General features: G+C 62.9%; 50 protein-coding genes, 1 tRNA gene and 3 pseudogenes (1 of these 54 running past the window's edge). 31 read left to right on the top strand and 23 right to left on the bottom strand.

Annotated elements, in window-relative coordinates; genetic code table 11:
* From APH36_RS30655 to APH36_RS08615, 8 genes are all read left to right on the top strand, one after another.
* Positions 1–7,389, top strand: partial view of a DUF1983 domain-containing protein gene (locus tag APH36_RS30655; protein WP_082426359.1) — the 3' portion only. Its footprint begins 1,236 nt before the window's first position; only the last 7,389 of its 8,625 coding nucleotides appear in the window; the start codon falls outside the window, past its left edge; it ends in the stop codon at positions 7,387–7,389.
* Positions 7,386–7,745 carry a hypothetical protein gene (locus APH36_RS08645; protein ID WP_060498294.1) on the top strand — a complete coding sequence of 120 codons (360 nt, stop codon included), beginning with the start codon at positions 7,386–7,388 and terminating at the stop codon, positions 7,743–7,745. The genes APH36_RS30655 and APH36_RS08645 overlap by 4 nt, the downstream gene beginning before the upstream one ends.
* A gap of 59 nt (positions 7,746–7,804) precedes the next feature.
* Positions 7,805–8,029 carry a hypothetical protein gene (locus APH36_RS08640; protein ID WP_060498293.1) on the top strand — a complete coding sequence of 75 codons (225 nt, stop codon included), beginning with the start codon at positions 7,805–7,807 and terminating at the stop codon, positions 8,027–8,029.
* Positions 8,030–8,089: 60 nt separating this feature from the next.
* Positions 8,090–8,629 (top strand): glycoside hydrolase family protein, encoded by a 540-nt coding sequence (locus APH36_RS08635; protein WP_060498292.1) that lies wholly within the window; start codon positions 8,090–8,092, stop codon positions 8,627–8,629.
* Positions 8,626–9,120 carry a DUF2514 domain-containing protein gene (locus tag APH36_RS08630; protein ID WP_060498291.1) on the top strand — a complete coding sequence of 165 codons (495 nt, stop codon included), beginning with the start codon at positions 8,626–8,628 and terminating at the stop codon, positions 9,118–9,120. The genes APH36_RS08635 and APH36_RS08630 overlap by 4 nt, the downstream gene beginning before the upstream one ends.
* Positions 9,121–9,133: 13 nt before the next feature.
* Complete coding sequence (locus APH36_RS08625; RefSeq protein WP_060498290.1) at positions 9,134–9,358, top strand: hypothetical protein; 225 nt, start codon at positions 9,134–9,136, stop codon at positions 9,356–9,358.
* Between the two features lie 73 nt (positions 9,359–9,431).
* Positions 9,432–9,725 carry a hypothetical protein gene (locus APH36_RS08620; RefSeq protein ID WP_060498289.1) on the top strand — a complete coding sequence of 98 codons (294 nt, stop codon included), beginning with the start codon at positions 9,432–9,434 and terminating at the stop codon, positions 9,723–9,725.
* A complete protein-coding gene (locus tag APH36_RS08615) occupies positions 9,722–10,015 on the top strand; it encodes a hypothetical protein (protein ID WP_060498288.1) in 294 nt (97 codons plus the stop codon). Before APH36_RS08620 ends, APH36_RS08615 begins: the two co-directional genes overlap by 4 nt.
* Here the strand turns inward: APH36_RS08615 and APH36_RS08610 are convergent.
* The gene (locus tag APH36_RS08610) at positions 10,012–11,190 is read right to left on the bottom strand and encodes a tyrosine-type recombinase/integrase (protein WP_060498287.1); all 1,179 of its coding nucleotides are present in this window, start codon (positions 11,188–11,190) and stop codon (positions 10,012–10,014) included. The genes APH36_RS08615 and APH36_RS08610 overlap by 4 nt on opposite strands.
* Positions 11,191–11,576: 386 nt before the next feature.
* On the opposite strand from APH36_RS08610, the gene APH36_RS08605 reads away from it, so the two are divergent.
* From APH36_RS08605 to APH36_RS08585, 5 genes are all read left to right on the top strand, one after another.
* Positions 11,577–11,885: a PepSY domain-containing protein gene (locus APH36_RS08605; protein WP_060498286.1), complete on the top strand. Its 309-nt coding sequence runs from the start codon at positions 11,577–11,579 to the stop codon at positions 11,883–11,885.
* Positions 11,885–12,199: a PepSY domain-containing protein gene (locus APH36_RS08600; RefSeq protein ID WP_019097599.1), complete on the top strand. Its 315-nt coding sequence runs from the start codon at positions 11,885–11,887 to the stop codon at positions 12,197–12,199. The genes APH36_RS08605 and APH36_RS08600 overlap by 1 nt, the downstream gene beginning before the upstream one ends.
* Positions 12,200–12,868, top strand: coding sequence for a response regulator transcription factor (locus APH36_RS08595; RefSeq protein WP_019097600.1), 669 nt, complete (start codon positions 12,200–12,202; stop codon positions 12,866–12,868). It begins immediately after the preceding gene.
* The gene (locus APH36_RS08590; RefSeq protein ID WP_060498285.1) at positions 12,865–14,184 is read left to right on the top strand and encodes a sensor histidine kinase; all 1,320 of its coding nucleotides are present in this window, start codon (positions 12,865–12,867) and stop codon (positions 14,182–14,184) included. The genes APH36_RS08595 and APH36_RS08590 overlap by 4 nt, the downstream gene beginning before the upstream one ends.
* Positions 14,185–14,436: 252 nt before the next feature.
* Positions 14,437–15,591, top strand: a complete 1,155-nt coding sequence (locus tag APH36_RS08585) for an HPP family protein (protein ID WP_060498284.1) — start codon at positions 14,437–14,439, stop codon at positions 15,589–15,591.
* Here APH36_RS08585 and APH36_RS08580 read toward each other — a convergent pair.
* Positions 15,565–16,431, bottom strand: a complete 867-nt coding sequence (locus APH36_RS08580) for a LysR family transcriptional regulator (protein WP_060498283.1) — start codon at positions 16,429–16,431, stop codon at positions 15,565–15,567. The genes APH36_RS08585 and APH36_RS08580 overlap by 27 nt on opposite strands.
* Positions 16,432–16,609: 178 nt before the next feature.
* Here APH36_RS08580 and APH36_RS08575 point away from each other — a divergent pair, with 178 nt between their 5' ends.
* Positions 16,610–18,499, top strand: a complete 1,890-nt coding sequence (locus APH36_RS08575) for a propionyl-CoA synthetase (RefSeq protein WP_060498282.1) — start codon at positions 16,610–16,612, stop codon at positions 18,497–18,499.
* A gap of 65 nt (positions 18,500–18,564) precedes the next feature.
* Here the strand turns inward: APH36_RS08575 and zapE are convergent, their stop codons facing one another.
* Positions 18,565–19,635, bottom strand: a complete 1,071-nt coding sequence (zapE, locus tag APH36_RS08570; RefSeq protein ID WP_060498281.1) for a cell division protein ZapE — start codon at positions 19,633–19,635, stop codon at positions 18,565–18,567.
* Between the two features lie 275 nt (positions 19,636–19,910).
* Here zapE and APH36_RS08565 point away from each other — a divergent pair.
* Positions 19,911–19,985 (top strand) — tRNA-Gln (locus APH36_RS08565).
* 111 nt (positions 19,986–20,096) lie between these two features.
* On the opposite strand, the gene APH36_RS08560 is transcribed toward APH36_RS08565, so the two are convergent.
* From APH36_RS08560 to APH36_RS08550, 3 genes are read right to left on the bottom strand one after another with little or no spacing between them, the layout of a single operon-like run.
* Positions 20,097–22,484, bottom strand: a complete 2,388-nt coding sequence (locus APH36_RS08560) for a response regulator (protein WP_060498280.1) — start codon at positions 22,482–22,484, stop codon at positions 20,097–20,099.
* A 13-nt stretch (positions 22,485–22,497) separates the two neighbouring features.
* Positions 22,498–22,959: a response regulator gene (locus APH36_RS08555; RefSeq protein WP_060498279.1), complete on the bottom strand. Its 462-nt coding sequence runs from the start codon at positions 22,957–22,959 to the stop codon at positions 22,498–22,500.
* Positions 22,960–22,974: 15 nt separating this feature from the next.
* Positions 22,975–25,224, bottom strand: a complete 2,250-nt coding sequence (locus APH36_RS08550) for an ATP-binding protein (RefSeq protein WP_060498278.1) — start codon at positions 25,222–25,224, stop codon at positions 22,975–22,977.
* Between the two features lie 253 nt (positions 25,225–25,477).
* On the opposite strand from APH36_RS08550, the gene APH36_RS08545 reads away from it, so the two are divergent.
* The 7 genes and pseudogenes from APH36_RS08545 to APH36_RS08515 all read left to right on the top strand — a co-directional run bounded on the left by APH36_RS08545 (position 25,478) and on the right by APH36_RS08515 (position 31,818).
* Complete coding sequence (locus APH36_RS08545; RefSeq protein WP_060498277.1) at positions 25,478–26,005, top strand: spore coat U domain-containing protein; 528 nt, start codon at positions 25,478–25,480, stop codon at positions 26,003–26,005.
* Positions 26,006–26,035: 30 nt separating this feature from the next.
* A complete protein-coding gene (locus tag APH36_RS08540) occupies positions 26,036–26,572 on the top strand; it encodes a spore coat U domain-containing protein (RefSeq protein WP_060498276.1) in 537 nt (178 codons plus the stop codon).
* A gap of 18 nt (positions 26,573–26,590) precedes the next feature.
* Positions 26,591–27,124, top strand: a complete 534-nt coding sequence (locus APH36_RS08535; RefSeq protein ID WP_060498275.1) for a spore coat U domain-containing protein — start codon at positions 26,591–26,593, stop codon at positions 27,122–27,124.
* A 3-nt stretch (positions 27,125–27,127) separates the two neighbouring features.
* Positions 27,128–27,631 carry a spore coat U domain-containing protein gene (locus APH36_RS08530; protein WP_060498274.1) on the top strand — a complete coding sequence of 168 codons (504 nt, stop codon included), beginning with the start codon at positions 27,128–27,130 and terminating at the stop codon, positions 27,629–27,631.
* 40 nt (positions 27,632–27,671) lie between these two features.
* Positions 27,672–28,447, top strand: a pseudogene (locus APH36_RS08525) (molecular chaperone).
* Between the two features lie 108 nt (positions 28,448–28,555).
* Positions 28,556–30,853: a fimbria/pilus outer membrane usher protein gene (locus APH36_RS08520; protein WP_060498409.1), complete on the top strand. Its 2,298-nt coding sequence runs from the start codon at positions 28,556–28,558 to the stop codon at positions 30,851–30,853.
* Entirely contained in the window at positions 30,850–31,818 is a 969-nt protein-coding gene (locus tag APH36_RS08515) for a spore coat U domain-containing protein (protein ID WP_060498273.1), read from the top strand. Before APH36_RS08520 ends, APH36_RS08515 begins: the two co-directional genes overlap by 4 nt.
* Positions 31,819–31,981: 163 nt before the next feature.
* Here the strand turns inward: APH36_RS08515 and APH36_RS08510 are convergent, their stop codons facing one another.
* The 3 genes and pseudogenes from APH36_RS08510 to APH36_RS08500 form a co-directional block, all read right to left on the bottom strand.
* Positions 31,982–33,130, bottom strand: a complete 1,149-nt coding sequence (locus tag APH36_RS08510) for a M14-type cytosolic carboxypeptidase (RefSeq protein WP_060498272.1) — start codon at positions 33,128–33,130, stop codon at positions 31,982–31,984.
* Positions 33,131–33,228: 98 nt separating this feature from the next.
* A complete protein-coding gene (locus APH36_RS08505; RefSeq protein WP_060498271.1) occupies positions 33,229–33,459 on the bottom strand; it encodes a hypothetical protein in 231 nt (76 codons plus the stop codon).
* Positions 33,452–33,835 (bottom strand): annotated as a pseudogene (locus APH36_RS08500) (MlaA family lipoprotein); the annotation flags it as partial. The pseudogene APH36_RS08500 and the gene APH36_RS08505, both read right to left, overlap by 8 nt.
* Here APH36_RS08500 and APH36_RS08495 point away from each other — a divergent pair.
* Positions 33,824–34,357 (top strand): annotated as a pseudogene (locus tag APH36_RS08495) (sensor histidine kinase); the annotation flags it as partial. The pseudogenes APH36_RS08500 and APH36_RS08495 overlap by 12 nt on opposite strands.
* Here APH36_RS08495 and APH36_RS08490 read toward each other — a convergent pair.
* The 4 genes from APH36_RS08490 to APH36_RS08475 all read right to left on the bottom strand — a co-directional run bounded on the left by APH36_RS08490 (position 34,358) and on the right by APH36_RS08475 (position 38,148).
* Positions 34,358–34,822 (bottom strand): nuclear transport factor 2 family protein, encoded by a 465-nt coding sequence (locus tag APH36_RS08490; RefSeq protein WP_060498270.1) that lies wholly within the window; start codon positions 34,820–34,822, stop codon positions 34,358–34,360. It abuts the pseudogene before it with no gap.
* A gap of 163 nt (positions 34,823–34,985) precedes the next feature.
* Positions 34,986–35,789, bottom strand: a complete 804-nt coding sequence (dkgB, locus tag APH36_RS08485) for a 2,5-didehydrogluconate reductase DkgB (protein ID WP_060498269.1) — start codon at positions 35,787–35,789, stop codon at positions 34,986–34,988.
* A 228-nt stretch (positions 35,790–36,017) separates the two neighbouring features.
* Positions 36,018–36,512, bottom strand: a complete 495-nt coding sequence (locus APH36_RS08480) for a DUF934 domain-containing protein (protein ID WP_060498268.1) — start codon at positions 36,510–36,512, stop codon at positions 36,018–36,020.
* Entirely contained in the window at positions 36,496–38,148 is a 1,653-nt protein-coding gene (locus tag APH36_RS08475; RefSeq protein ID WP_060498267.1) for a nitrite/sulfite reductase, read from the bottom strand. The genes APH36_RS08480 and APH36_RS08475 overlap by 17 nt, the downstream gene beginning before the upstream one ends.
* 213 nt (positions 38,149–38,361) lie before the next feature.
* On the opposite strand from APH36_RS08475, the gene APH36_RS08470 reads away from it, so the two are divergent.
* Positions 38,362–39,435 carry an ABC transporter substrate-binding protein gene (locus tag APH36_RS08470; protein WP_060498266.1) on the top strand — a complete coding sequence of 358 codons (1,074 nt, stop codon included), beginning with the start codon at positions 38,362–38,364 and terminating at the stop codon, positions 39,433–39,435.
* A gap of 266 nt (positions 39,436–39,701) precedes the next feature.
* Here the strand turns inward: APH36_RS08470 and APH36_RS08465 are convergent, their stop codons facing one another.
* The gene (locus APH36_RS08465; RefSeq protein ID WP_012271636.1) at positions 39,702–39,920 is read right to left on the bottom strand and encodes a DUF2970 domain-containing protein; all 219 of its coding nucleotides are present in this window, start codon (positions 39,918–39,920) and stop codon (positions 39,702–39,704) included.
* A 108-nt stretch (positions 39,921–40,028) separates the two neighbouring features.
* Positions 40,029–43,736, bottom strand: a complete 3,708-nt coding sequence (metH, locus tag APH36_RS08460) for a methionine synthase (RefSeq protein ID WP_060498265.1) — start codon at positions 43,734–43,736, stop codon at positions 40,029–40,031.
* Positions 43,737–43,911: 175 nt separating this feature from the next.
* Between metH and APH36_RS08455 the strand changes: the two genes are divergently transcribed.
* The 5 genes from APH36_RS08455 to APH36_RS08435 all read left to right on the top strand — a co-directional run bounded on the left by APH36_RS08455 (position 43,912) and on the right by APH36_RS08435 (position 49,285).
* A complete protein-coding gene (locus tag APH36_RS08455) occupies positions 43,912–46,212 on the top strand; it encodes a fatty acid cis/trans isomerase (protein WP_060498408.1) in 2,301 nt (766 codons plus the stop codon).
* 108 nt (positions 46,213–46,320) lie between these two features.
* Complete coding sequence (locus APH36_RS08450; RefSeq protein ID WP_060498264.1) at positions 46,321–47,355, top strand: acyltransferase; 1,035 nt, start codon at positions 46,321–46,323, stop codon at positions 47,353–47,355.
* A gap of 58 nt (positions 47,356–47,413) precedes the next feature.
* Positions 47,414–47,998, top strand: a complete 585-nt coding sequence (gene nfuA / locus APH36_RS08445) for a Fe-S biogenesis protein NfuA (protein ID WP_060498263.1) — start codon at positions 47,414–47,416, stop codon at positions 47,996–47,998.
* Positions 47,999–48,193: 195 nt separating this feature from the next.
* On the top strand, positions 48,194–48,802 hold the full coding sequence (locus APH36_RS08440; protein ID WP_016714700.1) for an SCO family protein: 609 nt from the start codon (positions 48,194–48,196) through the stop codon (positions 48,800–48,802).
* Complete coding sequence (locus APH36_RS08435) at positions 48,803–49,285, top strand: copper chaperone PCu(A)C (protein ID WP_060498262.1); 483 nt, start codon at positions 48,803–48,805, stop codon at positions 49,283–49,285.
* A gap of 49 nt (positions 49,286–49,334) precedes the next feature.
* Here the strand turns inward: APH36_RS08435 and APH36_RS08430 are convergent, their stop codons facing one another.
* The gene (locus tag APH36_RS08430) at positions 49,335–49,562 is read right to left on the bottom strand and encodes a hypothetical protein (protein WP_003250422.1); all 228 of its coding nucleotides are present in this window, start codon (positions 49,560–49,562) and stop codon (positions 49,335–49,337) included.
* 402 nt (positions 49,563–49,964) lie between these two features.
* Between APH36_RS08430 and APH36_RS08425 the strand changes: the two genes are divergently transcribed.
* Positions 49,965–51,182 (top strand): MFS transporter, encoded by a 1,218-nt coding sequence (locus APH36_RS08425; protein ID WP_060498261.1) that lies wholly within the window; start codon positions 49,965–49,967, stop codon positions 51,180–51,182.
* Between the two features lie 54 nt (positions 51,183–51,236).
* Here the strand turns inward: APH36_RS08425 and APH36_RS08420 are convergent, their stop codons facing one another.
* The 7 genes from APH36_RS08420 to APH36_RS08390 all read right to left on the bottom strand — a co-directional run bounded on the left by APH36_RS08420 (position 51,237) and on the right by APH36_RS08390 (position 56,579).
* Positions 51,237–52,082 (bottom strand): AraC family transcriptional regulator, encoded by an 846-nt coding sequence (locus APH36_RS08420; protein WP_060498260.1) that lies wholly within the window; start codon positions 52,080–52,082, stop codon positions 51,237–51,239.
* A complete protein-coding gene (locus APH36_RS08415; RefSeq protein ID WP_060498259.1) occupies positions 52,079–52,393 on the bottom strand; it encodes an AzlD domain-containing protein in 315 nt (104 codons plus the stop codon). Before APH36_RS08415 ends, APH36_RS08420 begins: the two co-directional genes overlap by 4 nt.
* The gene (locus APH36_RS08410; protein WP_060498258.1) at positions 52,390–53,082 is read right to left on the bottom strand and encodes an AzlC family ABC transporter permease; all 693 of its coding nucleotides are present in this window, start codon (positions 53,080–53,082) and stop codon (positions 52,390–52,392) included. The genes APH36_RS08415 and APH36_RS08410 overlap by 4 nt, the downstream gene beginning before the upstream one ends.
* 125 nt (positions 53,083–53,207) lie before the next feature.
* Entirely contained in the window at positions 53,208–53,903 is a 696-nt protein-coding gene (locus APH36_RS08405) for a sel1 repeat family protein (protein ID WP_060498257.1), read from the bottom strand.
* Positions 53,904–54,039: 136 nt separating this feature from the next.
* Positions 54,040–55,122, bottom strand: coding sequence for a hypothetical protein (locus tag APH36_RS08400; RefSeq protein WP_060498256.1), 1,083 nt, complete (start codon positions 55,120–55,122; stop codon positions 54,040–54,042).
* Between the two features lie 39 nt (positions 55,123–55,161).
* Entirely contained in the window at positions 55,162–55,788 is a 627-nt protein-coding gene (locus tag APH36_RS08395; RefSeq protein WP_060498255.1) for a LysE family translocator, read from the bottom strand.
* 2 nt (positions 55,789–55,790) lie between these two features.
* Entirely contained in the window at positions 55,791–56,579 is a 789-nt protein-coding gene (locus tag APH36_RS08390; RefSeq protein ID WP_060498254.1) for a YqcI/YcgG family protein, read from the bottom strand.
* 159 nt (positions 56,580–56,738) lie between these two features.
* Here APH36_RS08390 and APH36_RS08385 point away from each other — a divergent pair, with 159 nt between their 5' ends.
* On the top strand, positions 56,739–57,659 hold the full coding sequence (locus APH36_RS08385) for a LysR substrate-binding domain-containing protein (RefSeq protein WP_060498253.1): 921 nt from the start codon (positions 56,739–56,741) through the stop codon (positions 57,657–57,659).
* The last annotated feature ends 12 nt before the right edge of the window (positions 57,660–57,671 follow it).

The following is a 57,671-nucleotide window of genomic DNA, read 5'->3' as shown; positions in this document are numbered from 1 at the left end:
GACAACCCGGCCAACAACTACGACACCGACGTCATTCCGGTGACGGACAACGCGCTCCAGCGCCGGTACCGGGACCGTCCGGTGGAAATCTCAGCCATCGGGTGCACCCGTGCGTCCGAGGCTCAGCGCCGCGGCAAGTGGGCGTTGCTCAGCAACAGTCAGGACCGCACCGTCACCTTCAAGACTGGCATGGAAGGCCGGATTCCCCTGCCTGGCTACGTCATTCCCGTAGCTGACGAATTGGTGGCGGGTCGTCCGAACGGTGGACGGATCTGGGCGGCAGCTGGCCGCGTTATCACCCTGGACCGTGACACGCCGATCAAAGCTGGTGACCGGCTGATCCTGAACCTGCCGAACGGGACCGCTCAGGCGCGCACTGTGGCATCCGTCCGCGGGCGTGCCGTGACTGTGACTACTGCATACGGCTTGCAGCCAGAGCCGGAGCTGCAGTGGGCGATCGACTACGACGATCTCGCTGTGCAGCTGTTTCGCGTGCTCAAGACCACCCGCACCCAGGAAGGTGACTACGAGATCACCGCGCTCGAGTTCAATCCGAGCAAGTTCGCGGCGATCGACACCGGCGCCAAGCTGGATGAGCGTCCGATCAGCGTGATCCCGGTGACAACCGTGCAGCCCCCGGCCAGCGTAACGCTGTCGTCTGCCCACATGATCGACCAGGGCATCGCCGTCAGCACCATGACCATCGCCTGGCCGGCAGTGGAGGGTGCTGTCGCCTATGACGTGGAGTGGCGCAAGGACAATGGCAACTGGGTAAGCGTGCAGCGCACTGGGGCAGCGTCTGTGGACGTAGTCGGTATCTACGCTGGTGCTTATCTGGCGAGGGTGCGAGCGGTTAGCGCATTCGACATTACATCGATGTGGACGAGTTCTGTCCTTACCCAGCTCACAGGAAAGGAGGGCTCGCCGCCATCTGTCACCTTCCTCGAAGCAGAAAGCCTTCTATTCGGAATCGGCATCAAGTGGGGCTTCCCGACCGGTGCCGATGACACGCAGCGTACCGAACTGTGGTACAGCGAGGGTACAGACTTGAGCTTGGCTACCAAGCTGGCTGACTTGGCGTACCCGCAAAATGAATACGTCATGCAGGGCCTGCGTGCTGGCCAGCGGTTTTACTTCTGGGCGCGCCTAGTAGATCGGTCTGGCAACATTGGACCGTTCTACCCTGTCGAGGGTACCTACGTAACCGGTGCGGCCAGCGCCGATGCGGGGCCAATCCTTGAGCAGATCGCTGGCGAGATCCTCGAAAGCCACCTTGGCCAGCAACTCACCGAGAAGATCGACCTTATCGATGGCAACGGCCCTGGGTCGGTGAACGAGCGAGTGGGTACCGCCAAGACCGAGCTGGCTCAGCAGATCAGCGAGGTCAACGATGCCCTCAGTACCACCAAGGGCAATCTGGAGCAGCAGATTGCTGCTACAAACCAGAATGTCGCGAACGCTAAATCTGCCCTCGAGCAGCAGATCGCCGTTGTGGATGGAGAGGTCGACGCTGCCAAAGCCGACCTGCAGCAGCAAATAAACAATGTGTCCGCGCTGGCCGGCTCGCTGCCGTACAACAAAGATAAAACCTACACCACCAACCAGGGCGTGCTGGGATCTGATGGCAAGCTGTATCAGGCGCTGAAGGCTGTACCGAAGAACACCCCGCCGCCGGACGCGACCTACTGGACCGACGTTGGCCAGGCTATTGTCACGGCGGCCGGCACGGCTTCGCGTGTGTCGAAGGTCGAAACCGACGTGTCCACGCTGGACGGCAAGAGCACGGCCCAGGCGTCGCAGATCGGCGGGTTGCAGTCAGGGCTGACGGCAACCAACCAGAACGTGACCGCTGCCCAGCAGGCCGCAGATGCGGCAAACACGCTGGCGGGTGGCAAGGGCAAGGTGATCATCCAGGCAGCGGCCCCGGCCGTTGCTGACCGTTTGGCGCAGAACCTGTGGATTGATACCACGGGCAACGCCAACACGCCGAAGCGCTGGAACGGTACCACCTGGGTGGCGGTCACGGACAAGGCGGCTTCCGATGCGGCGGCCGCCGCCCAGTCGGCGCTGTCTCAGGTCGCCTTGAAGGCCGATGCCACCGTGGTCAACAACGTGGCCACCCGGGTCAGTGAGGCCGAGGGCAAACTGTCGTCCCAGGCCACCCGCATGGATGGGATGCAGACCAGTATCGACGGCAAGGCCAGTTCACAGGCCCTGCAACAGGTGACCAGCCGAGTAACGGCCACCGAGCAAAAGGACGTGGCTCAGGATCAGCAGCTAAGCTCGCAGAGTTCGGCCATCGTCTCGCTGACCGACAGCGTATCCAAGAAGGCCGAGGCCTCGACCGTCCAGGCCCTGAGCAATGAGGTCAACCAGCACGGCCAGGACCTCAGCGCGCAGGGGCAGTCGCTGACCAAAATCAATGCGGCCTTGCCGTTGGTGGGCGGCGAGAACCTGGTCTACAACCCGTCATTCGACACGCCGGACCCCACCACACCGCTGGTTGCCGATGGCTGGTGGTATGACAGTTCGAGCGCTCCGGTTAGCCGGGCGCCTTCGCTGGTTGGCTCCACCCTGGCCCCGGGTTTTGCTCAGCGCCTTGACGTGGCAGGACTGACTTCGAGCAGCTGGGCGCGGGTTTATGGCCGGGCCAACCGCCGGTTCAAGGTGGTGCCTGGCAAGACGTACACCGCTTCGGTGTACATGCGCGGCACGGCCGGCCTACGTATTCTGCCGCAGGTGTATGGCGTCAGCGCCGATGGCGTCAGCAGCAATTCGTGGGCCGGAGTTCGTGTTGATGCCAGCGACACGTGGGCCCGCCTATCGGTCACGTTCACCGCTGATGCCAATACCGCGCAAATCTACCCGGCGTTTGTGGTGTATGGCGGCGCGTCGGCGTCTGCCGGCTTTATCGAGGGCGACCAGTACCAGATCGAGGAAGGCGCGCTGGCCACCGGGTGGCGCGACAACGGCCAGGTCAACAGTGGCAATCAGGCGTCGACCGCGACAGCGGTGGAAGCGCTGAACGCCAAGGTGACCCAGCAGGGCGCCGACCTGACCAGTGTGTCGAGCAAGACCACCAGCCTGGAAAACAGCCTGGCAACTACCAACGGCAACGTCACGACGGCGCAGCAGGCTGCACAAGCTGCGTCCGATGCAGCCGGGGCCAAGGGCAAGGTGTTGTACCAGTCGACTGCGCCGGCCGTGGCGGATCGACTGACCCAGAACCTTTGGATCGATACCACGGCAAACGCCAACACGCCCAAGCGTTGGAACGGCTCGGCGTGGGTCGCAGTGACGGACAAAGTCGCCACGGATGCGGCTGCTGCTGCCCAATCGGCGCTCAATCAGGTTGCAACCAAGGCCGATGCGAGCGCAGTCCAGACGCTGACAAACCGTGTGACCAATGTAGAAGGAACCTCCACAGCCCAAGGCCAGTCGCTGACTGCGCTCCAGGCGAGCCTCACTACGACCAATCAGAACGTCACTGCCGCCCAGCAGGCGGCGCAGGATGCCTCGGCGCTGGCTGGTGGCAAGGGTAAGGTGCTGGTTCAGTCTGCCGCGCCGTCGGTGGCTGATCGGTTGGCTCAAAACCTATGGATCGATACGACCGGAAATGCGAACACGCCCAAGCGCTGGACGGGTACGGTCTGGGAGGCCGTTTCCGACAAGGTCGCAACTGACGCGGCGGCTGCAGCCAGCAGTGCCTTGAATCAGGTTCAAACCAAGGCTGACGCTTCAACCGTAGCTGCGCTGACCAACACAGTCACTCAGCAGGGCACAAACCTGGCAGCCCAGGGGCAGTCACTCACCAACATCAGCGCCAGTCTGGGCCGAGTGCTGAGCAATTCGGAGAAGGTCTACCAGTCAGTCTTCAGTGACATGGCAACCGACAGCTGGGTCCGTACGGTGACGAACCCCGGTACGACTATCACGTACGAGAAAACTGCCGGGAACGTGAGCGGCGCCACCATGACGCTCGACAGTGGCTCAGGTAACTTGAACTGCTGGGTGGCGTCGTCTCGGAAGGTCAGGTTCGAGCCAGATCGTCTCTACAAGCTGTCCGGAAGAGTCCAGCAACTGTCCCAAGGTGCAGGGGCCGCCAGGACCTACATGGGGCTCGACGCTTTTGCCGAAGACGGGGCAACCCGTATCAGCGCAAGTGGCGCCAATACGCATGCAGGGTCTCACTACGTGCTCATGTCGGCCGTAACCTTGCCGGTAGGTACGTGGGTGGAGGCCACGATCTACGTCAAAGGGCATACGATTGGTGCAGAGAGCGGGGCCGCCGGCGCGGGAACGATCACTGACCCGAAACGCATGAAGACGGGGACTGCCTGGATCTCCCCAATGCTGATCACTGGCTATGATGCCGTTGGTGGCAAGGTCTCGGTCGACTACTTCATCATCGAGGACGTCACCGAACAGGTGCAAATCGACAGCAATGCCTCTGCTACAAGCGCGTTGACATCCCGCGTCACGCAGAATGAGCAAGGACTTGCATCGCAGTCGTCTTTGATCACGAACCTGCAGTCGGGGCTGACGAGCACAAACGGAAATGTTGCCGCGGCTCAGCAGGCAGCTCAGGCGGCCTCCGATCTGGCGGGCAGCAAGGGCAAGGTGATCGTGCAGTCGGCTGTGCCCGTCACCGCAGACCGCTTGGCGCAAAACCTTTGGATTGACACCACAGGTAATGCCAACACCCCGAAACGCTGGAGCGGAAGTGCCTGGGTCGCGGTTACTGACAAGGTAGCGACCGATGCTGCAGCTGCTGCTCAGTCCGCGTTGTCCCAGGTCGCGACAAAAGCCGAGGCCTCCTCGCTTCAGGCGCTGACCAACACCGTTACGCAACAGGGGCAGCAGATCACCGCAGACGGCCAGGCAATCACCCGAATCGATGCTTCGTTGACTCAGGTGAAAGCTGACACCGCCGCCAACGCGCAGGCTACCTCAGCCCTTACCGGCCGCGTCAGCGCGAACGAAGCCGGGATTACCAGCGCATCGAACCAACTGACTCAGCTGGACAACAGCCTTGGTGACGTGGGCGGCGAGAACCTGGTTTACAACTCATCTTTCGAGAAGGAGAGCACAACCTCAGGGGTGGCAGACGAGTGGTGGTACGACGGTACTGGCGGGACCAGAGCACCGAGCTTGGTGCCGTCGACGATAGCGCCTGGGCGAGCTCAGAGGCTTGACGTCACGGGGCTGGGCCCCAGCCTCTGGGCCAGGGTCTATGTGAAGTCGACACGGCGATTCAAGGTTACGCCTGGCAAGACTTACACGGCTTCTGTCTACATGCGCGGCACCCCAGGGCTGCGCATTCTGCTGCAAGTCTATGGCGTCAATGCCTCAGGTTCGAACACCACTTCTTGGGGCTCGACCAGGACTGATGCCAGCGACGCATGGGTTCGCCTGACCCATACATTCACGGTGGATGCTGCCACCGATGCTGTGTACCCGTCCGTGGTCGTCTACGGTGGGGCCAATGTCAGCGACGGGTTCATTGAGGCGGACCAATACCAGGTGGAGGCGGGGACCCGAGCGAGCGGCTGGCGAGACAACGGGCAGGTAGTGGCGCTGCAGCAGGCGGCAACATCAGCAGCGGTTGACTCCCTCAGTTCCAAGGTGACCCAGCAGGGCGCGGACTTGGTCAGCGTGTCGAGCAAGACCACGAGCCTTGAAAACAGCCTCACCACTACCAACGGCAACGTCACTACGGCGCAACAGGCCGCCCAGGCGGCTGCCGATGCTGCTGGCGCCAAGGGCAAGGTGTTATATCAATCCACCGCGCCGGCTGTGGCGGATCGGCTGGCTCAGAACTTGTGGATCGACACCACCGGCAACGCCAACACGCCGAAGCGGTGGAGCGGCACGACCTGGCAGGCGGTGACGGACAAGGTGGCCACGGATGCGGCAGCCGCTGCCCAGTCTGCGTTGTCGCAAGTGGCGCTGAAGGCGGATGCCTCTGCATTGCAGACGCTAGGCTCCACGGTCTCGCAGCAAGGCACCACGCTGACGAGCCAGGCGGCCTTGATCACCCAGATCAAGGCCTCCATGGGGCAGCAGCCAGATAACCTCATTTTGCGGGGGGCGTTCGAAGACGGAGTTTCAGATCCTTGGACGGCTGGACCAGTGATTGTCGGGGTTTCGGCGCATCCCTCGGCCAGCAAAGCGATTGCGTTCTATGGCAACAGCTTCTGCGGCCTTGAGCGCAACGTGTTGACCAAGGGCGGCGAGCAGTTCGACCTGTCGGCCGATATCTTCGCGGGCTACATGACCAGCGGGCAGATGGCCCGGATGCAAATGCAGTTCTTCGACAAAGCCGGCGCGGCCATCAGCTACTTGGACGCCTTTGCGGTGGTGTCCGGGCTTGGTTCTTTCAAAGCCTATGCCGGTCGGATCACCGCCCCGGCCGGCGCCGTATCGGCACGGTTCGTGACCCGCCTGGAACCTTCGGACGGCAGCGGCCGGGCGCTGTGGTGCAATATCGTGGCGCGCCGGGTATCGGAGGCCGAAGCCGCCACGGCGAACGCTGTCAGTAGCGTGACCAGCACCGTCAACCAGCAGGGTGAAAAGCTCTCTGCCGAGACGCAGCGAATCGATGTGTTGTCTGCATCGGTCGGCAGCGCCCAGTCAGCGATCCAGAACGAGATCACGGCACGGACCAACGCCGATTCGGCGCTCAGCGAGCAAATCCAGACCACGCAGTCGACCTTGGGGGAGACGACTGCATCTGTACAGCGAGTCAGCACGACGCTCAACCAGCTCAATGGCGTGGCGAACGCCTCGGAAGTGGTCAAGGTTCAGATTACCGCCAATGGCATCCGCCATGTGGCCGGGTTTGGCCTGAGCATCGACAACTCCAAAGGCGCGGTGCAATCGACGTTCGCGATCCTGGCAAACAGGTTTGCGATTCTCAACCCTTCTGGCGATGCAGTTTCAAGCCCGTTTGCCGTGGTCGGCAACCAGACGTTCATCAGTGATGCGTATATCCGGGACGCAAGTATCGGTAACGCCAAGATCACGAACGGTGCCATCACCACCGTGAAGATTGGTGAGGCGGAGGTGGACACGCTGCGCATCCGGGGTAATGCGGTGACGATCCCGGTAGGCGCTTTCGCAGGGTCCAACACGGTCAGCGTCACTGTAACGCTCGATGGCAACTATCCGGTGTTCCTGCAGGGGTCTTTGACGCAAACCTATCAGTCGGATATCAGCATGACCCGTAACGGCGTTCTGCTCTGGACGGAGCGGCCCCAGAACTCAACGCTAGCAAGTCGCGGTGTGATGGATTACCCGGGGCCTGGCACGCACACCTACACCCTTTCCTCAAACCACGCCGGTAACACTAACGGCGCCTCGATTCTTGCGGTGGTATGCAAACGATGAGCAGATTGACCTTGGATGAGGGCGATCCGTATGAGGTCGTCTCGTACTTTGTTACGGATCAGCAGAATGTGGTTATTCAGTCAGGCACTTCCCAGCGCCTGCACTTGAATGACCACGCCATGGGCGGCGTGCTGCACCTTGGCACGGCGCCGCAGGGGCGCTTCAAGTACATAGACGGCGAGTTTGAGTCCTACACGCCTGAGATCAGTTATGACCTGGCGCGCCGGGACGGGTACCCGCCCATCGAGGAACAGCTGGACATGCTCTGGCACGCCATGGATCAGGGGCTCATGCCCAAGGCTGAGCCTTTCTACACGACCTTGCAGAAGGTCAAGCAGCAACACCCCAAAACCTGAATGCTACAAACCAATCTATGCCCGCTGAGCGCGGGCTTCTTTTTGTCTGGAGAAAACCCATGCCATTTGTCGCCATCAACCTGAGCAATGACTACGAAGTTGCCAACAAAACCCGCTACGCCACCCAGGGAGAGGCTGACGCTCGCGCGCGCGAGATCCTGACCCAGTTTCCGGCCGCCCAGGTCTGTGTTGCACAGGTGCTGAAGGACTACACCGCCACGGTAGCCATTACTGTCGCAGACCCGGCCGATCCGGCGCCTGAGCCTGAAGCGCCTGTCGCCTGACGCACCCCGTAATCAACCCACGCCCGCCTAGCGCGGGCTTCTTTTTGCCTGGAGAAAACCATGTCCCGAATTTCTGCCGCAGTTGCCGGCGGCGTAAACGTGATTGCCTTCTTGGACATGCTGGCTTGGTCCGAAGGCACTTCGACTATCAAGGCCAGCGACGACGGGTACAACGTCCTAGTGGGTGGCAAACTGTTCAGCGATTACGGGAGGCACCCGAGGGTGAAGGTGTGGCTGCCCAAGTACAGCATCTACAGTTCTGCTGCCGGCCGGTACCAGTTCCTCGCCGGCACTTGGGACGCCATCGTGAAGAATTACGGGTTCAAGGGCCGTTTCATTCCCGAGGCCCAGGACCTGGCTGCGATCAAGTTGCTGACGGAGTGCGGCGCGCTGCCGCTCATCAAGGCCGGTCGCATTGCCGAAGCGATAGTCAAGGCCGCCCCGATCTGGGCCAGCCTGCCCGGTGCTGGCTATGGCCAGCGCGAGCACAAGCTGGCCGCGCTGTTGGGCATCTACGAAGCGGAGCGGGCGGTCGAGGCCAAGCCACAAGATCAGCTTCTGGCGATGTTCAGCGCCTGCGGTGGGGAGATGGCGGCGTGAATGGCTGGGTCAAGGCCGCAGCCTTGGTCCTTGTGGTGACGTCCTACTGGGGCGCCTACCAGCATGGCCGGTCGGTGGAGCGTGCTGTTGCTGGCCAGGCGTCAGCACAGCGAGACAGTGGTGATCGCCTAGCTGAGGTAATCGGCGAGCGCGGTGCCAGACAGGAAGAACAGCGACGCGCCGAGGCGCAGGAGGAGGCGAGAGCCCATGCCCAGGAAGAAAGAACGATTGCTGATGTTGGCGCTGCTGACGCCGATGCTGCTGGCCAGCGGCTGCGCAGTGACGCCACCCAGCTCGCCGCCACCGTCAGTTGCACCGGCTCGGATACCGCCGCTGTCGCCAGAGGCGAGACAGCCACCCGCGCCGCCATGGTGCTCTCCGACCTGCTCACACGGGCTGATGCTCGAGCGGGAGAGTTGGCGAAAGCTTATGACCAAGCCCGAATAGCGGGCCAGGCCTGCGAAGCGTCCTATAATGCCCTGATCAAGTGATAGGGGTAGGGCAGTGGACAAGCGTACCTTCATTGGAATGGTCGAGGCCGGCGAGCCGCTGATTCAGCAGGCTGTCGACGCCATGCGGGAGTATCACCAGGCGCAGGATCGAGGTGCGCCGGCGGCGGAGGTCGAGCGCCTGCGCCTGCTGGCCGAGTCGCTGTTTCAGGTGGTCTCCGATTACCAGCTTCGGGTGATTGCCACGATGCGCGGCAAGGATGTGCCGCCTCTCCACTGATCCGCTGGCCGGCGATTGCCCGCTGCGGATTCCGCATATACGATACTGTATCGATATACAGTATTGGTGCAGCATGTACTTTCTCCTCGTTCGCCGCCGCGTGAATGGTGTGGCCATCCCTTCCGATCAGCTCAGGAAGATCCAGCCCCTGCGGGCCGACATCCACATCGGTGGCCATCATAGTGAGCCGCTGGGCCGGGTTTCGACCCAGGCGTGGGTGTTCAGCCCGTCGCCGGGGCCCGACATCATCCCCCGGCTGCACGACGCCAAGGTCAACGGCATGGCTCAACTCGGCATAAACATCAACGGCATCGAGGAGGTCGACGGCGTGCTGTATGCGCAGTCCTGGTGGTGCAGGGCAGAATGATGGCCGGGATACCGCAGGCCTGGCTGGATGAGCTGAACGACCAGTTCGCCCTGATCACCGATCCGGACGGCCGCGCTGCCGTGCTCGATGAGATGGCCTATGCCGCCCATCGTCGGCGAGAGGTCAGCGCCGAGAACCTGGTCGACATGCTGGGGCTGTCCGAGGCGTCTCGTTACTGGGCTCTGATGGAGCACGAGGAGGCCTGGGCTATAGGCCTGTTCGGCAAGTACGAGCCAGATAACCATCTTGGTCACCAGGTGATAAAGGGGGGCGGGAAGGCCATGCCTTAGCCTTTTTGCGGCAGCACCATATCAGCCCAGGCCTGCATCATGTCGCGGCGCTGCTCTATATATGTGGCGTGGTTGTACACGTCACGGATGGCGCTGCTGTCGGCGTGGGCCAGCTGGCGTTCGATCCAGTCCTTGTTGTAGCCACGGCTGTTCATCTCCGTGGAAAACAGGTGTCGGAACCCGTGAGGCGACTGGCGGCCTGTGTATCCACAGCGGTCCAGCAGGTTCACGGCGTAGTTGATGCCGATCGGCCGAACCGCGTCAGACCGGTTTGGGAACACATACTTCATCCCGCCTGAGATAGGCAGCATGGAGCGCAGTATTTCCACGGCTTGGCGCGACAGCGGTACCACATGGTCGCGGCGCATCTTCATCTTGGCGGCTGGTATCGACCAGGTCGCTGTGTCGAGGTCGACCTCCGACCACTCGGCCTTGCGCACCTCAGCCGGCCGGCAGGCGGTGAGGATCAGCAGTTTGGTGGCGCACTGCAGTTGCAGGCCTGACTGGCTTTCCTCGATGGCCTTGATGATGGCCGGCATCTCCGAAAAGTCGAGGAACGGTCGGTTTCTGTGCGGCGCCATCTTCTCGGTGACAGTGTGCATTTCCGCCGTGGGGTTGTTCTCGATCATGCCGGTGGCGATCGCATACCGAAAAACCTGGCCCATCCACTGCCTGGTCTTGACGGCGGTGGTCACCGACCCGCGGCGCTCAATGCGGCGAATCAGCGTGATCACATCGGACCGCTTGATCAAGTCGATCTGACGCATGCCGAAGGCGGGCAGTACATCCAGTTCCATCGCGTTAGAAATTACCTTGACCGTCGATTCGGTCAGGCTTCCCTTCCTAAATTCCAGCCACTCGTCGTAGACGCGGCGGAATGTCCTCTCCTGGGCGCCAAGGCGCTCTGTCTTCTTCATCCTCCTTGATTCGCGTGGGTCTACTCCCTGCGCAACCTCTTCGCGCGCCTCGTCCCTTCGCGCACGTGCCTCCTTCAAACCGATCTCTGGGTAGGTCCCAAGGGAAATCCTGGCCTGCTTTCCAAGCCAGGTGAACCTGAAATGCCAGCTCTTTACGCCGGTTTCGGCGATGTACAGCGTGAGCCCGAGCGAGTCCGCAAGGGTGTAGCCCTTTTCCCGGGGCTTGGCCTGCCTGGCCGCGGTGTCCGTGAGCGCCACTAGTACATTGCCTCTCGCTGTGTGTTGGATGTACTGGATGATGTACTACGTTTTTGGGATTGGGAAGGTACAGCATGGTACGAGACGATACGCCAATGACGCCGTATTTAGGGCGTCATGGCTGTCTGTGGTATCGCTCGGTTTTCGGCGGGAATCCACTGTGGAATCCTTGAAGATTTCCACGCTGTCATAACTCTGTGCGAATCAATAATGCTCGCAGTCTACCAGCATGCCCGCTACAAGGCTTGCAGGTGTTCATGCAACCGCCCGGTGGTGTGGTCTTGACCTGCGCTATCATGGCGCCAGCTGTTTTCAGGTTGAATTAAGGACCGGTGGTTAATCTTAACCCCGTAGACAACTTGCACAGTTCTCAGGAGAGAAGAACGATGAAAACCTTGACTGCCCTGTTCACCGCCGCCGCCCTTGTCCTGGGCGCCAATGCCGCCTTCGCCAAGGACGTACAGCCTGACGAAGTGGTCAAACTGGTCAACGCCAAGACCATTAAGTCGCTCGACGAGCTGAAAGCCACCGCCGTGGCCAAGCACCCGGGCGCCACTGTCACCGATTCGGAGCTGGAAGACGAGTACGGCCGCTACATCTACAAGGTCGAATTGCGTGACACGCAGAACGTAGAATGGGACGTGGCGCTGGACGCCAAGACCGGTGAAGTGCTGAAGGACGAGCGGGACAACTGATGATTCACTTACCGCGGCCAGCGCGCTACCTCGCGCTGGCGCTGCTGGCCGTGTGTTCGCTGGCCGCCGCCCGCGACCTTGACCAGGACGAAGCCCTGAAGCTGCGCCAGAAGGGCGTCATCCTGCCGCTCGAACAGTTGCTGGAAACCGCCCTGGGGCGTTACCCCGGGGCGCGTTTGCTGGAGGCCGAGCTGGAAGAGGACGACGATCGCTACGAATATGAAGTCGAACTGCTGACGGCGGACGGTGTGGTGCGCGAGATCAAGCTCGATGCCAGCACCGGCGCCTTGCTCAAAGACGAGGAAGACGACTGAATGCGCCTGTTGCTTGTCGAGGACAATGTACCGCTGGCCGACGAGCTGACCACCGGCCTGCAGCGCCAGGGTTATGCCGTGGACTGGCTGGCTGACGGCCGCGATGCGGTGTACCAGGGCCAGAGCGAGCCCTACGACCTGATCATCCTCGACCTTGGCCTGCCGGGCTTGCCGGGCCTGGACGTGCTGGCCCAGTGGCGTGCCGCCGGCCTGGCCACGCCGGTGCTGATCCTTACCGCCCGTGGCTCGTGGGCCGAGCGTATCGAAGGACTGAAAGCCGGGGCTGATGACTACCTGAGCAAACCGTTCCACCCGGAGGAGTTGCAACTGCGCATCCAGTCGCTGCTGCGCCGTGCGCGTGGTCTGGCCAATCAGCCAACACTGGAAGCTGCCGGCCTGCACCTGGATGAAAGCCGCCAGTGCGTGAGCCGTGATGGCGTGGATGTGCAGCTGACCGCCGCCGAGTTCCGCCTGCTGCGCTACTTCATGCTGCACCCGCAGCAGATCCTGTCCAAGAGCCACCTGGCCGAGCACCTCTACGACGGTGAAACCGAGCGGGATTCGAACGTGCTGGAAGTACACGTCAACCACTTGCGCCGCAAGCTGGGCCGCAGCGTGATCGAGACCCGGCGCGGGCAAGGCTATATCTACGCGGGGAGCACCGGGTGAAGTCGATCCAGGCGCGTTTGAGCCTTGGCCTGGTCGCGGTGCTGGTGGTCGTCGGCGTGGTCCTGGCGCAACTGACCTTGTGGTTGTTCGAAGCCGGCCTGCAGCGTTACCTGGAAAACGGCCTGCGCAAGGAAAGCGAGAACCTGCTGGTGGCGCTGGTGCGCGGGCCATCCGGCCTGCAGCTGGATGAGCGCCGCATCTCGGCGGCGTATCAGCGGCCTTTTTCCGGTTATTACTTCCGTATCGATTTCGACAAAGGCACCTGGCGCTCACGCTCGCTGTGGGACCTGGACATGCCCAAGCCAGCTGCGCCAGGCCTTTCCGACAGCCATGAACTCGGCCCGGAAGGGCAGCAACTGCTAGCCCTGCGCGCTGACTACCGGCGCCTGGGCCAAGACATCTCCATCAGCGTCGCGCAGGATTACTCGCCGGTGCGTGAGGGCTTTCGGCGCATGCAGCAGATCGGCCTTGGCATGGGCCTGGTGGCACTGATTCTGGTGTTGGTGCTGCAGCGCATGACCGTAACGCGTTCGCTGCGGCCGTTGGAACGGGCGCGCCAGCAGATCGCCCAACTGCAGCAAGGCCAGCGGTCACAACTGGATGCCGAGGTGCCCAGCGAGCTGGCCCCGTTGGTGGGGCAGATCAACCACTTGCTCAGCCATACCGAAGACAGCCTGCGCCGTTCGCGCAATGCTTTGGGTAACCTGGGGCATGCACTGAAGACGCCGTTGGCGGTGCTGCTGAGCCTGGCGTCCAGCGAGCGCCTGAAGGACTTGCCCGAGGTGCGGGCGCAGATGCGTGAGCAGCTGGAGCAGATTCAGCAGCGGTTGGCGCGCGAACTGAATCGCGCGCGGTTGGCGGGTGATGCCTTGCCCGGTGCGCAATTCGATTGCGATGCCGAACTGCCGGGGTTGCTGAGCACGTTGGGCATGATCCATGGGGAAGGGCTGCTGCTGGCCAGCGATGTGCCCCCCGGTTTGCTGTTGCCATGGGACCGTGAGGACTTCCTGGAGTTGCTGGGCAACCTGCTGGACAACGCCTGCAAGTGGGCCGACAGCGAAGTGCGCCTTGGCATTGAGCCGAACGCCGAGGGCTATCAGGTATGGGTCGATGATGACGGCCCGGGGATTCCCGAGGGCCAGCGGCAGCAGGTGCTGGAGCGCGGTTCGCGGCTGGACGAGCAGGTGGACGGGCACGGCCTGGGGCTGGGCATCGTGCGCGATATCGTCGAGGCCTGGGGTGGGCGGCTGGCCTTGCTGGAGAGCCCGCTGGGTGGGCTTCGCGTCAATATCGACCTGCCGCGCAAGGCCCGATAATGCCGGGGCCGAGATCCCCTGTGGGAGCGGGCTTGAGGATGATCAGTACTGCAAAAAAATTGCAGTACAGCCGCATTTTTTTGAATTAGCCCAATCTCCCCCCTCCCGGCAAAATCCCGTTCACGAAACCCTGCGCTTTCCATCTCTCCACGGACGGAGCCCCTTGTGGTATTGCACGCGCAATACGAGGCCCAGGCCACCTCGGCTGGGCTTTCTTTTTAATCAGAAAAACCAAAGATTCCGACTACTCAAATGCCTGCCTCGCGTTCCGAAAGTCGTCTGCAGCGGCTGTTGCCGGCGCCCCTGAATATTCCCCCAAAAGAATGGCTGCGTGCCGCTATCGGTGCGTTGCTCGGCCTGTTCCTCGCCGGCTGGCTGACCAGCATCGCCTATGGCCCCGGTATCGCCCTGCACCTGCTTGGCCCGCTGGCCGCCTCGGCTGTGCTGGTGTTCGCCGTGCATTCCGGCCCACTGGCCCAACCCTGGCCGGTGCTGGGCAGCTATGCCCTGGCGGGCGCGGTCGGCCTGGCCATGCGTGAAGGCTTCGGCCCCGAGCTGTGGGTGGCCGCTGCCGCCCTGGGCATCTCGCTGCTGGTGATGTGCCTGCTGCGCTGCCTGCACCCACCGGGTGGCGGGGTGGCGGTGAGCGCCGTGCTGGCTGACTCAGGGCTGAACGCCATGGGCGACCACCTGCTGGAGCCGGTGCTGCTCAATGCGTTGATCCTGGTGGCGGTGGCGATTGTCTACAACCGCTTGACGGGCGTGCGCTACCCGAAAGGCGCGGTGCCGCGCAAAGACCTGCACCACACCCATGACCCGCTGCCCGGCGAGCGGGTGGGCATCCGCAGTGAAGACCTGGACCAGGCCCTGGAACAGCTGGGCGAGTTCGTCGACGTCACCCGTGACGAGCTGGAGCGCATCATCCTCGCCACCGAGCAACACGCCCTGCAGCGCAGTCTCGGCGGTATTACGGCGGCCTCGGTGATGTCCCGCGACGTGCAGTTCGCCACGCCCGACACCACCCTTGAACAGGCCTGGAAAATGCTCGCCAGCTACCACCTGAAAACCCTGCCGGTGTTACAGCACGGCAAACTGGTGGGCATCGTCAGCCTCAGCGACCTGGTTGGCCCGGCGATGCAGCGCGGCCGTTTCAGCTGGCGCGGGCTGTTTGGCCGCAAGGCGGTGCGCATGGAGCAGGTGATGAGCCGGCGGGTGGTGAGTGTCAGCAGTCAGCACCCGTTGGAGCACCTGCTGCCACTGTTGTGCGAACAGGGCTTGCACTGCCTGCCGGTGCTCGACGCCGACCAGCTGGTGGGGGTGATTACCCAGACTGACCTGATTGCCGGCCTCAAGCGCCATTTGCTCAGCAAAGCCGAGGCGTCAGATAACCGGGTCCCAGCGCTGTGACCAGTCGCTGGCGCCTGCAGCTACAAGTCGGCGCAAGATAGCGAAGGCCTGTTGAAGGGCTTCGCTGTCGTGTTCGCGTGGATACACCAGGAAGGTTGGGTAAGTGAACTCTGGCGCCTGTGGTACCCGCTCGAACACACCGCTGTCCAGGTATGCCTGCACCACACGCGTGCGAAAGTAACCGCTGCCACCTTGGTCGAGAATGAACTGCAAAGCCAACGGGCCGAGGTTGAAGCTTAACGCCGGGCGCGCGCAATCGGGCAGGGCGGCATCGTGCCGGCGGCGGAAGGCCTCGCCCCAGTCGATGTAGATGTACGGTTCGGGTTGGTCGACGCGGCGCACGCGGATCAGTTTTTCTTCCATCAACTGTTCCACCTGCAAACCCGGCCCGTAGGTCGGCTGGTACACCAGTGCAGCGTCCAGCAGGCCCATCTCGACCTTGCGCAGCAGCGACTCGCCGTCGCTCACTTCGCTGCGTATGGCGTGGCTGGGCAGTTCACGGTGCAGGGCAGTGACCCAGTCAAGCAACATCGGGTTACCCAGGCTGACTTCTGCCCCCACATGCAGCACCTGCTGGCAGCCTTCAGGCAGCGGCAGGTCGCGCCGCGCTGCTTCCCAGGTTTGCACCAGCTGGTTGGCATAACTGACAAAGGCCTCGCCGTCGCTGGTCAGGCTGGCACCGTTGCGGCTGCGCACGAACAGCTGGCAGCCCAATTGCTGCTCCAGGCGCTGCACCCGGGCGGTAATGGCCGTCTGTGACACGAACAGGCGCTCGGCAGCGGCGACCAGGCTGCCGCAACGCACGATTTCCAGAAAGGTTCGGGCCTGTTCGATATCCATGGGCTGCTCGGTGGCTGAGGGGTGGCCTATTCTAGAGGCTTTGCACCGTTAGGGGCGCTTTTGCGTTGTCTGCAAATTTGCAGGTCGGTTGTGACTTTAGTCCCATGGCGGCGCTGTTGTAGCGGTCCATACTCAAGGTTCGCCCTTCAATAACAACAAGTACCGGGTTCCTTTCGCTATGAGCTATCAGCACAGCTACGCCCATTCCATTTCCGACCCTGCCGCATTTTGGGCGGAACAGGCCGCGCACCTGGCCTGGCACCGCAAGCCTGCCCTTAACCTGCAAGACAACGCCGACGGTACCCACCGCTGGTTCGCCGATGGCCGCCTGAACAGCTGCTACCTGGCCCTCGATCACCAGATCGAGCAGGGTCGTGGCGAGCAGCTGGCACTGATTTACGACTCGCCGGTGACGGGCGTGCAGCAGGCTTACACCTACAACCAGTTGCGCGACGAAGTGGCGCGCCTGGCCGGCTTGCTGCGCCAGTTGGGGGTCAACAAGGGCGATGGTGTGATCATCTACATGCCCATGGTGCCGCAGGCGGCCATGGCCATGCTGGCCTGCGCGCGCATTGGTGCGGTGCACTCGGTGGTGTTCGGTGGCTTTGCCGCCAACGAGCTGGCCCTGCGCATCGATGACGCCCGGCCGACGCTGTTGCTCACGGCATCCTGCGGGCTGGAGTTCGACCGGGTGATTGCTTACAAGCCGCTGGTCGACCGTGCCCTGCAACTGGCCCGGCACCAGCCGCGCAATGTGCTGGTGCTGCAACGGCCGCAGGCGCAAGCTGAACTGCAGCCAGGCCGCGACCTGGACTGGCAGGCGGCACTGGCCGGCGCCACGCCGGTCGCCCCGGTCGAACTGGATGCCGGTGATCCGCTTTACATCATGTACACCTCGGGTACCACCGGCAAACCCAAGGGTATCGTCCGGGAAAACGGCGGTAATGCTGTGGCGCTGTGCTATGCCATGCGCCATATCTATGGCATGCAGGCCGGCGATGTGTGGTGGGGCATTTCCGACGTGGGCTGGGTGGTCGGCCATTCGCTGATCGTTTACGGGCCGCTGATGAGCGGCTGCACCACGGTGTTCTACGAAGGTAAGCCAATTCGCACCCCGGACGCCTCGGCCTACTGGCGGGTGGTGGAGCAATACAACGTCAATGCGCTGTTCTGTGCGCCCACCGCCATGCGTGCCATCCGCAAGGAAGACCCGGAGGGCGAGCTGATCCGCAAGCACGACCTCAGCTCGCTGCGCCAGCTGTTCCTGGCGGGTGAGAAGCTCGACTCAAGCACCCATGAATGGCTGGAGCGGGTCAGTGGCAAGCCGGTGCACGACCATTGGTGGCAGACCGAAACCGGCTGGCCGGTCACTGCGCCCTGCGTCGGGCTGGAAGGCAGCGCGGCCAGGCCGGGCTCAAGCAACCGGGCGGTACCGGGCTACCATGTGCGTGTCGTGGATGACGAAGGCCACTTGCTGGGGCCTGATCAGCAAGGCTCGATTGTCATTGCGCTGCCGTTGCCGCCCGGGTGCAGCCAGACGCTATGGGGCGACCACGAGCGTTACTTGCAGGCCTACCTGCGCACCTATCCGGGTTACTACCACACAGGCGATGGCGGCTACCTGGACGATGATGGCTTTGTCTACATCATGGGGCGCACGGATGACGTGATCAACGTGTCCGGGCACCGGCTTTCCACCGGCGAAATGGAGGACCTGGTGGCCTGTCACCCGGCGGTGGCCGAGTGCGCGGTGATTGGCGTGCACGACGAGATCAAGGGGCAGGTGCCGCTGGCGCTCGTTGTGCTCAAGGACGGCGAGGGCATCAGCGAGGCGCAGTTGCTGGTGGACCTGGTGGGCAGCGTGCGCGAGGCAATCGGCCCGCTGGCCTGTTTCAACCGGGTTCGGCGGGTGAAGCGTTTGCCTAAAACGCGTTCGGGGAAGATCTTGCGGGCGGTGCTGCGCAAGATTGCCGATGGGCAGGAGTATGTGCCGCCCTCGACCCTGGATGACCCTGCGGTGCTGGGGGAGATCGAGGCGGTGCTGGCGGATCTGCCCAGGGCGTGTTGATGAGCTGACGGTTCTGGCCTCTTCGCGGGTTTACCCGCGAAAAGGCCGTTTCAGGCAATGTCGATCTAAAGGGCTACCTGGTGCAGTTGCCCCAACCGGCTGCGGGTTCGCATCAGGTCGGCAAGCGGCCCGCCCAGGCTCTCTTCCAGCGGTCGCTTGCCAATCACCGTCACTTGGCGGTCCTGGTCATACAGCACATCCACCAGGTTCACGAAGCGCTGCTGGGCTGCCAGCGAACATTCCGCCAGGTTATCCAGCCCATCAATGATCCACTCATCGTACTGCTGCGCCAGCACCAGGTAGTCGATCACCGCCGTGGCCTTTTCGCACAAGTCGTCAAACCCGAGCACCACCCGCCGGCCCTCGATGGCCAGTGCGCGTAAGGGGCGCTTGTTCACCTCCAGCATCACCGGCTGTTCGCGGGGCACGTTCAGCGCCAGGCGCTGCGCGGCATCGCCTGGCCACACATAATGGCCCTGGGTGAAACGCTGGTGCTCGCGGTTGGCCGGCAGGCTGCGAAAATCCATATCGCCGCCTACCTCCAGCACTTCCATGGCGCTGTTGATCAGGCGGATCACGGGCAGGAAACGCTCGTGGTACAGCGGGTTGGGCAGCAAGCCTTCAGGGGCGTAGTTGGAGGTCACCAGCAGGAACACGCCACGGGCGAACAAGGCGTTGAACAACCGGGTGAGCAGCATCGCATCGCCAATGTCATGCACATGGAACTCATCGAAGCACAGCACCCGGCAATCGCCCACCAGGTCATCGAGTGTGGCACCCAGTGCATCGTCCAATGCCCGGTGGCGGTGCATGCCCTGGTGCAGGCGGGCAAAGAAGTCATGAAAGTGCAGGCGCAGTTTGGCGTCCACCGGCACCGCCTGGAAAAAGCCATCGAGCAGCCAGCTCTTGCCGCGTCCCACCGACCCGTACAGGTAAAGGCTGCGTGGCTGCCCCTGTTCGAGCTGTGCCAGTTGTGTGGCCATGCACTGGATCACCCGTCGCTGGCCATCACTCAGCTGGTAACCCCGGCTGCGGGCTTTGTCCTCGAACCAGTCGAGCAGTTCACTGTGGTTGGCTTCGGCGCCACGCAGGCGTTGGCCAAGCTGGCGAAGTGGGGCGGGGATCCAGGCAGACAAATGCACAGCTCCTTGGGCGATGGCGGGGCAGCGTGCAGCTTGCCCGAGGGCGGCCATTTTGGCCAATACAGAAAGTGGCCGGCAATGATCGCTTCATGCGATAGGTCTGGCATCAGCGTGGGGGAATATGACTAACTCGCTGTTTTCTGGCAATTTTTTTTCATCAGGGGCTTCACAGATCAAAACTTTGTTGTTAAAGTGCCGCGCATTCCAAGACAACAACCCAGTTGTCACTCAGTTGGAATTGTCAGAGCAGCAAACGCTGCATCCGATACAGGGGCGTCGCCAAGCGGTAAGGCAGCAGGTTTTGATCCTGCCATGCGTTGGTTCGAATCCAGCCGCCCCTGCCATTTTCCAGATTCAAACGTATATCACCCGGTGCTTAGGAAAATGAGCGCTGGGTTTTGTCGTTTTTGTCGTTTTTGCGCGATGTTTGTAGAGCGGCCGTGTGCCGCTCTCAACTAACCTGCAATCCCCAGCATTTCATTCAGCACCCTGGCCAGTTCATCCGCCTGCACGGGTTTCTGGATCACCACGCTGCCCGGTAAATCCAGCCCTTGCAACTCCGCATAGCCAGTTAGAAACACCACCGGCAGGTGCGGGTAGCGGTCACGGGCCGCCAGCGCCAACTGCGCGCCGTTGAACTCGGGCATGGCGAAGTCGGTAAGCAGCAGGTCGATTTCCCCATCCAGCAGGGCCAGGGCCTGTTCGCCGCTGTGCGCCTGGCGCACCTGGTAGCCGTACTGGCGCAACACGTCGCCCAGCATGTCGCGCACCAGGTGGTCATCATCCACCAGCAGTACCGTACGGTTGCAGCCACTGTCGCTGACCGACTGCCTGAGCAGCGGTACGGCCGGTTCGCTCATGGCCTGCTCCTTGACCGCCGGCAGATACACCGCCACTTGCGTGCCACGGCCAGGTACGGTGTCGATGCGCACGCCGCCCCCGGACTGTTTGGCAAAGCCGAACACCTGGGCCAGGCCAAGACCGGAGCCCTTGCCGATGTCCTTGGTGGTAAAGAACGGCTCGAACACCTTGGCCAGCACGTCTTCGCTCATGCCACAGCCGGTATCGCGGATGCTCAGCATCACATACTCCCCAGGCTCCGGGTCTTCGGGGCGCTGCGGGCGGGTATCGATGCGGGTGTTGCGAGTGGTCAGGGTCAGTTGGCCGCCATCGGGCATGGCATCGCGGGCATTGATCGCCAGGTTGAGGATGATCATTTCGGTCTGGGTAGGGTCGGTCAGGGCCTGCCACAGGGCCGGGTCCAGGTCCAGGCGTACCGAGACGTTACCGCCCAAGGTGCGGCTTAACAGTTCTTGCAGGCCGGCCAGGGTGCGATTGAGGTTCAGCGGCACGGGTTCCAGGCGCTGACGGCGGGAAAACGCCAGCAGCTGTGAGGTCAGCTTGGCGCCACGCTCGCCGGCTTCGCGGATGTGGGTGAGGCGCGCGCGGGCTTTGTCCAGGTTGGCCTTGGCCAGGTCGCGCTCGAGAAAGCTGGCGCCGGTGAGGATGACCGTCAGCAGGTTGTTGAAGTCGTGGGCCACGCCTGCGGTCAGCTGGCCGACCGCTTCCAGCCGCTGCATCTGTTGCAGCGCCGCCTCGATGCGTTCGCGCTCGTTGATCTGCTCGCGCAGGCGCGTGTTGGCTTCTGCCAGGCCAAGGGCGGCTTCGCGCTCGCTGGTAATGTCGCGCGCCACCACGTACAGCAAGGTGTCTTCGGGCACCACTACCCACGAGAGCCAGCGCTGCTGCCCACCGGCGTGCTGGATGCGCCCGACGAAGCGGGCACTGGTGCGGCCGTGGGCGAGGGCGGCCAGCTCGGTAAGCAACAGTTCTTGGTCGTGCTCGGGCAGCAGGTGCAGCAAGGAGGACTGGCTCAGACGCTCGCGGGAGAAGCCCAGGCTGGCTTCCCAGGCGGGGTTGAGTGCGACTGGGGTCAGGTCTTTGTTGAGCACGGCCAGCAGGTCCTGCGACAGCTCCCAGGCGCGGTCGCGTTCTCGGGTGCGGCGTTCCACCCGCTCGCCCAGCATCTCGTTGAGCTGGCGCAGCGCCTGGGTGGCCAGGCGCTGGGTGTGGATGTCCTGCAGTACGCCGGAAAAACGCACGCACTGGTCGTTGACGAACTGGCACTGGCCGCTGCTAAGCAACCAGCGTGGCTCCAGCCCGTTGGGTTGGGCAATACGGAACTCGACCCGGTAGTGGCCGCCGCTTTCCGGGCGCATGGCGTGCTCCACCGCCTCGCGCACCAGTGGCAGGTCGTCGGGGTAGATGCCGGCGTAGAACACGTCAAGGCTCATTTCGGTGCTGGTGGGCAGGCCGAACAACGTCTTGCAGCGGTCGTCCCACAGCAGCAAGCCTTCTTGCGGGCGCAGGTCCCAGGTGCCCATGCCGGCGGCGTCGATAGCGATGCGGGCACGGGCTTCGACATCTGCCAGTGCCTCTTCGGCGCGGCGCCGTCGCTGGCGTTCCTGCACCTCGGTCAGGGCCCGGCGCACGGCCTTGGGCAGCAGCGGCAGGTTTTTTTTCAGCACGTAGTTGGTGGCGCCGAGGCGGATCATTTCCACCGCGTGCTCTTCGCCATAGATGCCGGACAGGAAAATGAACGGTATGTCTGGCGCCAGGCGCTGGGCGATGGCCAGCACCTCGGTGCCGGACGAGCCTGGCAGCACGCAGTCGCACAGGATCAGGTCATAGTGGGCCTCACGCAGGGCGTGTTCGACACCCGCATGGTCGAACACCAGCCGGTGCTGCACATTCAGCCCGCTGCGCTCCAGGCGCATCAGGGTCAGCTCGGCGTCCATCGCGCTGTCTTCGACCATCAGTATTTTCAACGGCGTTTGCTGCATCGTTGCGGAGGCCTCAGTTGCTACCGCGACGGTTTAGCCGCAGTGAGCCGGGTGGCGGTTCGTTGAGCACTGCCCAGAATACCCCGAGGTCGGAGATGGCGGCGACGAATTCCTTGAACTCCACCGGTTTGACCACGTACGCGTTCACCCCCAACTCGTAGGCGCGCAGCAGGTCGGGCTCCTCCCGTGAGGAGGTCAGCATGACGGTGGGGATGCTGCGCAGTTCGGGTGTGGCACGTACTGCCTTGAGCACTTCCAGGCCATCGATCTTCGGCAGTTTCAGGTCCAGTAGCAGCACGGCAGGGTTGCCGTCATCGCGATCGGCATAGGCATTGCGGCGCAGCAGATAGTCCAGGGCATCGGCGCCGTCGCGCAGCACGATGACTTCGTTGGCCAACTGGCTGCGCTCCAGGGCCAGCAGCGTCAGCTCCAGGTCCCTTGGGTTGTCTTCGACCAGCAGGATGGGTTTGAGCATGGTGATAGTGGTGCCTCAGGTGGATGCGGGGTGGTGCGGCAGGGTGAAGTGGAAACTGGCACCTTGGTCGATCTGGCCAGTGGCCCAGACCCGGCCGTCATGGCGCTCGATGATACGACGTACGCTGGCCAGGCCAATCCCGGTGCCTTCGAAGTCCTCCATGCGGTGCAGGCGCTGGAACACCCCGAACAGCTTGTTGGCGTAGGCCATGTCGAAGCCTACGCCATTATCGACGATGATGATTTCGGTTTCGTCAGGGTGCTGTACCGCGCGGATGCCAATGTGCGCGGGGTTACGGCCACGCGTGTACTTGATGGCATTGGCGATCAGGTTGTGCAAGGCCATGTTGATGAATGCCGGATCGCCGATCACCTTGGGCAGTTCAGCAATGTCCCAAACGATTGCGCGGCCTTCGTAATCCGGTGCCAGCTCGCTGCGAATCGCATCGACCAGCGTGTTGAGGTCGACGTCGGACAGGCGCAAGGCCGAGCGGCCCATTTGCGAGAAGTTGAGCAGGTTGTCCACCAGGCTGCCGGCGAAGTGCGCTGCTTCTCCGATATGCTGAAGGTAGCGCTTGCCGCGTTCGCTCAGACCCAGGCCTTCGATTTCGCCGAGCAGTTCGGTGTAGCCGGCAATGTGCCGCAAGGGGGCGCGCAGGTCGTGGGACACGCTGTATGAAAATGCTTCAAGCTCTTTGTTCGAACGGCGCAGCTCGCCTGCCAGTTGCGCCAGCTCTTCGGCCTTGCGCAACACAATGCCCAGCACCGCGCTGCGCAACTCCATCACGCCCTCGATCACCAGCGGGTCCCAGGGCTCGCAGTAGTCGCGCAGTTCTTCCTGCCAGCGTTCGAAACTGTGCCGCGGGTCGAGGTTGCCCTGCGGCCCGGCCTGCTTGGTCGGCTGGCCAGCCCAGTTCACTGTGCGCACCTGCTCGGGGCGAAACCACAGCAGGTAGTGCGAGTGGATCTGCGAGATGGCCACCGCCAGCACACCGCCCGCATGGGCGGCCAGCTCGGGCAGGTCGGTGATGTCACGGCGCAGGTTGTCACTGTGGAACACGGTGTCTGCACCGCGCTGGCCAAGCCAGTGTACCAGCGCGGTCACCTGGGCTTCGGGCGGGGTCTTGCCGATCAGGTCGCAGCGTTCGGCCGAGATCACGGCGGCACCCTGCGCATCGGCAAAGGCCAGTAGCACATGGGGCAGGTCGCGCAGGCCGTCGCTGACGCTGTCATGGTCGGCCATGGACGAGATCATGCGCACGATGTGTTGGCGCAGCGCCAGCAGCTTGCGTGTGCTGGCATGCGCCTCGCGGGACTCGATCTGCAGCGACAGCACGCTGGCCAGCAGCTCGCTGGCCGTGCGGGTACGCAGGTCCACTGCGCGCGGCTGCTCATGGTGGCAGGACACCAGCCCCCACAGTTCACCGTCGACCACGATCGACAACGACATCGACGCCAGCGTGCCCATGTTGCGCATGTATTGCAGGTGCACCGGTGACACGCTGCGCAGCGTGGCAAAACTCATGTCCAGTGCCTTGCCGGTACGCGGGTTGGTGGCCGGGTGCAGGGGCGAGGGTTGGTAGTTGGCATCTTCGATCACGCGTATGCGGTTCATCCGGTACAGCTCGCGCGCCTGGCGCGGGATGTCTGCAGCCGGGAAGCATAGGCCCAGGTAACGGGGGTAGCCCGGGTCGGCCACCTCGGCCAGCACCTGGCCGTTGCCATCGGCATCGAAACGGTACGCCTTGACCCGGCCAAAACCGGTGATGCGCTTGAGTTGCAGCACCGTTTGCTGCAGCAGGTCTTCAAGGCTGCTGGCCAGCTGAAGGCTGCCAACGAAGCTGCGCACCAGTGGGTAGTAGTCGCCTTGCCCGACCAGGTCCGGTGGCAGGCGTGGGGGTTCGAGCTCGGCCACCAGCACGTCGTCGTGACAGTGCACCAGCAGGTGCAACGGGGTGCTGAACGGCGCGCCTTGGCGCAAGCGCACGTCGCCTATGTGAAAAGGGAAGATTTCATCGTCGGGTATGCGCGCGAGCTGCGCGCGTAGGTCAAAACCGTCGCCGACCAGGTGGGTGAATTGGCAACCGATCAGTTCCCGGGCCGGCAAACCCAGCCACTGTTCGACATTTTCACTGGCCTGCAGCACGCACAGGTCGGTGGCATCCAGCACCAGCAAGAAACCGTGGGGCTGGATGCTGCTCGGCACGTGGATCGGTTCCCGGGCACAGCGTTCCATGGCTTCTTCCAGCGTGTTGTCTGCAGTCATCAGTGAAAACGCTCCTGTCTTGTCCGTCCCTGTATGGCACAGGATAAGGTGTGTCACCCTAACAGAATATCAGCAGTTTTACCGGCCTCTGGCCATTGGAGGCATTGGGTAGCGAGGGGTTCTACGCGGTGCTGGTTTTTTTTGACGGGGCGGTATCGCTTTATCGCTAATACAAAAAAATGGCTTGATGCCACCACGGTCGCGCTGCCTCGCTGCTACGCTCAATTCAGGACGTAACGACAAGGATAATAAGGTGACGGAGCGCTTGGTGGCCGTGCTGTTGGGCCTGTTGTTCAGCGGCAGTACCGTGGCAGCGGATTTTCTCGTGGAAGTGCGGGTACTGGTGCAGCGTGGCTGCATGCTGGTGACCCAGGCACGCGATGCGGGAGCCCAGGCGCTGGGGCGGATCGACCTGGGTGCGACGGCGCGTCTGGACGGCCCTGGCGCGCCTTTGAGCGGGGTTCTGCTGAGCCAGCGCCCGCCGCGCCTGGAGTGCAACCCGGGCACCCCTTATCAAGTGCGCGTCGACGGCGGCCAGCATGGCGGCGTTGGCGAACTGCGTTACCTGGCCAGCGACGACCGCACGGCCCGGCCCATACCTTATCGCTTGTACCGCGATGCTGCCTGGCGCGACCCCTTGGAGGTTGGCGTGGCCCAGTCGGCGCGGGTGCCAAGCAGTGGCTCGGTCGAGCTGCCGCTGTATGCGCGTGTCGACAAACTGGCCTGGGTGCCGGATGCAGGGCTGTACGCCGACCTGCTCAAAGTCACGGTCACCTGGTAGGGATATCACCATGCACAAGGACGCGATGCCATGAAGCGCACTTCGATCCTGTTGCTCACCCTGGGGCCACTGCTGGTACCCGGTAGCACGGCGCATGGCAGCACCACCGGCTTCATCCAGGCGAGGCTGGTCATCAGCGCGGCCTGCCAGATCAGCAGCAACGAAACGCAACCGGCCGTGCTTGGCAACCCGGGTGTACTGGACTTTGGCGAGCGCGGCCCGAACTGGGACCAGCCGCTGCGTAGCCGGGTTGACGAAGCGAGCGGCGAGGGCAGCCTGCAGATCAGCTGCACACCCGAGGTTCGGGCCTTCAACGTACGGATCAATGGTGGCCTGAATGGCGATGATGGTATTCGCCGCCTGAGCAACGGCCGTGAACTGATCCCTTATCAACTGGCGGTCGACCCGGGCGGCAATAGCCGCTACGTCATCGGCCAGGCACGCGCTTTCACCATCAACAGCGCCCGGCAGATCCCGATTCCCATCTACGGTGTGGTAGTGGCGCAACCCCGCGCGCTGCCGGCCGGGCTGTACCGCGACACCCTGAGAGTGACCCTGGACTGGTAACTACGCAAGGAGACTCCGATGCGAACGAACCTTTCATGCTGCATGCTTGCAGGCCTCGGCCTGGCGCTGGCCTCTCCGGCACAGGCCGCCACGGTGACCGGGAGCATTACCTCGACGTTGACCCTGATTGCCGCATGCCAGGTCAATGGCGGTACGGCGACATCAGGGCTGAATTTCGGCGCGCTGAACTTCGGCACCGTGGATGCCTTGTTCACCAGCGCCAATGCTCAGGTACAGAGGAGTGGTGGCGGTGCCATGAGCATTCTGTGCTCGGCGGGTGCGATCCCTGTGATCAAGGTGCGCGCCGGCCTGCATGATGGCCAGTCGAGCGGGGGGACGCGGGCGCTTGCCGATGGCGCTGGCAATTTTGTGCCCTACGACCTTTATACCGACTCCGGTGCTTCGAACTTGCTGGCGATCGACGGCACCATCACGTTACCAACCAGCACCGGCGCGGCCCAGACGGTCAATCTTTACGGCAGGGCGGTGGGCAAGGCCGGTTTGCCACCCGGGACCTACACCGACACTATTTCGGTTGAGCTGTCGTTCTGAGCCATGCGCCGCTGGTTGACGTGGGGCCTGACCGGTACCGGCCTGTTGCTGGCCACCCCGCTGAGTGCGGTGACCACCAGCACCTTCACGGTGACGGCTCAAATCGTTGCCGGCTGCCTGGTGATGGGCGGCGTCACCAACTACGGGGCGCTGGACTACGGCACGCAGTCAGCGTTGTCCACCAGCACACTCAGCACTTCGCTGGGCGGCAGCACGGTGACGTTCCAGTGCACGCCAGGCGTGGCCATGAGCATGAGCCTTGACGGGGGGCAGAACAGTGCCAGCGGCACACGCAACCTCAAGCGTGCGAGCGGGGCACAATTGCTGGCCTACCAGTTGTACCGGGACGCGGCCTTCAGCCAGAGCCTGGGGATCGGCCAGAGCGTGGCCGTGAGCTATTCCGACCCGACGGCGATCAAGCTGCCGGTGTACGGGCGGGTCCAGCTGACCGGCACCCTGCCGGCAGGGACCTACACCGATGTGGTGCAAGTGACGGTGACCTGGTAGACGCCAGCGCCAGCAACGACAAGTGTCTAAGGAGAGCTGCATGCGGGAAGGCGCGAAGTGGGCGCATGGATTGATCGGATTGTTGTGGCTGGCAAGCTTGCCGGCAGGGGCGGCGACGTCGGTGCTGATCTGGCCGATCGACCCGGTGCTGGAAGCCGACCAGAAGGCCGGTGCCCTGTGGCTGGAAAACCGTGGCACTGCGCCGGCCAACTTGCAGGTGCGCGTGTTTGCCTGGCGCCAGGGTGATTACCAGGAGCAGTTCCAGGCGCAGCGCGAAATCATAGGCAGCCCGCCGGTGGCCAACATTGCGCCGGGGCAAAAGCAGCTGATCCGCCGACCCGCACCGGCCCCTCGCCAGCCGGCCAGGAGCAGGCCTACCGCATCATCATCGACGAAATCCCGTCCGCCCTCCCTGTCGAAAAGGCCGAGCCTGGCGCAACAGCGGCCATCCGCCTGCAGATGCGTTACTCGGTGCCTTTGTTCGTCTACGGCGAGGGGCTGTGGGGCAAGGCCGACCCCGAGGGCAAGCGTAATGTCGAGGGTGTGGGCAAGCCGCAGCTCAGCTGGCGCCCCGTGACCGTGCAGGGCAAACCCTACGTTGAGCTGCGTAACACGGGCCCGGTGCATGCGCGCCTGACCGATGTGGTGGTGCAGCAAGGCAGCCAGAGCAAACCGTTGGCCGAGGGCTTGCTGGGCTATGTACTGCCAGGTGCCAGCATGCGTTGGCCGGCACCCGTGGCGCCCGGCAGCACCAGCGTGCTCAAGGGGCGGGTCAACGGCCAAGGCTCGGCGGACGCCATCCGCCAAGGCCAATGAGCCAGCAACTGAATGCAGTGCATGGGCCAGGGAGGACCCGGCAATGGTTGGAAACCGTGTGTGAAGTGGCTGACGGCGATGACGCACCGCTGGTGCCTGGGGCTGGCCGTGGTCAGCCCTGGGCTGGCGCTGGCCGACGGCCTGCCCCCGCCGCCCACGGAGATGTCCGCCATCGCCGATGCCACGCTGTACCTCGACCTGCTGGTGAACCAGATGCCCAGGGCTGAACTGGTGCCGGTGCAGCAGCGGGCCGGGCAGTTGTACCTGGACAGCGAGGTATTGCGCGCGGCGGGCATCTCGCTGCCGGGCAACCCTCAGGGCGAAGTGGCCCTGGAGCGCATCGTGGGGTTGCATACCGACTACGACAGCCAGAATCAACGCCTGCTGCTGCAGGTGCCGCCAGCCTGGCTGCCAGACCAGCAGCTGGGCGACCGCAACCTGTACCCGGCCAGCGATGCCCGCAGCAGCTTCGGCGCCTTGTTCAACTATGACCTGTACCTGAATGACACCGACGACGGCGGCACCTACCTGGCTGCCTGGAACGAGCTGCGCCTGTTCGACAGCTGGGGCACCTTTTCCAGCACCGGGCAGTGGCGCCAGTCGTTCAATGGCGTACAGGCGGACGCCACGCGGCAAGGCTTCATGCGCTACGACACCACCTGGCGCTTCACCGACGAGCAGCGTCTGCTGACGTATGAGGCGGGTGATTTCGTGACCGACGCCTTGCCCTGGAGCAGTTCGGTACGCGTGGGCGGCTTGCAGTTGTCACGTGACTTTGGTGCGCGCCCCGACCTGGTCACTTACCCGTTGCCAGCGTTCGCAGGGGAGGCGGCAGTACCAACGTCGCTGGACCTGTTCATCAACGGCTACAAATCCAGCACTACCGAGCTACAGCCAGGCCCTTACACCTTGACCAACGTGCCCTTCATCAATGGCGCGGGGGAGGCGGTGGTCGTTACTACCGATGCGCTGGGCCGGCAGGTGTCGACCACCTTGCCGTTCTATGTAACCAGTAGCCTGCTGCAGAAAGGCCTGTCGGATTATTCGGTGGCCGCAGGCAGTTTGCGCCGTGATTACGCCGTACGCGATTTCGCATACGGCCCAGGCGTTGCGTCGGCCAGCTTGCGTTACGGCGTCAGCGACAGCTTCACCCTGGAAACCCACGCCGAAACCGCTGAGTCGCTGGCATTGGGTGGCCTGGGCGGCAACATGCGGCTGGGCACCTTCGGCGTGCTTAACGCCGCGTTGGCGCAAAGCCGGTTTGACGGTGACAAGGGCCACCAGGTCGCCTTGGGTTATCAGTACAACAGCCAGCGCATTGGCTTCAGCTACCAGCGCCTGCAACGCCATGGGGACTATGCCGACCTGACCCGGGTCGATGCCCCGGACATGCAACTGAGTAAAAGCAGCGAGCAGGTCACCCTCAGCCTCAACCTGAACGAGTATGGCAGCGTCGGCGCCGGTTACTTCGATGTGCGCGCCGGTGATGGCACGCGTACCCGGTTGATCAACCTGAGTTACAGCAGGCCGCTGTGGGGCAGCAGCAGTGTGTACCTGTCGGCCAACCGCGAGGTGGGCGACAGCCAGTGGGCGGTGCAGGCGCAGTTGGTAATCCCGTTCGACCTGCATGGCACCCTGGCGCTGGGCATGGAGCGCAGCAAGGAAGGCGAGCGCCTGCAACGGGTCAACTACAGCCGTGCGGTGCCGGTAGGTGGCGGTGTTGGTTACAACCTGGGGTATGCCGCAGGCAGTGATCGCGATGCCTACCGCCAGGCCGACGTCACCTGGCGCCTGCAGTCGGTGCAGCTGCAGGCTGGTGTGTATGGCAGCAGCGGCGGAATGACCCGCTGGGCCGACGCCAGTGGCTCGCTGGTGTGGATGGACGCCGGGCTGTTTGCCGCCAACCGCATCGACGACGCCTTTGTGGTGGTCAGCACGGCGGGGTATGCCGATGTACCGGTGCGCTACGAAAACCAGGAAGTCGGCCGCACCGATGCCAAGGGGCACTTGCTGGTGCCGTACAGCAGCGGTTACTACCGGGGCAAGTACGAAATCGACCCCATGAACCTGCCGCCGGATGTCCTCGCATCGGACGTAGAACAGCGCGTGGCGGTACGCCGGGGCAGCGGCTACTTGCTGGAGTTCCCGCTCAAGCGCGTGATGGCGGCCAGCGTTGAGCTGGTGGACGCAAACCAGCAGGTACTCAAGTTGGGCAGCCGCGTTACCCACGAGCAAAGTGGCGGCCAGGCGGTGGTGGGCTGGGACGGCCTGGTCTATCTGGAGAACCTGTCGCCGCACAACCGCTTGCAGGTAGAGATCGAAGGGGGCGGGCATTGCGAGGTGGAATTCGACTTGCCGCAAGCACAGGGCTCGGTCCCCTTGATTGGCCCGTTGGTGTGTAAATGAAGGCCGGCTGGGGAGGGTTGTGGGCGGGCGCCATGCTGTTGTTGGCGGGCTCGTCCTGGGCCAAGTGCACGTCAGTGGCCACCTTGCCAGCGGCGTTTGGTGCGCTTAACTCGACCCAGGTGCGCGGCACGTCACAGTCGGCGTCCAGCGCCAACTCGGGGTTGCAGTGCAACGGCTCGGTGCTCAGCGTGCTCAGTAACACCGACTCCTTTGTGATAAAGATCACTTCCACCACCAGCGGCCTGGTAGGGCCAACCGGCGATGTCATCCCCTACACGCTGTATGCCGACGCCACCACCACCTATCCGATCGCCCGTGGCACGCCCTTCGAATTCAGGACCACCGGCATCCTCGATTTGCTGGGCTTGCTCAACGGTACGCCCAAGGCTGTTCCGATCTACATGCGCACTCAGACCGGCGCTAATGTTGCAGCGGGGCTTTATCAGGAAACCCTCAATGTCGAGTGGACCTGGAAGTACTGCGATGGGATTGGCCTTGGCGGTTTATGCATAGGGTATGACCAAGGTAGCGATTCCAAACCCATGACAGTGAGCCTGACGGTGACCAACGATTGTCAGATCACCACCCCCAACATCAGCTTCAGCAGTGCGCCGGTGGTGTCGGGGTTCGGTACGGTAAGCCAGGGTATCAACGTGTCGTGCACCAAGGGCAGCAGTTACACGGTGGGGCTGGATGACGGGCAGAACGTGTCCGGTGGGCGGCGGCGAATGAAGTCATCGGCCAACAATTACCTGGCCTACGACATTTTCAAGAGTGCAGGGACGGTGCGCTGGGGATCGTCAGGGGCGGCGCGACGTGCCAGTGCCGATGCGGACGTGAATCCAGGGGCGGGTACCGGCACTGGGAGCCAGGTGTTCAACTATAACGCCAAGGTCTACACGGACCAGGCTACGCCGCCAGCGGCGACCTATTCCGACAGTGTGATACTGGATGTGCAGTTCTGACTGAGCCTGACGCGGTTTTCTGTTGCGGCAACGGTTTTGAGGGTTTGCGCGATCACTGTGGGAGCGGGCTCGCCCGCGAACAGCGGCGAAGCCGGTGCCATACACCGCGTCGTATTCTTCGCGGGCAAGCCCGCTCCCACAGGATGTGGCGTCAGTCTGCCCGTTAGCGCAAATCGCCCACCATCTTCGCCAATGTCTCCAGCACCGCCCCGGCGAGTGCCTTCGACCGCGCCCCCGACCACCCGGTAACCGCATCGGGCGCGTCATCATGGTCCTTGAACGGCATCTCCAGGGTAAGTGACAGGCAGTCATGCGCCATGCCCACCGCGTTGCATGCCAGCGTGGTATTGGCCTGCCCTGGCTCGTCACGGGTATAGCCATGCACGGTCTGGAAGTCCCGGGTCAGGCTGCACAAGGTGCTGCGGAACTGCTCCTCCAGCGTTGCCAGGCGTGGCGAGTAGCCCGGGTTGCCCTCGCAGGCGGCGGTGAATACGTGGGGGATCTCTTCATCGCCGTGTACATCGATAAAGGCATCCACCCCGTACTGCTTCATCTGCGCCTGGGCAAAGAACACCTCCGGGGTCAGCTCGACGCTGGCGTCCTGCCAGGCGCGGTTGAGGTCCTTGCCCTTGAAGTTGGTGCGCAGGTGGCCGAGGAAGGCGCCGTCCGGGTTCATGTTGGGGATCAGGTACAGGTCTGCCTTGGCCAGCAACTGCTGGATCACTGCATCGTTGGCCTGCAGGCGATCGATTACCCCTTCCATGAACCATTCGGCCATGTGCTCGCCCGGGTGCTGTTGGGCAATCAGCCACAGCTTGCGCTTGCCGAAGGCGCCATCGCCGGCGCGCAGCAGCGGAATGTCGCGGCCCTGTACGCTTCGGCCGCTGGCCAGCAACTCGACCCCTGGCAACTGGCGAGCACGTTCGATCAGCTGGTTGTGACGGGCGCGCGGGTAGGGCTCGAAGTAGGCGAACCAGATCTGCTCCTGCTCTGCTTTCACTTCGAACGACAGCGCCGTGCCGTCGAACTGACTGGGTACGCGGAACCAGGTGTTCTGGTCATAGCTGGCCACTGCGTTGTAGCCGCTCCAGGCATTTTTGTACGAGGAGCCCGATGCGTTGTCGAGGCTGAAGCGATGAACCTGGCCCGGGGTCAGCCCACTGACCTTGAAGTGGAACCACTGGTAGTGGCCGCTGTGGGTGTCGGGACGGATGGCCAGGTGCACCTGGGCCGGGTTGCTGGCGTCCAGCACCTGAATGTTGCCGGAATCGAAAGCGCAGTCGATCTGCACGGGGGACAGCGTCACGGTCATGGGCCGGGCTCCTTATCGGGCGTTGTTGTAGGAGTACTGTACACGGCTTGGCAGGGGTGCTGCGCGATATCAAGGCCAATCGGGCGGCGGTAAGCCTTTTAGCGTTCGTGCCTGGCCATCCAGCGCAGCAATGCCGCAATCGATATGCTGCGGTGAGCCTCGCATCGGTAGGGCTTGCCTTCGGCGCTGTAGCGCTCCCGATACCGGCTAAGGACCAGGTTACGGCCATCAGCCGATAGCCGCGCCTCCAGTTCATGCAGCAACACGGGTTGCCGGGCGGCACCTTCCAGGCGCCGGAGCAGCAGCATGGCCGCCTGGGCATCATTCATGGCCGGTTGCCTCCGGGCAATGGGCTTGCCACGTTCCAGGTTTGCCTGCCTTGCCCTCTGCCACCAGGTTGCTGCGCTGCTGGGCGGTGTAGTCGCGCATTGCCAGGTAGTAGTCGGGCCAGGTATGCAGCAGATCGGTCAACGGCAGGGCGGCGGCGCGCCCATTCACGATGTGCCCGGCAGTGGCCACGGTCGTGAGGGTGGCAACCGTATCGCTGTTATCGCCGAACGGGTCCACGGCCATGCTCAACACCTTGCCGGTAGCGTCGCGCACGTTGTGCGTACCCAGCAGTGGCAGCTCGATGATGGGGCCATTGGCGATGCCCCAGACCCCGAAGGTCTGGCCAAAGTCTGAACGGTGCTGGCTCAGCCCCAGGCCAAGTTGTTTCAGGACGTTGACGAGATGCAGGCCATGGTCGATGCCGCGCTGGCGTTTTTCCGTGATGACGCGCGGCTTGAACCGACCACCGTGTTCGACCTGGGCGAGCTGCTGCTGACCGTGGTGGACGACTTCAAGGATGCGGGCGTGGAGGTTCGCCTCAGCGGGCCGCGCCGCTGTGTTTACACCGGGCGGCCCGTGGGCATCAAGCGGGTGCTGGTCAACCTGATCGACAATGCCGCGAAGTACGGTTGCGAACCCACGGTGGTCTTGGCAGTAACCGCCAGGCAGATAGAGACTACCGTGCAGGATCGCGGGCCGGGCATCGCGCCAGACCTGCAGGAGCAGGTATTCGTGCCGTTTTACCGTATTGAAGGCTCACGTAACCGCGACACGGGCGGTGTGGGGCTGGGCCTGCCCGCCGCACGGGCCATCGTGCTGGAACAAGGTGGCAGCCTGACACTGAGCAACCGCCTCGATGGCGGTTTGCAAGCCAAGGTCACGCTGCCACTGGGTTGATCAGAGCCCCAGCTCGCTGAGCCCGGGGTGATCATCCGGGCGCCGGCCCAGCGGCCAGTGGAACTTGCGCTCGGCTTCGCTGATGGGGTGTTCGTTGATGCTCGAATGACGGTTCTGCATCAGTCCGTCGTCGGCAAACTCCCAGTTCTCGTTGCCGTAGGCGCGGAACCATTGGCCGCTGTCGTCGTGGTATTCGTAGGCGTAGCGCACGGCAATGCGGTTGCCGGTGAAGGCCCACAGTTCCTTGATCAGGCGGTATTCCAGTTCGTGGTGCCATTTACGGGTCAGAAACGCTTCGATCTCGGCACGGCCACGGGGGAACTCGACGCGGTTGCGCCACACCGTGTCCGGGGTGTAGGCGAGCGCAACCTTGGCCGGGTCGCGGCCGTTCCAGCCATCTTCGGCCAGCCGGACTTTTTCGATGGCACTTTCGCGGGTGAAGGGTGGAAGGGGTGGGCGGGACATCGGTGTACTCCTCGAGTCGTTTGGCTTGTAGCAGGTTAGCTGCCGCTGCCTGGACAGAGAATGGATGTGCCGGGCACTTCATAATTGCGGTGCGTGAAACAGTACTGAGGTGTAGTGCCCAGGTGCTGCCCTTGTGTAACCCCTGCACAAGGGCGTACCCCGGTCAGTCCCAGGCCGGTGCCAGGCCGTCTGGGCTGACTTCGCGGCCATTGCGTTCGAGCGTGGCGATGCGTGCCATGTCGTCTGCGTCCAGCTTCAGGTCTCGGGCAAGCAGGTTGCTGGCCAGGTTTTCACGCTTGGTCGACGACGGGATGACCGCATAGCCCAACCGCAAGGCCCAGGCCAGGGCCACTTGGGCGACAGTAGCCTTGTGCTTCGCGGCAATCTCGGCCAGTACCGGATCCTTCAGCACCTTGCCGTAGGCCAGGGTCATGTAAGAGGTGACGGTGATGCCCTGTTCCTTTAGGAACGCGGTCAGCTTGCCGTTTTGCAGGTAAGGGCTGAGTTCGATCTGGTTGGTAGCGATTTCGCCTTTGCCGACCACCTCGATGGCCTGGCGGGTCAGCTCGATGTTGAAATTGGACACACCGATCTGGCGTGTCAGGCCCAGTTTCTTCGCTTCGGCCAGTGCGGTCATGTATTCGCGCAGTTCCACCCCGTTGCCCGGCGCTGGCCAGTGGATCAGCAGCAGGTCGACATAGTCGGTACGCAGTTTGCTCAGGCTGTCGCGCAGGCTGGGGATGAGCGTGTCGGCGGCGTAGTTGTCCACCCAGATCTTGGTGGTGATGAACAGCTCGCTGCGTGGCACGCCGCTTTCGGCAATCGCTTGGCCAACGTCAGCTTCGTTCTTGTAGATTTGCGCGGTGTCGATCACCCGGTAGCCCAGCGCCAGGGCCGACTTGACCGAATCGATGACGGCCTGGCCGGTGAGGCGGAAGGTGCCGAGGCCGAAAGAGGGAATGCTCATGAATCTGCTCCTGGTGAGTGGGGAATAGCATTGAGCCTGGTCGCTCAACGTCGATCTCATTGGGTATAGGTGCAGTGTGCGGGTTTCGGTGCGCCGGATTAAGGCAGGGCAGGGCCAAGGTCATTTGATTCACAGTCAAGAATCGGTGGCCAAGTTGTGACTGCGTCAGGGGGCAGGAAACGAAACGGCCCGCCATGGAGGCGGGCCGTCAGGCATTGCAGGTGACGATCAGCGGCGGCGGAACAGCGGCAGCGGCTCGTCGGTGGCGGCCTGGTAGGTCACCGAAAAGTCCTTCAGGCTTTGCAGTGCGTCTTCCGGGTCCTTGTCGGCACGGATGGCGAATGCATCGAAACCGCAGCGGGCCATGAAGAACAGCTGGTCGCGCAGCACGTCGCCAATGGCGCGCAGCTCGCCCTTGAACTTGTAGCGGTCACGCAGCAAGCGCGCATTGGAGTAGTTGCGCCCGTCGGTGAAGGCCGGGAAGTTCAGCGCGATGACCTGGAAGTGATGCACGTCTTCGCCGATTTCTTCGGCTTCTTCGTCGCTGTCCAGCCAGATGCCCAGGCCGCCGTCGCGCGCCTTGAGCACATGGGCGTGGTCACGCCACAGTTGCAGCGGGACGATGTAGTCGTCGCAGTTGGTCAGCTCGTCAAAGGACGTTTCCTTGGGCAACAAGTGCCAGGTTTCGTCGACGATCTGGTTGTTCTTAATGATTCGCTGCATAGACGCGTTCCTTGAAGGGGTCGATGCCGATACGCTGGTAGGTGTCGATGAAACGCTCTTCCTCGGTGCGTTGCTCGACATACACGGCGATCAGCTTCTCGATCACATCGGCCATGTCATCCTGGGCGAAGGACGGGCCGAGGATCTTGCCCAGGCTCGCGCCACGCGCGGCGTTGCCGCCCAGCGACACCTGGTAGAACTCCTCACCCTTCTTGTCCACGCCGAGGATGCCGATGTGGCCCACGTGGTGGTGGCCGCAGGCGTTCATGCAGCCAGAGATGTTCAGGTCGATTTCACCGATGTCGAACAGGTAGTCCAGGTCGTCGAAACGGCGCTGGATGGATTCGGCGATCGGGATCGACTTGGCGTTGGCCAGCGAGCAGTAGTCACCGCCCGGGCAGCAGATGATGTCGGTCAGCAGGCCGATGTTCGGCGTGGCGAAGCCGCCTTCGCGCAGCTCCAGCCACAGCGCGTGCAGCTGGCGCTGCTCGACGTCGGCGAGGATGATGTTCTGCTCGTGCGAGGTGCGCAAGAAGCCGAAGCTGTAGCGCTCGGCCAGGTCGGCCACGGCGTCCAGCTGTTTGTCGGTCAGGTCGCCCGGGGCAACGCCGGTCGGCTTGAGCGACAGGGTCACCGCCACGTAACCCGGGCGCTTGTGGGCGCGGGTGTTGCGCGAACGCCAGCGGGCGAAGCCTGGGTATTCGGCGTCCTGGGCGGCGTAGTCGACGTTGTCGAGGGCCAGGTAGTCCGGGTCGACGAAGTGGCGCGACACGCGCTGGACTTCATCTTCGGTCAGGGTGGTGCTGCCGCCACGCAGGTGGACCATTTCGGCCTCGACCTTCTCGGCGAACACTTCCGGGGTCAGGGCCTTGACCAGGATCTTGATCCGAGCCTTGTACTTGTTGTCACGGCGACCGTAACGGTTGTACACGCGCAGGATGGCGTCCAGGTAGCTGATCAGGTCTTGCCACGGCAGGAATTCGTTGATGAACGAGCCCACCACCGGGGTACGGCCCAGGCCACCGCCGACCAATACACGGAAGCCCAGCTCGCCGGCAGCGTTGCGCACCGGCTCCAGGCCGATGTCGTGCACTTCGATGGCGGCGCGGTCTTCCTGCGAGCCGTTGATGGCGATTTTGAACTTGCGCGGCAGGTAAGCGAATTCCGGGTGGAAGGTGGTCCACTGACGGACGATCTCGCACCACGGGCGCGGGTCGATGATTTCGTCTGCGGCCACACCGGCGAACTGGTCGGTGGTGGTGTTGCGCAGGCAGTTGCCGCTGGTCTGGATCGCGTGCATCTGCACGGTGGCCAGCTCGGCGAGGATGTCCGGGATGTCTTCCAGCGCCGGCCAGTTGTACTGCACGTTCTGGCGGGTGGAAATGTGGGCATAGCCCTTGTCGTAGTCGCGAGCGATCTTGGCCAGGGTGCGGACCTGGGTGGCGTTCAGCTGGCCGTACGGCACGGCGACACGCAGCATCGGCGCGAAACGTTGGATGTAAAGGCCGTTCTGCAGGCGCAGAGGGCGGAATTCTTCTTCGCTCAGCTCCCCGGCCAGGTAGCGGCGGGTCTGATCACGGAACTGCTTGACGCGGTCCTCGATGATCCGCTGATCGTACTCGTCGTATACGTACATATAAGTCCTGTCTCAGGCATGCAGCTATTCGCGCGCACGGCCGCGCACTCCGGTACGGAGCCGTGGAACGATATCAGGTTGCGGTTATGCGCTAAAGTGATGTTTTAGCATATGAAAAGAACCAAATGGACTATGTGAGACTGACTGCCATTTGTGCCTTGGGCGAGGCAGGGCGTTTATAATCCGGTGTTTGCTTCGCAGAGATGTGACCCTATGCTCAAGGCCCTGTGCCAAAGCTTGTGTCTAGCCCTGCCGCTGGCGGCAAGCGCGCAGCCATCGGTGGTTTTCCTCAACCCGGGGCTGTCCACCGAGACGTTCTGGACCAGCTACACCCGCTTCATGCAGGCCGCCGCAGATGAGCTGGGCATGACCCTCAGGGTGGAATACAGCGAGCGCCGCGCCGACCTGGCCCTGACCCAGGCCCGGGCGATCCTGAGTGGGGCGCAGCGGCCGGATTACCTGGTGCTGGTCAACGAGCAGTACGTCGCGCCCGAAGTGCTGCGCCTGTCGCGTGGCACGGGGGTGAAACTGCTGTTGGTCAACAACGGCCTGACGGCCAGCCAGGTTCGCAGCATTCAGGCCCAGCCCGACAAGTATGCCGAGCCGCTGGGCACCTTGATGAGCAACGACGAGCAGGCGGGCTTCCAGATGTTGCACCAGATGGTCGCGCAACTGCCGCACGACGTCGGGGCGGTGGACCTTGTGGCGTTTGCCGGGGTCAAGACGACCCCGGCCTCGCAGCTGCGCGAGGAGGGCATGCGCCGTGCGCTGGCCGACTTCCCTCAGGTGCGCCTGCGCCAGGTGGTGTATGGCGGCTGGAGCCGCCAGCGCGCCTACGAGCAGGCGCAGCAGTTGCTGGAGCGCTACCCGGCCACGCGTCTGGTGTGGTCGGCCAATGACGAAATGGCCTTTGGCGCCATGCAGGCGTTCGAAGCCGCCGGGCGCAAGCCGGGGCGCGATGTGCTGTTCAGCGCGGTCAACAGTTCGCCCGAGGCCTTGCGCGCGCGTATCGACGGGCGCCTGAGCGTTTTGATGGGCGGGCACTTTACCCTGGGTGGCTGGGCCATGGTGATGCTGCACGACGACGCACACGGGCTGGCGCTGAACCGCGATGGCCTGCGCGAGCACAGCGTGCCGGTGCTGCAGTTGATCGACCAGGCCAAGGCCAGGCGTTGGCTGAAACTGCTGGAACGGGACGACTACGGTGTCGATTTCCAGCGTTACAGTGCCGAAGGGCGGCCGTCTGGCTACCAGTATCCGTTTCTGACGGCACCGGTCGAATATTGAAAGACCCTGCTTGAGGAAAGGGCATTGCTCGTCTTAACTGCTGGTGGTGAAGTGCATTCCCATAACCACTACAAGAGGCAATGCAATGGGAAACTCAACCAAGGTCCGCAAAGCTGACAGCAGCGTCGATGCCTGGGCGATCCTCTGCCTGATCGTGTTGGTGGTGGTCACTGCCGTGTATTGGGTCAGCCACCAGTAGACCTGTTCTCAAGACCGTGAAGCCGTCCGAGCGCCTGCGGGAGGGAATCCTGCAGGCGTTTTCATTTCTAGCGGGCGGTAAGGTGCAGGGCCAGTTGCACCAGGCCGATCAGGACGGCAATGAACACCAGGGTGAACAGCGTCCCCAGTGCGATGAAATGGCTGGCTTTGCCGTGGGTAAAGTCGCGGGCGCGGTTCTTGCCGCTTTGCACGCCGAAGGCGGCGGCGAGAATGCTGTGCAGCATCTGCCAGAAGGTAGGCGGTTTGCCCTGGCTGGAATCGTCCATGGTGGCTCCTGAAGAATCAGAGGCAATCAGGGACAGTGTAGGCAATGGCTATGGGGTTGCCTGTGCCGGCCTCTTCGCGGTTTTACCCGCGAAGAAGCCAGCGCGGTGTTAGCTGTCGTACCCGAGGTTAGGCGCCAGCCAGCGCTCGCTCACGCTCACATCCTGGCCTTTACGCGCGCTGTAGTTCTCGATCTGGTCCTTGTCCACCTTGCCCACGGCAAAGTATTGCGCCTGCGGGTGGGCAAAGTACCAGCCGCTGACCGCCGCCGCCGGGAACATCGCGAAGTGCTCGGTCAGGAACACGCCGCTCGGCCCGGTTTCGCCAATGGCGGTGCCATCGAGCAGGCGGAACAGGGTTTCCTTCTCGGTGTGGTCGGGGCAGGCCGGGTAGCCCGGGGCCGGGCGAATGCCGCTGTACTGCTCCTTGATCAGCGCCTCGTTGTCCAGCTGCTCGTCGCGGGCATAGCCCCAGTGCTCTTTACGCACCTGTTCGTGCAGCCACTCGGCGCAGGCTTCGGCCAGGCGGTCGGCCAGGGCCTTGACCATGATCGAGCTGTAGTCGTCGCCTTTGTCCTGGTAAGCCTTGGCCACTTCCTCGGCACCGATGCCTGCCGTGGTGATGAACCCGCCCACATAGTCGGTGACGCCGCTGGCTTTTGGCGCGACGAAGTCGGCCAGCGACCAGTTGGGCTTGCCGTCCGGCTTGATGGTTTGTTGGCGCAGGTGGTGCAGGGTGGCCAACGGCTGGCCATCCTCGCCGTACACCTCGATGTCGTCATCGGCGACCTGGTTGGCTGGCCAGAAGCCGAACACCGCGCGGGCGCTGATCAGCTTCTCGTCAATCAGCTTGTCGAGCATCTCTCGGGCATCCTTGTACAGCGCCGTGGCCGCCTCGCCGACCACTTCGTCGGTGAGGATGCGCGGGAACTTGCCGGCCAGGTCCCAGGAGATGAAGAACGGGGTCCAGTCGATGTATTCGGCCAGGGTGCGCAGGTCGATGTCTTCCAGCACCTTGACGCCGGTGAAGGAGGGCACCGCTGGCTGGTAGCTGGCCCAGTCGTATTGCGGCTTGGCGGCGATGGCCTGGCTGTAGCTCAGGCGCTCGGTGCGGGCGCTGCGGTTGGCGGTGCGCTCGCGTACTTCCACGTATTCCTGGCGGGTTTTCTCGACGAAGCCCGGCTTGAGTTCCTTGGACAGCAGCTGGGTGGCAACGCCTACCGCACGCGAGGCGTCGGTAACGTAGATGACCGCATCGTTGCTGTACTTCGGCTCGATCTTGACCGCAGTGTGCGCCTTGGAGGTGGTAGCGCCGCCGATCATCAGTGGCAGCTCGAAGCCCTGGCGCTGCATTTCACGGGCAACGTGCACCATCTCGTCCAGCGACGGGGTGATCAGGCCGGACAGGCCGATGATGTCGCACTTCTGTTCGCGGGCGGTTTGCAGGATTTTTTCGGCTGGCACCATCACGCCGAGGTCGACGATGTCGTAGCCGTTACAGCCCAGTACCACGCCGACGATATTCTTGCCGATGTCGTGGACGTCGCCTTTGACCGTGGCCATCAGGATCTTGCCCTTGGCTTCCGGCTTGTCGCCTTTTTCGGCCTCGATGAACGGGATCAGGTGCGCCACGGCCTGCTTCATCACGCGGGCCGACTTGACCACCTGGGGCAGGAACATTTTGCCCGCGCCGAACAGGTCGCCGACCACGTTCATGCCGTTCATCAGCGGGCCTTCGATCACTTCGATCGGGCGTGCGCACTGCTGGCGGCATTCCTCGGTGTCTTCGACGATGAACGCGGTGATGCCTTTGACCAGCGCATGCTCCAGGCGTTTTACCACCGGCAGCGAGCGCCATTCTTCGTTTTCCACTTCTTTGGTGGCGCCGCCGCCCCGGTAGTCGTCAGCGATCGCCAGCAGGGCGTCGGTGCCGTGCGGGGTGCGGTTGAGTACCACGTCCTCGACTTTTTCGCGCAGTGCAGCCGGGATTTCGTCGTAGATTTCCAGCTGCCCGGCGTTGACGATACCCATGGTCAGGCCGTTCTGGATCGCGTGGTACAGGAACACCGAGTGAATCGCCTCACGCACCGGGTTGTTGCCACGGAACGAGAACGACACGTTGGACACACCGCCCGAACTCAGCGCGTGGGGCAGGTGATCGCGGATGTAGGCACAGGCCTCGATGAAATCGACGGCGTAGTTGTTGTGCTCTTCGATACCGGTGGCGACGGCGAAGATGTTCGGGTCGAAGATGATGTCTTCCGGCGGGAAGCCCACTTCGTTGACCAGAATGTCATAGCTGCGCTGGCAGATTTCCTTCTTGCGCGCGGCGGTGTCGGCCTGGCCGACCTCGTCGAAGGCCATCACCACCACGGCAGCGCCATAACGCTTGCACAGGCGGGCGTGGTGCTTGAACTGCTCGACGCCTTCCTTCATGGAAATGGAGTTGACGATGCCTTTGCCCTGGATGCACTTGAGGCCCGCTTCGATCACGTCCCACTTGGACGAGTCGATCATGATCGGCACGCGGGAAATGTCCGGCTCACCGGCGATCAGGTTGAGGAAGCGGACCATGGCGGCCTGGGAGTCGAGCATCCCTTCGTCCATGTTGATGTCGATCACCTGGGCGCCGGCCTCGACCTGCTGCAGGGCGACTTCCAGCGCTTCGGTGTAGTTCTCTTCACGGATCAGCCGGGCGAACTTGGCGGAGCCGGTGATGTTGGTGCGCTCGCCGACGTTGACGAACAGCGACTGGCGGTCGATGGTGAACGGCTCCAGGCCCGACAGGCGGCAGGCCTTGGCGATTTCCGGGATCTCACGCGGCTTGTACTTGGCCACGGCTTCGGCAATGGCCTGGATGTGGCCTGGGGTGGTACCACAGCAGCCGCCGATGATGTTCAGGAAGCCGCTGGCGGCGAACTCCTCGACCACCGCAGCCATTTCCGCCGGGGTCTCGTCGTATTCACCGAAGGCGTTCGGCAGGCCGGCGTTGGGGTGGGCCGAAACATGAGTGTCGGCTTTGGTCGCCAGCTCTTCCAGGTACGGGCGCAGGTCCTTGGCGCCGAGGGCGCAGTTCAGGCCCACGGAAATCGGCTTGGCGTGGCGCACCGAGTTCCAGAACGCTTCGGTGGTCTGGCCGGACAGGGTACGGCCGGAGGCGTCGGTGATGGTGCCGGAGATCATGATCGGCAGTTCGACGTTGTCGTCCTCGAACACTTGCTGCACGGCGAAGATCGCCGCCTTGGCGTTGAGGGTGTCGAAGATGGTTTCGATCAGGATCAGGTCGGCGCCGCCCTCGATCAGGCCGCGGGTGGCCTCGATGTAGTTTTCGACCAGCTCATCGAAGGTGACGTTGCGGTAGCCAGGGTCGTTGACGTCCGGGGAAATCGAGCAGGTGCGGCTGGTAGGGCCGAGCACGCCGGCAACGAAGCGCGGCTTGTCGGGGGTTTCCAGGGTCTTGGCGTCGGCCACCTGGCGGGCGATGCGCGCGCCTTCGACGTTCAGTTCGTAGACCAGCGACTCCATGCCGTAGTCGGCCTGGGAAATCTGCGTGGCGTTGAAGGTGTTGGTTTCGAGAATATCGGCGCCGGCATCCAGGTAGGCTTTCTCGATGGCGGCGATCACGTCCGGGCGGCTGAGCAGCAACAGGTCGTTGTTACCTTTGACATCGCTTGGCCAATCGGCGAAACGCGTGCCACGATAGTCGTGTTCCTCGAGACGGTAGCTTTGGATCATAGTACCCATGCCGCCGTCGAGGATCAGGATGCGCTCTTTGAGTGCGTTCTGGAGTGCTTGGAGACGAGCGCTGCGGTCGGACATAGGAACTACCTGGTCGGGCAAATATCAGAAGGTGCGGAATCATAACAAAGCTGCGCGGTTTTTACGCACATCGCCCATTTGCATGAAAACTGCTCATGTTGTTGGGGCGATTACCAGCACCCAAGGACGACCAGGCACAATCGTGATGGCTTTCAAGAACCAGGACTTTTCGCACATGGTGCATCGTATCCTTGCCGGCGCCTTCGCCCTGCTCATCAGCGGCGCGGTGTTCGGGCAAGCCCCCCACTCGAGCCCGGCTATTTCCTACACCCGGGACATTCAACCGATCTTCACCGAGAAGTGTGTAGCCTGCCACGCCTGCAACGACGCGGCCTGCCAACTTAAGCTGGAAAGCCCCGAAGGCGCGGTGCGCGGAGCCAGCAAGGTCCCGGTTTATGAGGGCGATCGCAGCAAGGCGGTGCCCACCACGCGGCTGTTCTACGACGCCCACAGCGAAGAGCAATGGCGCAAGAAGGGCTTCTACTCGGTGCTCGACAACCAGGGCAGCCAGGCCGCACTGATGGCGCGCATGCTGGAACTGGGGCACAAGACCCCGCTCACGCCCAACGCCAAGTTGCCCGAGGACATCGTCCTGGGCCTGAGCCGCAACAACATGTGCCCGTTGCCCCATGAATTCGACGCCTATGCTGGCGCCCACCCCAAAGAAGGCATGCCGTTGGCGGTGACCGGGCTGACCGACAAGGAATACGACACCATGCGCCGCTGGCTGGCGGCCGGTGCGCCGGTGGAATACCAGCCGATCAAGCCGAGCGAAACGGAAGCCAGACAGATCGCTGATTGGGAAGAACTGCTCAACCGCCCGGGTTCCACCGAGGCGCTGGTCGGCCGCTGGCTGTACGAGCACCTGTTCCTGGCGCACATCTACTTCGTTGGCGGCGAGCAGGGCCACTTCTTTCAGTGGGTGCGTTCACGCACGCCGAGCGGCCAGCCGGCCGACATCATTGCCACGCGCCGTCCCAACGACCCGCCGGGCACCGACTTCTACTATCGGTTGATCCCGGTGCAGGGTGTGATCGTGCACAAGACGCACATCACCTACCCGATGGGGCCGCAGAAACTCAAACGGGTGAAGCAGCTGTTCTATGCCGGCGACTGGCACGCCACCGCACTGCCGGGTTACGGCCCGCGTCACCGGGCCAACCCGTTCGAAACCTTCGAGGCGATCCCGGCAGTGGCGCGTTACCAGTTCATGCTGGATAACGCCGAATACTTCGTACGCACCTTCATCCGGGGCCCGGTGTGCCGTGGGCAGATCGCCACTGACGTGATCCGCGATAACTTCTGGGCGCTGTTCCAGGAGCCGGCCTTCGACCGTTACATCACCGACGCCAAATACCGTGGCGAGGCCACGCCGCTGCTGGCCATGCCGGGCCAGATCGATGACGTGGGCAGCGTGCTGAGCCTGTGGCACGCCTACCGCGACAAACGCAACGAGTACGAAAAGCTGCGCCGTGACGCCTACGCCGACATGCCGGCACCGGGCTGGTCGACCTTGTGGGCCGGTAACGACAACGCGTTGCTGAGCATCTTCCGCCACTTCGACAGCGCCTCGGTGAGCAAGGGCCTGATCGGTGACGTGCCGTTGACCGTGTGGTTGTTCGACTACCCGTTGTTCGAGCGCACCTATTACCAGTTGGCGGTCAACTTTGACGTGTTCGGCAATGTTTCGCACCAATTGCAGACGCGCCTGTATTTCGACCTGATTCGCAACGGTGCCGAGGTCAACTTCTTGCGCCTGATGCCGGCCGACCAGCGCAAGGCGATCCTGGGTGATTGGTACCAGAACAGCGGCAAGGTGAAGATGTGGATGGACTATGAGGACATCGACACCGACACCCCGAGTGGCATCCAGCTTGACCCGCGCAACCCCAAGCGCGACTTTGGCCTGAAGCTGTTGCAGCGCACCGGCAGCCTGAATGCCACGCCCGACCCGATCAACCGCTGCCAGGGCGCGTTCTGCTCACGGCCGCAGATGAGCGAAGAGTTCCGCAATGCCGAGCAGTCGCTCAGCCGCCTGGTGTCGCGCCCCGCTGCGGGGCTGAAGGTAATCAACCAGCTGCCCGAGGCAACCATGCTGCGTATCGAAGGGCAGGGCGGCCAGCGCCAGGTGTACAGCCTGCTGCGCAACCGTGCGCACAGCAACGTGGCGTTCCTGCTGGGTGAGGCGTACCGCTATCAGCCGGGGCTGGATACCTTGACGTTGGCCCCGGGCGTGCTCAGCAGCTACCCGAACTTCATCTTCAACATCCCGACCAAGGATGTGGCGGAGTTCGTCGAGGACATGGAGTATGCGAAAGATGACCCGGCGAAGTTCGAGCGCATCGTCATGCGCTGGGGCGTGCGCCGTAGTCACCCTGAGTTCTGGCGTTACTTCCATGACTTGAACAGCTTCATCAAGGAGACCCAGCCGGTGGAGGCGGGGGTGCTGGACATGAACCGCTACGAGAACCTCTGATCGGGTAGGCTGACCTTTCCGAGTACCCTGCGGTCGGACAGGTTGGGTGGTCTGGGAGCTGTCATAGGCTCCCAAGGCCTCAACGCACCGGCAAGCGCAGGGTACTTCATGCTGTATTCGCTTCAGGCACTGCGGGCGTTCGCCGCCTGGGTGGTGGTCTGCCACCATTTCATGCAGATCTTCTTCGACTTCCACGCCACCGGCCCCATTGGCCAACTGCTTACCGACCGTGGCGCCGTAGGCGTCGACATCTTCTTCGTCATCAGCGGGCTGGTCATCTACCTGTCGACCCGCGACAAAACCATCGAACCGCGCCAGTTCCTGCTCAATCGGGTGCTGCGTATTGTGCCGGCCTACTGGTTCTACACCGCGTTGATGGCCCTGTTGCTGCTGGCTTTTAGCCAATGGATGCCACATCAGGTGTTCGCCTGGCATCATCTGGTCTTGTCGATGCTGTTCATCCCGGCAGAAAACCCCGGAGGCTATGGCCTGTACCCGACCCTGAACGTGGGTTGGACGCTGAACTTCGAGATGTTCTTCTACCTGCTGTTCGGCCTGGCCTTCCTGGTGCGCCAGCGTCATCACCTGTTGCTGGTTACCGCGGCCTTGTTGCTGGCCAGCGAGGTGCTGGGCCGGCTGGGTGTGCTAAGCCGCTTCTACAACAACGACATCATCTACGAGTTCTTGCTCGGCATCGGCCTGGGCGTGCTGTATCGCCGTGGGCTGATCCGGCAAGGGCGGTGGTTGCCGCTGGGCGTGCTGGTTGTGGCGGGCCTGGCCATTTATCACCTGGATGCGTCCCAGCGCTTGCTGCATTGGGGCCTGCCGAGCGCCATGATCGTGATGGCCTTCATCGCGCTGGAGCCGCTTTTTCAAGGCAACCGGCTGCTCAAGGCCTTGGGGGACTGCTCGTATTCGGTGTACCTGGTCCATGTGCTGGTGCTGTACGCCGGCTGGTTCGCCAGCCAGCGCCTGCAGTTGAACCCGTATCTGGTGTTTGCCCTGTGCGTGCCGTCCATTGGACTAATGTCGTGGTTCAGTTACCAGTGGCTGGAGCGGGGGCTGTACCGGCGCATGCAGGCCTGGCTGGCGGCGCCACGCGGGGCGGCCCCTGAATATGCGCTTTCCCGAGTCAAATACTAGGACTTTGTTCAATGAGCGGGTTGGCGTACACTTGGCGGCAAGTCTGTGAGGAACCTACATGAGCGCTATAACCATTACCGACGCCGCCCATGACTACCTGGCCGATCTGCTCTCCAAGCAGAATACGCCTGGCATCGGCATTCGCATTTTCATCACCCAGCCGGGCACCCAGTACGCCGAGACGTGCATTGCCTACTGCAAGCCGGGCGAAGAGAAGCCTGACGACACCGCCGTGGGTCTGAAGAGCTTCACCGCTTACTTGGATGCGGTCAGCGTGCCGTTCCTGGAAGACGCACTGGTTGACTACGCCACCGACCGCATGGGTGGTCAGCTGACCATCAAGGCGCCTAACGCCAAGGTGCCGATGGTCAACGATGACAGCCCGATCAACGAGCGCATCAACTACTACCTGCAGACCGAGATCAACCCGGGTCTGGCCAGCCACGGCGGCCAGGTCAGCCTGGTGGACGTGGTTGACGACGGCATCGCCGTGTTGCAGTTCGGTGGTGGTTGCCAAGGCTGCGGCCAGGCCGATGTCACCCTGAAGGAAGGTATCGAGCGCACCCTGCTTGAGCGTGTTCCGGAATTGAAGGGCGTGCGTGACGTGACCGACCACAGCCAGAAAGAGAACGCCTACTACTAAGCCAAAGGCGGCTCTCTAGCAACAAAGTGTTACGGTTTCAACCCCTGCGACAAAAGGCCGCAGCCCGTATTCAAAGGGTTGCAGGCCTTCCCCGCCTTGGTCGGGTAGAACCCCTTGGGGTGTCATGCCAGAATGCCCCGGTTTTTCAGCCGGCCCATCCCGAGGGCCGGCACCTTCCCTGTAAAGGATGGTTTCATGAATGATCTATATACCCGGCGCGCAGTTGTCGCCGGGATGGGCGTTCTCGGGCTTGGCCTGCTGGCAGGCTGCAGCCCGGCCCGGGGGCTCGAGTTCAAGTACGGCAAGAACATGAGCAACGAAATCCTCGGGCGCAAGTTCAGTCTCAAAGACCCGCAAGGTAACGTGCGCACCCTGTCGAGCTTCTACGGCAGCATGCCGATGGTGTTCTTCGGCTTCACCCAGTGCCCGGCCGTTTGCCCGACCACCCTGGCGCGTGCGGCGCAAATTCGCAAGTTGCTGCGTGGCCGTGACCGTGACCTGTTCCAGGTGGTGTTTATCACCCTGGACCCGGAACGTGACACGCCCGAAGTGCTCGATGCCTACGTCAAAGCCTTCGACCCCACGTTCACCGCACTCACGGGCACCCCCGAGGAAATCGCGGCGGTGGCCAAGGAGTTCAAGGTGTTCTACGAAAAGGTTCCGGCCGGCGACACCTACACCATCTCTCACTCGTCCACCAGCTACGTCTACGATACGCGTGGCACCCTGCGCCTGAGCCTGGGCCATTCCCTGAACGCCAAGGAATGTGCCGAAGACCTGGTCACCCTGATGGAGATCTGCTGAATGTCGATGCAACCGATCAAACGCGGCCTGGCTGCCCTGGCACTGATGGGCCTGGCCCTGCCAGCCCTGGCCCAGACCACCGTGAGTGAGGCCTGGGTGCGTGCCAGCGTGCCGCACCAGCAGTCCACCGGTGCGTTCATGACCCTCACCGCCAGCAGCGACAGCAAGCTGGTGAGCGTGGCTTCGCCTGTGGCCAAGACCGTGCAGGTGCATGAGATGACCATGAACGGTGACGTGATGGGCATGCGTGAGGTGAAGTCTGTCGAGCTGCCGGCTGGCAAGGCCGTCACCCTCGACCCGAATGGCCTGCATGTGATGCTGATGGGCCTGAACAATCAGGTGAAGGAAGGCGAGAAAGTGCCACTGACCCTGACCATCGAAGATGCCAAGGGCGGCAAGGAAACCGTGGACGTGCAGGCTGAAGTGCGTGCGCTCAACGCCGAGGCCGGCGGTGGGCATGACCACATGCACATGAAGCACTGACCGATCAAAGGGCCGCGTTTAGCGGCCCTTTTCTTTTCAGCCGTACCCTTCAGCTACGAAAGCGCGGCAGCGGCCTGTCGAGGGTCAGCGACGTCAGCGTCTTGCGGACCTGGGCTTCGTCGGCCTCCAGCGCCTTGAGGCTTGCGCGGATCTTGCCGGCGGCGGGCACATCGCCCTGCCGGTCGATCCAGTCGGCAATCTCCTTGCAGGCACTGCTCAGGCAGGCCTGGCGCTGGTTCATCAGCGACAGAAGGGTGGTGAGCTCTCTTTCGGACATGGCAGGATCCTCCCATTCAGCCTTGTCAGTGTAGCAGAGGGTTGGCGGGGCTCCTGATGGCTTTGCAGAAGGTGCCGAGGCCGCCAAAATCACTACTCTGTCGTTTAAGTAACACACAGTTACTTATCTGCAAGAGTAAACACAGTGTTTAAAGTGGATGCCGCTACGTCGGTAGCGGCACGAATTTTTGCGAGCTGACGAGATGTGCTGAGCCGTTCTGTCGCGCGGCTGGGCAGCGGCAGGTCTGATTGCGTCAATAGTGAGTGAGCGTAGGCGTATTCGGAGCCTCACTATTAGCTGTGCTGGCAGCGCCTGTGTTGTTACAACTTTGGCGTTGAGCCCAGCCGCGGATGAGCTCTAGATTCAGTTGCTCTATACCGCTGGCTGAGGAAAGCAACGATTATGCAGGCGTTGAGTCTTAACTCCGGAACGCGTTCACTGGCATTGGGCTATTGCTTTTCCAAGTGTGGTGAATTTGCCTTCGAAGCGGCATTTGCCGTGACCATCGTGCTCATCACCGAGGCGGATTTGTTGTTGATTGGCGTCGCGTATTTCTTCCGCTACTTGCCGAGCATGGTGTTTTCTCCCTTGGCTGGTTGGCTGGCAGATAACGCTGATAAGAAGCGAACGCTGTTTGCGGTCGAGGCGGCCAAATGCCTTCTGGCACTTGCCTTCTTTGCCCTGTTCAGTTGGTTCACGCCGACATTGCCCGTGTTGGTGGCTTTCGTGATGGTCATGACTGCGCTTGAATGTCTGTATGTGCCTACGTTTCGCGCATACTTTCCGGATCTCGTCGAAAAGAGCCAACTGGCTTCAGTCAACAGTGGTATTCAGGTGATCGAAGATGCAGCCTCGATTATCGGGCCGCTGGTGTTTTCGGCCTGCGTGTTGCTTTTATCTCGCGATGCAACCTTTTTGTTCTTTGCGATATGCCTGGTGTTGTCTTTTATTTCCATTGCTACCGTGGGGCCTTCCAGCCAAGGCGTCCGTCAGGCATTCGATGGGCGTGTCATATTTAGCGATACCGTGCGCAGCGTGAATCAGCTCAAGGCCAGCAATGTCCCGCTATTTGCCGTTATTGGCTGTACTACGCTCTGTGCGATGTTCGCCACATCGGTGATTCGCTTCATCCTCCCGGCGGCGGTGTTGGAACACTTTGCCTCTGAGGCTGCGGTGGGTTACGTATTTTCACTGCTTGCGGCAGGCACCGTGCTGGGGGGCGTGCTCTACACGCGCTTCAATCCGCGCACCACTGCACGGTTGGTGCTGCGCTATTGGGTGGTTTACGGCGCACTGTTTTTTTCGGCTGCAGTAGCGCTGCAATTCAATACCTGGTTGTTCCTGCTGATCCTCTTCCTGGTTGGCTTCATCGGAGCATTTGTCGATATCGCTATCGTGACAAACATCCAGTGTTTGTCGAATGAGCACGAAGTTGGCAGGAACTTTTCCCTTTATTACTTCACGGCCGTCATTGGGGATGCTGTTTCAGGGCTGGTTGCCAGCATGGTCTTCCTGCTTGCGGGGTCAGCAACCTTCATCTGGATGACGCTCATGCTGTTCATCGCACCGGTACGCTGGAACCTGAAAGGACGTGCCCTTGATACCGACAATACGGCGTAACGCGACGCTCGGTAGTGGCACGTGGAGGTAGGCTTGAGCGGGTATTGCGATGCCTCAGGCGGGTGTTGAAGATTGAGCACAAGCCTGCCGATACGCCCCCGGTGTCACCCCATACGCCTGCTTGAACTGCCGGCTCAAATGGCTCTGGTCAGCAAACCCCAGGTCAAACGCCACTTCCGAACCGACCAGGCCGCTCTTCAGCATTTCCCGGGCGCGGGCCAGGCGGCGTTGTTTCAACCAGGCATGTGGCGGCAGGCCGGTGGCCTGGCGGAATACCCGTGCGAAGTGGAACGGTGACAGGTTGACTGCGGCGGCCAGCGCTTCGAGCGAGGGTGGGTCGGCCAATTGGCTTTCCAGCAGTTCGCGGGCGCGGGCCACGGCCAGGGGTTCGTGGCCGGGGGCTGAAGGCTCGGCGCATTGCCCATGACGCTGCACCAGGGCCAGCACCGCCTGGCGCCAGGCGGTCTGTTGCTGCAGGGCGCTGGCGCCGGCTTCGGACAGCTGATGCAGCTGGCTGAAGGCGATGGCCAGGGCAGGGTCCTGGATGACGCTGTCCTTGAACCTGGGCATGCCGTGACGGCCCAGTTCCAGCTCGTCGAGCACGCCGGTTACCCGCTCGTGCTCGGGGTAGAAACCGCGATAACGCCAGCCCGCTTCATGGGCTGTGGCACCGGTATGCAGCTCGTCAGGGTTGATCAGCACCATGCTGCCAACCGGCGCCAAGTGCTCGCTGCCTCGGTGCCAGAAGCGCTGCGCCCCGGATTCGATCACGGTGAACACATAGCCTTCGTGCACATGCGGGGCGAAACGCTGCTGGAAATAACGCGCGTGCAGCATCTCGACGTCGCCCAGTGCCGGCGCCTGCCAGAGGTGTGTCTGCTCGCGCAGGGGCGTGCTCATGCCAGCCAGCTGCGCAGGAAGAAGAAGATCAACATGCTCACCAGCATGCTCAGCAATACGCTGCGGGTCAACAGCACCAGGGCGATGGCCACCAGTGAGCCCAGCAGGTAGGGGTTGAGCAGGCTCAGGTTGAGCTGGTGCTCGGGCATGAAGATGATCGGGCCGCAGATGGCGGTGAGCATGCCCGGCACGGCAAAGGCAAGGAACTGCCTGGCGTTGGAGCTCAGACGCAAGGGTAGGCGCGGCTCCAAGAATGCATAGCGGTTGAGGAACACGATGGCGCCCATGGCAAAGATCAGGATCCAGGTCATGCTCGGGCTCCGGCAAATTTCTGGCAGATGAACCCGGCGCCCATACCCAGCAGGCCTGCGGCCACCAGGGCGGTCTCCCAGTGCCAATGGCTGAACAATACCGAGCAGAACAACGACACAGCTACGCACACCACCGTGGGCAGGTTGCGCACCAGCGGTGCGATCAGGGCGACGAAGGTGGCGACGATGGAGAAGTCCAGGCCGAACTGGTCCAGGTGTGGAATGTTCTTGCCCAGCAGGATGCCGGCCAGGGTAAACAGGTTCCAGGCAATATAGAAGGTCAGGCCCACCCCCAGGGCGTACCAGCGGTTGAACTGCTGTTGGTCGTACTGGCTGGTCAGGGCGAAGAATTCGTCGGTCAGCAGAAAACCAAGGCCCAGGCGCCAGCGCAGCGGCTGGCTGGACAGTACCGGGCGCATCGACAGGCCGTACAGCAGGTGCTGCGAGGTCAGCAGCAGGGTGGTGAGCAGGATCGACGCCAGGTTGGCGCCGCCTTTGAGCATGCCGATGGCCACCAGTTGCGCGGCGCCAGCGAAGACGATGGCCGACAGCCCTTGCCCTTCCCAGGCAGTGAGGTTGGCTTCGATGGCCATGGAGCCGGCCAGCAGCCCCCAGGGGGCGACGGCCAGGGACAGGGGAAGAATGGCGATGGCGCCGTGGAGAAAGGCTTGGCGGGCGATGTGGGGCATGATGGCTGCAATGCTTTACGTGGTAGGCCAGCATGCCAGAAGGGGTAGGAGCATGGCTTGAACGATCTTGCTGGTCTATCGCCTGCCGCGCGCAGTCCCTTGTAGCAGCGCGTTAGCTCGGTGGATTATGGATGGCGGGTCAGATGCTGTTGTGCTGTCACACAGCCATTGATGTCCACGGCCTTCTGCAGCAGGGTCAGGCGGTGCTGCGGGTCGAGGTCGCCGAGCAGGCGGTACACTTCGGCCTGGTAGTCACGCTGGCGCCCCCACAGCATGTCCAGGCCTTGTGGCCGGCTGCGGTTGCAGGTCAGGCGGGTGGCCGGTTGCGGGTAGTAGGGGGCGTACACGGTGGCCATGCTGGGGATGGCTTCCAGCGCTGCGCGGTACTCGCTGCTGACGTTGTAGGGCCGGCACCAGGTGGCGATGGCCGGCGCGGGTGCGGCAAACCCCTGCTGGAGGCTGGCCACGAGTAACGGGCAGGCGGCATCCGGAATTTGCGCGACGGGCAGGTACGTGATGTAGTACAGCGCCAGGCGGTACTGCGCGACCGGGTGGCCCAGCTCGACCGATTTTTTCAGCAGGGCTACCGCTGTCGGCAAGGTGTGGGCCAGGGCCTGGCCCTGGCGGCTGAGCTCGGGGTCGCCGCCAACGGCTGTGCGCAGAGTATCGGCGTTGTCGCTCTGGTTGTCGGCCTGCTCCAGCAACGGCAAAGCCTGGCGGTAGAGCAGGTCGGCATGAGGGTCGATGCGCACCTCCAGCGCGTGCGCAGCCAGCGGCATCAGGGCGATCAACAGCGGGGGCAGGCGTCGCATGCGGCTCACAGGCAAGCCCCATGGGCGGCCAGGCAAGGATGGACGGCTTCGATGTTCATGGCGGTCAAGCGTGCGCCTCGGCAAATCGGAACGACGACGTATTCTAGCCACCCAGGCGGGCGGCCGGAAGACCACCTGGCAACTGTCAGACGAGCTTGATCGGCGTGACCTTGCGCAGGGCGTGTTTTTCCTGGGCCAGACCGAGTTTGGCGGTGATCACCTTTGCCAGGGCATTGTTGCCCAGATCGTTCAGGTGCAGGCGGTCGATGAACAGGTCGGCCCCGAACACGGGTGAGCTGTTGAGCATGCAGTTCATGTCGTAGCAAGGCACAGGGTCGGCCTGGCTCTTGATGCGGCGGAAAAACGCCGAATGCAACTGGCTGTCGAATGCACCCTCCAGCAGCCGGTCGAAGTTCGCCGGTTTTTGCTGCAGCGCGGTCAGCATGGCCTGTTCACCGGCAGGCAGGGTATCCCGGCACCAGGGCAGCAACGGCTGCAGAATGAAGGTGAGGGTGGCGTGGCTGTCTGCCAGTAGCCGGTCCCATTGGCGCAAGGTACGGCCAATGTTATCGGCAGCACGGGCCAGGCGCTTTTCCGGGGGCGACAGCGGCCAGCTGACCGGGGCGGCGACCACAGGGGTGGCCAGCGCCTGACGGATACGCCGCCACAGCGACTGCCGACGGGGTGGTGCGGCGGGCTGCATGCCTTCGCTGAAACTGTTGAGAAAGTCCTGGTAGGCCTTGGCGTGCTGCGGGCCGTTGAGGTTGGCGAGGACTTCACTGAGGGCTTCGTGGGCCAGGCTGTTGAGGCCGCTGAGCACCACCACGTGGCCGAGCTGGCCAAGGCGGTGCTGGTGGGTCAGGAACATCAGCAGCTCCTGGCTGGCGTTGAGCCCGCAGCCGGCCAGGCTCAGCCAGACTTCGCCGGTGAGCATCGACAGGTGCGAGGCCACCGTGTGCTCGTCGGAGCTGGCGCCGATACCCAGGGCCGTGGAACCGCCGACCAGCAGGTTGATACGCGAAGCACCGCCGCGCTCGGCTGCGGAAAAGCGCTTGCCGGCGCAATGGCTGTAGCGCAGGCCGAGCGCATCGGTATTGATGGTGCCAGAGCGGTAGCCACTTTCGTGTACATGCACGGTGAGCGGGGCACGCCGGCTGCCCAGCAGCAGAAAGCGTTGGTAGTCCTGCTGCAACGGTGAAGGAGATGCGTTCATGTCAGTCACGGCCATGGTCGCTCCTTCGGTTGCGCCGAGTGTTGCGCTTCACGTTCAGGCTGCCAGCTCCTTGAGGTTGTACAGCAGGCCACCGGCGGCGATCAGCAGCAGGGCCACACCGGAAGCCAGGCTTATCATGCGGTTGCTCCGCTGCGAGGCGATCTTGCCGATGGCGAAGATGTACAGGCTGAGCACGGCAAAATCGATGGCCACCCACAGCAGCGACAGGACCACCATGCTTTTGCCGAACGACTCGGTGATCTGGATGAACTGCGGAAAGAAGGCGATGAAGAAAATGATGTCCTTCGGGTTGGAGATACCCACCATGAACCCTTGCAGCAGCCCGCCACGCCCAGCCTTGGGGGCTTCGCTCGCCGCTTCCGGGGCAGGCGCCTTCAGGGCTTCCCTCAACGTGCCCACCGCGATGTAGCCGATGAACAGGCAGCCCAGCAGGCTCATGGTGCTGAGCCAGGCCTTGTCGATGGCGGCGCTGGTGAGAATGATCCAGGCCGCTGCACCGATCAGCACCAGTGACGCCCAGTTGGTGCCGACGGCGGTAAACATGGCCTTGCGCGAACCGGAGGCGGCCGCAGTGTTGACGATCAGTGCCACCACCGGGCCGGGGGTAGCGATAAGCAGCAGGACAGTGAGGGCATAGGTGGCGGTAAGTGCGGTATTCACGGTCAGTTCTCGATCAGTATGTCGGTTGCCGCCGGGTGTGCGGCATGGGCGTGGAATGGGCAGCGCGACGGGTTGAGCGACCCCGCCTCCTGAAGTTGGTACTGCTTCCACTCGTAGTTGTCGGCATCGCCGAAGAAGCCGAGGGTGTCAGGTACGACACCGTCGTTGTAATGGTGCACGCGTTCGCGAATGCGCTCGCGGATTTTCCTGCCGCTCTCGGTATTGGCGTTGGCCACTTCGTCGAAGTTTTCCCGTGGGTTGATGACGAAGGTGATGTGCTGGCCCAGGTTGCGGCTTTTCATTTGCTGGTGGCCGGGGAAGTTCATGTTGATGAACAGGGGCATGCCGGCATAGCAGAACGACCAGGCGGTGTCGTCGGGGTCGGTGGGAATGCCTTGCGGCCACGGGTGTGGGTCGCGCGCATGTACGCCACGCAACACTTTCCAGGCCAGCGCCTGTTGTTCGGCCAGGGTGCTGCCCGCTGCCGTTTCGAGAAACACCACCAGTGGGCTGCTGATGCGCTGTTTGGGTTTGATCGGCGTGACGGTGCGCACGTAGTCGGCCAGCCCTTGGGCGATGTTATCGGCCAGCTGCTCGGCGCCGGCGAAAAGAATATGGCAGGTTTCGCCGTTGACCGCCTTGCGGCCGAACAGGCAGGGGAAGTCAGGGTTGGCGAGAATACTGCGAAAATGCTCTATGGTCTTGTAAGTCCAGTGCTGCGTGTTCCAGACATGTTCATCGGCCAGCTCTAGCGCATCCAGGCGATAGCAATTTCCATATCCCGTAAACATGATTTCCCCAGGCGTAAATTTAATGAACGTTCAAGCCACATGCAGGCAGGATCTTGGTTATGTTTATTATTTACCTGCATTTTCCGAGACGCTCTTGACGTTGTAAAACGCGTGGAACTATGACCTACTATTAGTCTTACTCATGCTCGGGACGTCGCCATGTCGGAACGGATTCAGGCCTTGCACGCCCTGCGTGCCTTCGAGGTGGCCTCTCGCTATGGCTCCTTTACCCGCGCTGCGGAAGAGCTCGCCTTGACCCAGGGTGCGGTCAGCCATCACATCAAGACCCTGGAGGCCATGTTCGGCTGCGACCTGTTCGAACGCCGTGGCCCCAAGCTCAGCCTGACCGAGCACGGCCGCCTGCTGGCGCAAGAGCTGAAAGTGGGCTTCAAGATCATCGAAAATGCCTGCGCATTGCTGCGCCAGGACCGCTATGGCCTGCGCCTGAAGGCCCCGTCCACGCTCACTGTGCGGTGGCTGCTGCGGGCATTGGATGCCTTCAAGAAGCACGAGGACAACTGCAGCGTGCAGTTGTCCAGCGTGTGGATGGACATCGACAGCGTGGACTTCTATTCCGAGCCCTACGACTGCGCCATCCTGTTGGCCAACGGGCGCTTTCCAGCCGATATCGAGAGCTTCAAGCTGTTCGATGAATGGCTGATCCCCGTGTGCCACCCCGACTACATGGCGCAAGCGCAGCCGGCCCTGGCCGACCTGACCCAGTGCGAATTCCTGCACCCGTCCCCGGACCGCCGTGACTGGCGGCGGTGGCTGGCGCGCATGGATGCGCTGGATATCAGCATCGATCAGGGGCAAGTGTTCGATACCCTCGACCAGGGTATTTCAGCCGCCCAGCAAGGCCTGGGTATTTCGGTGGTCGACCTGGTACTGGCCAGCGCCGACCTGGCGGCCGGGCGCCTGGTCACACCGTTCAAGCACGCCGTGGCCACCGGCGACGGCTACTACATGACCTGGCTCAAGGCCAGCCCCAAGGCGCGGCAAATGCACAAGCTGCGTGACTTCCTGCTCGGCCAGGTGCCGCCGCTGGCCTGCAAGGACATCAACTACCTGTACGGTTGAACACCCGCTCGA

Origin of the sequence: Pseudomonas sp. NBRC 111133, from assembly GCF_001320605.1 — a bacterium.
Lineage (GTDB): Bacteria > Pseudomonadota > Gammaproteobacteria > Pseudomonadales > Pseudomonadaceae > Aquipseudomonas > Aquipseudomonas monteilii.
The sequence above is the reverse complement of the archived record's forward strand: the minus strand, read 5'-3'. Positions and strand labels throughout refer to the sequence as shown.

Coding starts and splice junctions, on each gene's coding strand:
- APH36_RS08645 (WP_060498294.1), top strand. CDS start 7,386: ATGAGCAGATTGACCTTGGATGAGGGCGATCCGTATGAGGTCGTCTCG.
- APH36_RS08640 (WP_060498293.1), top strand. CDS start 7,805: ATGCCATTTGTCGCCATCAACCTGAGCAATGACTACGAAGTTGCCAAC.
- APH36_RS08635 (WP_060498292.1), top strand. CDS start 8,090: ATGTCCCGAATTTCTGCCGCAGTTGCCGGCGGCGTAAACGTGATTGCC.
- APH36_RS08620 (WP_060498289.1), top strand. CDS start 9,432: ATGTACTTTCTCCTCGTTCGCCGCCGCGTGAATGGTGTGGCCATCCCT.
- APH36_RS08615 (WP_060498288.1), top strand. CDS start 9,722: ATGATGGCCGGGATACCGCAGGCCTGGCTGGATGAGCTGAACGACCAG.
- APH36_RS08605 (WP_060498286.1), top strand. CDS start 11,577: ATGAAAACCTTGACTGCCCTGTTCACCGCCGCCGCCCTTGTCCTGGGC.
- APH36_RS08600 (WP_019097599.1), top strand. CDS start 11,885: ATGATTCACTTACCGCGGCCAGCGCGCTACCTCGCGCTGGCGCTGCTG.
- APH36_RS08595 (WP_019097600.1), top strand. CDS start 12,200: ATGCGCCTGTTGCTTGTCGAGGACAATGTACCGCTGGCCGACGAGCTG.
- APH36_RS08585 (WP_060498284.1), top strand. CDS start 14,437: ATGCCTGCCTCGCGTTCCGAAAGTCGTCTGCAGCGGCTGTTGCCGGCG.
- APH36_RS08580 (WP_060498283.1), bottom strand. CDS start 16,431: ATGGATATCGAACAGGCCCGAACCTTTCTGGAAATCGTGCGTTGCGGC.
- APH36_RS08575 (WP_060498282.1), top strand. CDS start 16,610: ATGAGCTATCAGCACAGCTACGCCCATTCCATTTCCGACCCTGCCGCA.
- APH36_RS08560 (WP_060498280.1), bottom strand. CDS start 22,484: ATGCAGCAAACGCCGTTGAAAATACTGATGGTCGAAGACAGCGCGATG.
- APH36_RS08555 (WP_060498279.1), bottom strand. CDS start 22,959: ATGCTCAAACCCATCCTGCTGGTCGAAGACAACCCAAGGGACCTGGAG.
- APH36_RS08550 (WP_060498278.1), bottom strand. CDS start 25,224: ATGACTGCAGACAACACGCTGGAAGAAGCCATGGAACGCTGTGCCCGG.
- APH36_RS08540 (WP_060498276.1), top strand. CDS start 26,036: ATGAAGCGCACTTCGATCCTGTTGCTCACCCTGGGGCCACTGCTGGTA.
- APH36_RS08535 (WP_060498275.1), top strand. CDS start 26,591: ATGCGAACGAACCTTTCATGCTGCATGCTTGCAGGCCTCGGCCTGGCG.
- APH36_RS08530 (WP_060498274.1), top strand. CDS start 27,128: ATGCGCCGCTGGTTGACGTGGGGCCTGACCGGTACCGGCCTGTTGCTG.
- APH36_RS08515 (WP_060498273.1), top strand. CDS start 30,850: ATGAAGGCCGGCTGGGGAGGGTTGTGGGCGGGCGCCATGCTGTTGTTG.
- APH36_RS08510 (WP_060498272.1), bottom strand. CDS start 33,130: ATGACCGTGACGCTGTCCCCCGTGCAGATCGACTGCGCTTTCGATTCC.
- APH36_RS08505 (WP_060498271.1), bottom strand. CDS start 33,459: ATGAATGATGCCCAGGCGGCCATGCTGCTGCTCCGGCGCCTGGAAGGT.
- APH36_RS08490 (WP_060498270.1), bottom strand. CDS start 34,822: ATGTCCCGCCCACCCCTTCCACCCTTCACCCGCGAAAGTGCCATCGAA.
- dkgB (WP_060498269.1), bottom strand. CDS start 35,789: ATGAGCATTCCCTCTTTCGGCCTCGGCACCTTCCGCCTCACCGGCCAG.
- APH36_RS08480 (WP_060498268.1), bottom strand. CDS start 36,512: ATGCAGCGAATCATTAAGAACAACCAGATCGTCGACGAAACCTGGCAC.
- APH36_RS08475 (WP_060498267.1), bottom strand. CDS start 38,148: ATGTACGTATACGACGAGTACGATCAGCGGATCATCGAGGACCGCGTC.
- APH36_RS08470 (WP_060498266.1), top strand. CDS start 38,362: ATGCTCAAGGCCCTGTGCCAAAGCTTGTGTCTAGCCCTGCCGCTGGCG.
- APH36_RS08465 (WP_012271636.1), bottom strand. CDS start 39,920: ATGGACGATTCCAGCCAGGGCAAACCGCCTACCTTCTGGCAGATGCTG.
- metH (WP_060498265.1), bottom strand. CDS start 43,736: ATGTCCGACCGCAGCGCTCGTCTCCAAGCACTCCAGAACGCACTCAAA.
- APH36_RS08455 (WP_060498408.1), top strand. CDS start 43,912: ATGGTGCATCGTATCCTTGCCGGCGCCTTCGCCCTGCTCATCAGCGGC.
- APH36_RS08450 (WP_060498264.1), top strand. CDS start 46,321: ATGCTGTATTCGCTTCAGGCACTGCGGGCGTTCGCCGCCTGGGTGGTG.
- nfuA (WP_060498263.1), top strand. CDS start 47,414: ATGAGCGCTATAACCATTACCGACGCCGCCCATGACTACCTGGCCGAT.
- APH36_RS08440 (WP_016714700.1), top strand. CDS start 48,194: ATGAATGATCTATATACCCGGCGCGCAGTTGTCGCCGGGATGGGCGTT.
- APH36_RS08435 (WP_060498262.1), top strand. CDS start 48,803: ATGTCGATGCAACCGATCAAACGCGGCCTGGCTGCCCTGGCACTGATG.
- APH36_RS08430 (WP_003250422.1), bottom strand. CDS start 49,562: ATGTCCGAAAGAGAGCTCACCACCCTTCTGTCGCTGATGAACCAGCGC.
- APH36_RS08425 (WP_060498261.1), top strand. CDS start 49,965: ATGCAGGCGTTGAGTCTTAACTCCGGAACGCGTTCACTGGCATTGGGC.
- APH36_RS08420 (WP_060498260.1), bottom strand. CDS start 52,082: ATGAGCACGCCCCTGCGCGAGCAGACACACCTCTGGCAGGCGCCGGCA.
- APH36_RS08415 (WP_060498259.1), bottom strand. CDS start 52,393: ATGACCTGGATCCTGATCTTTGCCATGGGCGCCATCGTGTTCCTCAAC.
- APH36_RS08410 (WP_060498258.1), bottom strand. CDS start 53,082: ATGCCCCACATCGCCCGCCAAGCCTTTCTCCACGGCGCCATCGCCATT.
- APH36_RS08400 (WP_060498256.1), bottom strand. CDS start 55,122: ATGGCCGTGACTGACATGAACGCATCTCCTTCACCGTTGCAGCAGGAC.
- APH36_RS08390 (WP_060498254.1), bottom strand. CDS start 56,579: ATGTTTACGGGATATGGAAATTGCTATCGCCTGGATGCGCTAGAGCTG.
- APH36_RS08385 (WP_060498253.1), top strand. CDS start 56,739: ATGTCGGAACGGATTCAGGCCTTGCACGCCCTGCGTGCCTTCGAGGTG.